Below are 57,671 nucleotides of genomic sequence, written 5' to 3'. Positions count from 1 at the left end.
GAGTCTACTTTCAATACATGCTCCGAAAGGACCTTACCCTCTTGCACAATTTTTTGCTTCAAAGCTTCCATGTTTAAACCTCCAATATTATGAAAAACATTTTTACAATAAAAAAGCTCGAACTAAAATACTATTCTCAAAAAAATGAGTACAGTAATTTAGCTCGAGCTTATATTTATACAATCTCAAGAAAAAAATACGCACCCATAGTCAAGTTATTTCCGGTAACTTGGTAGAAACTCGCGAGCCATATCCTCGCTATTATATGAGAGACTTTTTTATTATCGATAAACGGTATTATATCGACAGAAATCGACTTTGTAAAGAACTTAGAACCGAATTATTTGGTATAGGTTCTTTCTTTTTGTTCGTGAATTGGTACTCTCTGGCAGGTTGCATAGGAAGAAACGTAGGCAGATTACGGGTTTATAAGGTGTCAGTAGTGTTTTTTGGTGACAATGTAGACAATTCAAACCAAAAAAAGTTCTATTTTTCATATAATTCTAAAAATAATTTCTATCTTCTAAAATCAATAAGTATCCCTATTTATTCCCTCAAAATCTCCCTTCATTGTCACGCCAAACATCAACCAATACTACAGCTTAATCCATACTGAATTTCTTCAACTCCAACAGACATTACTGAAATATTCACTATAGCTGCATTAATAAAATAGTTTCGTAACCAAATTTTTAAACTTTATTCCATTCTTTTTAATTATATTAATATATCTACTTTTTGTAAGCGTTATCACTCATAAATTACACCTTCTATGAACTTCACATTTATTTCACAATTATCCCCAAATAAAACCAGAGTAAATCCTTATAAAATCAACTTACCATTATTCTTATAGTGAAAAAATGAGCATTGAACAATTTGTGAATCTGTAAATTTCTTCTAGATATTTAAAATTTGTTTTGTATGATGAAATTGTACTCATAATATTTACTATTTTTTGAAAGGAGTGAAAAATATGTCACAAACTCAAATGAAGAAAAAAAATCCTCCTCAAACAGAAGAGCATTCTTCATTGAAAGGGGCACTTGCTTCCGTTTTTTTAGTTGGTTTTTTCATTATTTTCACATGGGTCGGTGTATATTTTTTATTTTTAGATCGGCTATAGAATTTAAGGAGGAAAGATTGCCATGAACATGCATAAATACGAAAAAATATGGCTCATTTTCGGTGTCACATCACTATTAGTATTTCTTTCTGTATTAGGTGTAAGTGCGTTCTATATGGGAAATCAACCACCTAGTTGTTTAACAACTATTAACCCTGAGAAAGTAGATACGACAAAGCCTTTTGATAAGCCTGGTTTAAATAAAGTAGAGGGAAAAGAATGGGATTATGAATTAGTTTTTGTAGCATCTGCCTTTTCATACAATCCAACAAAAGTAGAAGTTCCAAAAGGAGCTAAAGTAAAAATAATCGCTACAACGAAAGATGTTATTCACGGTTTTGAGGTTGCTGGTACAAATATTAACATGATGTTAGAGCCTGGATACATAAGCGAGCATATCGCAACCTTTAATAAAAGGGGAGAATTTTTAGTACTTTGTAATGAATATTGCGGTACAGGTCATCACATGATGAATTCAAGAATCGAGGTGGTTGAGTAATGACAAACGTTTCAGCTTTTAAAGTAGATGCTCGCGATGCCAAGCTGGCTATGGCTCATTTCTATGTGGCATTTATTGCCTTAGCTTTAGGTGGTTTAGCAGGCTTATTACAAGTTCTAGTACGTACTGGTAAAGTTGAACTCCCTTTTGGCATTCAATATTATCAAGTTTTAACTGTTCATGGTGTTTTACTTGGACTTATTCTTACAACTTTCTTTATTCTTGGCTTTCAATTTGCAGCTGTTAGTCGCACCACTGCAGCTTTAACGAACGGTGCACGTAGAGTTGGATGGCTTGGATTTTGGTTAATGACAATTGGTACGGCCATGGCAGCTACTATGGTTCTACTTAACGAAGCAACCGTTCTCTTTACTTTCTATGCACCACTTCAAGCTCATCCAATCTTTTATATTGGCTTAACTCTTGTTGTTGTGGGTAGTTGGTTTGCTTGTGGGTCGATGATTTCAAACTATGTAAAATTCAGAAAGCAAAACCCAGGTAAAATCAGTCCGTTACTTACATTCATGGTAGTCGTTAATTCAGTGCTATGGATTGTTGCAACACTTGGAGTTGCAACAACAGTATTATTCCAAATGCTTCCTTGGTCGCTAGGGCTTGTAGATTCCATAGATGTGTTAATAAGCCGTACTTTATTCTGGTACTTTGGGCATCCACTTGTTTATTTCTGGCTATTGCCTGCGTATATGTGCTGGTATGTAGTAATCCCAAAAATACTTGGAACAAAAATTTTCTCTGACTCATTAGCTCGGATGTCTTTTATTTTATTTTTAATTTTTTCCGTTCCAGTTGGTTTTCATCATCAGTTAACAGAGCCTGGTATTGATCCGGCATGGAAGTTCTTACAAGTAATCTTAACATTCTTAGTTGTTGTACCTTCATTGATGACTGCCTTCTCGATGTTTGGAACATTCGAAACATATGGACGTTCTCAAGGCTCACGAGGATTATTTGGCTGGATTAAAAAACTCCCTTGGGGAGATGCCCACTTTGTTGTTCCATTTATCGGTATGGTAGCCTTTATCCCTGCCGGGGCAGGAGGAATGGTCAATGCATCAAACCAATTGAACCAAGTTGTTCATAATACTATATGGGTTACAGGTCACTTTCACTTAACATTAGCTACTTCCGTTGTGTTAACATTCTTTGGTATTTCATATTGGCTTGTTCCTCACTTAACTGGGCGTGTCCTAACAAAGAAAATGAATCAGTTAGCGATTGTTCAAGCTATTATATGGGCTATTGGCATGGGCTTCATGTCTGGAGCTATGCACATTGCAGGGCTACTTGGCGCACCACGCCGCTCATCTTATTCAACATACGGAGACTCTTCACAAGCGCTTGATTGGATACCATATCAATTCATGCAAGCAATTGGCGGTACAATCCTTTCAATTGGGATTATTTTAGTACTTATCATATTCATTAATTTAGCCTTCTTTGCTCCAAAAGGAGAGCAAGAATTCCCTGTAGGTGAATCTGATGAGAATGCATCACCTATTCCTGTTGCCTTCGAAAACTGGAAGCTATGGCTTGGTATTACATTTGTTTTAATTCTATTCGCATACACTATACCATTTGTTGATATGATCCAAAATGCCCCTGTCGGATCTAAAGGATATAAGTTTTGGTAAAAGTCCACACAAAAAACCAGCTCATTACAGCTGGTTTTTTACTATTTTTCATGAAATAATCTGGCTTTTTTTAATAAGCTTCCTTACATCCACACTAGCCAATATAGCACTCACAAAGATAATAGCGCCCCCGACTATTTGAATAGCTGTAATACTTTCCTGAAAAACAATTATACCAATAATCATTGCTGTCAATGGCTCTACAGTGGCTAATATGGAAGCCTTACTACTTTCAATAACCTTCAAGCCTTCTGTATATAAAAGATAAGCTAGCACTGTCGAAAATAAACAAAGGCCTAGAACATATATCAATGCTTTCATATTCATCAGCATAGAGAATTTCTCCCAAATTCTTGTATAAGGAATCAATGCAATTGACGCAACGAGAAATGTGTAAAAGCTTACCGTAAAAGAAGAATATTTACGAATAGCGAATTTTCCAAAAATACTATAAAGGGCATATCCAAAACCTGAGCCAATGCCAATTATATATCCAAGCATATTCCCTTGATCTAGAGTTGATAATTTTAATCCTGTCACAAGTAAACAACCTACTAACGTCATACACAATAAGATAATTTTACTCGTTGTTAATTTTTCTCTCAAAAACATAACTGACATTACCATCACAAAAGCAGGAGCCGTATAAAGTAAAATAACAGATACAGAGACCGATATCATATTCATACTAGTAAATGATGCCCAATTGAAGAATGCCATACTTAATATCCCAGTTCCAATGAATAAGTATGTATCCTTAAATGCAATCTTCATTTCTTTTCTTTTCATTGTATAACCATATAAGAAAAGGAGAAAGCAAGAAACCATCACACGTATAGTCACTATTTCCATTGCACTAAAACCCAATGTTGTTAACCCTTTTACAAATACGCTAATAATCCCCCAACAAAATGCCGCTCCCATTATGAAGCAACTATACAATAACACACTATTGTTTTTCATAATCCTTTTCCTTTTTCAAATATTCTGAACTTTAATTCCCTATCATTCTATCATAATTATTACCATAGTATGACTGAAGCAATAAAAAAGCTAAGTATATTGCTGGTCAAGTGACTTCAATTATACTTAGCTTTTCTTGATTTATTCTTCTAATTGATATATCGCACTATATTTCTTCTTCAAATAATCAATTAAATATTGTACATTTAATCCTTCACCCGTAATATCATGCACTAGTTCTAATGGGTCTTTTAGTTTTCCATATTGATGAATTTTTTCATTCAACCAAGATTTGATTGGCGTTATATCTCCACTTTCTAAAATTTCATCAAAATTAGGGAAATCTTGTAGCATAGCATGTTTAAATTGTGATGCATACATATAACCTAATGCATAAGATGGGAAATAGCCAAAGCTTCCACCTGCCCAGTGAACATCTTGGAGTACCCCTTCTCCATCATTACTTGGTTCAATGCCTAAGTATTCTTTATACTTCTCATTCCAAATTTGTGGAAGTTGACCTACTTCAATCTCGCCATTAAATAATGCCTTTTCAATTTCGTAACGAACCATGATGTGAAGTGGGTATGTTAACTCATCTGCTTCGATTCGAATAAGTGAAGGCTTAGAAGCATTAATCGCACGATAATACTCTTCTAACGTTACATATTTAAATTGTGAGGGCGCATATTGTTGTAAAAGAGAATAATTTTGCTTCCAGAAACCATAATTTCGACCAACTAAACTTTCAAAGAATAATGATTGTGATTCATGAATTCCCATTGATGTACCTGTTGCAAGCATAGTTCCATCTAAATCTTTAGAAATATTCTGTTCATAGATAGCATGTCCACATTCATGAATCGTTCCAAAGATAGCTTGTTGAAAATCATGTTCCTCATATTTTGTAGTGATACGAACATCACCCGAATTCATAGTAATTTCAAATGGATGTACTGTCTCATCTAGTCGACCTGCATCAAAGTCATATTGTAATTGCTTTAATATTTCCAAACTAAATTTCTCTTGCTGTTCTTTTGAGAAATAGTCATATAAGAAATCAACATTAGGCTTATGATCGCTCGCTGCGATTTTCTGAACAAGCGGAACAATTTCATTGCGTAGCTTTCCAAAGACATCATCAAGAATCTCAACTGTCATACCTGGTTCATATAAGTCGAGCAAAGTATCATACTTATTCTTTTCATATCCCCAATATTCGATAAATTTACGGTTATAATCAACGATTTTTTCTAGATATGGCTGAAATAGTGCAAAATCAGACTTTTCCTTTGCCTCTTCCCATACACTTTCCGCTTTCGTTACTAAAATATTATATTGAGTATATTCCTCTTGAGGGATCTTTTTATTTCGGTCATAATCCTTTTGACACTCTTGAACTAATTTTTTCACTTTTGGTGAAAGATTAGTAAATACTTCTGGCTTCGTAAGTTCTTCTATGTAGTTTTTCATATCATTACTAGTTGATAATATAAATACTTCCTCTGATAACATACCAATAACTTCAGATCGTTGTGGTACACCTTTTTTCGGAGCTCCTGTACGCAAATCCCAGTAGATGAGATTAAGCGCCTCTTCATACGCGACAATTTTCTTAACTAGTTGCAAAAAATTCTCTTCTGTTGTTCTCACTTCATTTGTCATATTCATACCTCCTCTATTACTTTCATTTTAGCATACTACATTGTAAAGCAAAAAAGCTCTTAGAAAAAGAATTCTTTTCCTAAGAGCTTGTCTATTTATGACACGAAAAATTAGTTTTTCACTTCTGGTGTAACTGGTAATACGTCTTTAATTGCTTCAAGCACTTTTGCATCTAACTGCTTGTCTATAAAAATTTGAACTTGGCCACTATCATTAATTGTACGAATAAGTCTACCAATACCTTGGCGTAAACGAAGAATCATATATGGTAAATCTACTTCTGTGAAAGGATTTTTCACTGCTTGTCGCTTCGCTTGGAACACTGGATCGTTCGGAGGGAATGGCAAGCCATAAATGATTACATTATTTAACGATTGTCCTGGAATATCTAAGCCTTCCCACATATGATGTGAGCATAGTACAGATGTTTCATCACTTTGGAATCTCTTTACCGTTTTACTCATTTCCTCGTCGCCTTCAAAATACACAGGGAAATCAAGTTTCGTTTGCTCCATATGTGAACGGAATGCTTTCATCTCTTCTAATGATGGGAAAAGTACTAGAGTACTTCCGTTATTCTCTTGAATACTATTAAGAACGGCTTCATTCTTTTGTTGTACTTCATCATTAGCATAAGCTGATAAGCTGATTTTCATCACTTCATCATAATCAAACGGTGAAGCTACAGTGAAGCTACTATAATTCTCGATTCCTAAACTCTTAGCAATATAATCAAAAGAACCATTTTCAGAAAGAGTTGCTGATGAGAAAATAAATGGCATGTCTTTTGCAAATACTTCTTTGGATAGAATATCGCTAACTAAACGTGGCATGATTACTAGAGAGCAATTTGTCTCATCTTTCTCTAGCCATACTACTGCATTATTACCTTTCGAGAATAATGATAAAGAATATGAAATTTGCTCTAAATATTCTTCACTACCTTTTAAGCTATATTCGTCAATAGTATGCAACTCGGCTTCAAATACTAATGCTTCTAAAATATTCTCAACCTGTTCACGTAACTTCATCGCTTTCGTTTGAATGCTAGCAACAGATTGTAATTCATATCTATGTGAGCCCGGAATTTGTTTGCTATTCTCATGAAGAGCATCAAAGAACGTCTCATTGTAATAGATTGTGTCTTCAATTGTATTTAATGTTTCTTCACGCATATCGTTTGCTAAAAGGGATGTTAAGACATCACTAATCATATTCTCAGCAATTTTGTATGTTAAGCCTTTTTGTGCAGAAAACTCTAATAAATGCCCTTCATCAAAAACAACTGCGCTATACTCAGGCAATAACGGTAATTGCCCTTCACGTTTACGAGATTCTTTCGTCCAAATATGTTCCATAAAGAAATCATGAGAACATACAATTAAATCAATCGCTTTACGATAATGATCTCTTGATAATGTTTGCCCACAGCGATGGCGTTTTTCACAAGAGAAGCAATTTTGTAATGAATCCCAACCAACTTTATTCCATTCTTCATCTGTCAGATACGAGTATTCCTTACGATCTCCATATACCTCAAACTTCGTTAAAGAAGAAGAATCATGGACGAAATCTGGCAAATCATCATGAAGTTGATCGATGTTTTCACTATCTTCTTTCATATATGCATAATCAAGTTTATTTAAACATACATATTGATCTCTTGATTTAGCTAAACGAACATCGATATCTAAGCCTAGCGCTTCAGAAATTTTGGCAATATCGCCTTCTTCTTTTACTAGCTGCTCAATCAATGTTTCATCTGCACATGAAATAATAGCAGGCTGATTGCGATAACGTGCGTAGCAAATTGCATAAAGCAAATATACGATTGTTTTACCTGTTCCAACGCCCGCTTCAGCAAAGATTGTTTGCTTCTCCTTAAATGCTTTTTCTAATTGATAAGCCATGAAGATTTGTTCATCACGCTCTTCAAAGCCTTTCTCTGGTAAAATGTCATAAAAAACGTCACCAATCCACTCGGATAATTTATCATAAAATCCTTCATCTTTAGATATCGTAAACGGAAGTGTTTTCAGCATAACTCTTTCCTTTCCTGCTCTCATATATATACATTCTCAAAAGAAAAATTGGCATAGTGTCCTTGCCAATTTCAACTTTTGCTATTCATACGATTTTTTCTGGAGATAGTATGACAATGCAGCTGATAAATCAGTATGTGCTTGAGTCAACTGCTCCATACCTTTATTGTCTAACTGCTCTTCTTGTTCTAATTGTTCATACGAATATAATAACGCCTTTTGAATCAATTGAAATTCACTCAGCATAAAATCATCCATTACATAACTCTCCTTTTTTTGCAATATGAATACATCCTATGCAAAAACAAAGAGAATTATGTAGTCATCTTATTTTTCTGCTCGCTTCGGTCTTTTACCCCAATACTGATAGAAATCTGTACGGATAAAACCATTAAACAGCTTACGTTTCTTCGTCGCTGGCTTACCGTATAGCTTCTCAAAGCCCTCATATGACGTTAGCATGTAAACAGACCATGTTTCATATTGACCAAACACACGACCCATATCTCGATACATCTTCTCAATAGTTGGTTGATCAGAAAGTCGCTCCCCATACGGTGGATTACCTACGATAACACCATTTTGTTCAAATTTCTCATTAATTGTCACATCGCTTACCTGCATTTGCTTGAAGTTAATTAAATCTCCAAACCCTGCTTCTAGCGCATTTTTCTTAGCAATTTCAATCATTTTATGATCAATATCATAACCTGAAATATTGAGTGGTTGATCATAATTTGCTTTTTCATCTGCTTCGTCTCTTACTTTGTCCCAAATGGTAGCTGGCATCCAAGGCCATTGTTCTGAAACAAACTCACGGTTAAAGCCTGGTGCAATATTTTGTCCAATCATTGCCGCTTCAATCGGAATTGTACCAGAACCACAGAAAGGATCAATGAATGGACGATCAGGATTCCATTTCGTTAACAGTACAAGTGCTGCAGCCATCGTTTCTTTTAATGGTGCTCCACCTTGCCCTACTCGATAACCTCGCTTATGAAGACCTACTCCAGAAGTATCTAATGTAAGTGTAGCTACATCTTTTAGTAAGGAAACTTCCAACTTGAATAAAGGACCATCCTCCTTAAATCTAGCAACTCTTTTATATGCTACTTTTAGTCGTTCTACTATCGCTTTTTTTACGATAGCTTGACAGTCTGAAACAGAGAAAAGCTTTGACTTCACAGATTTACCTGAAACTGGAAATTCCCCATCTTCCGTAATATACTTTTCCCATGGAAGTGCTTTTGTTTTTTGAAATAATTCTTCAAAAGTGAACGCTTTGAATGAACCTATTTCAATTTTGACGCGATCAGCCGTTCTGAGCCACATGTTAGCACGTGCGATGGCTGTTTCGTCACCTTTAAAAATAACTTTCCCATTATCAACTTTACATTCATATCCTAAATCTCTTACTTCTTGTGCTACAAGAGCCTCTAGCCCCATTGCAGCCGTTGCAATTATCGTATATTGTGCCATTACATCACCTTTTACTTATTTTAACAGTTCACTTCATCACATTGAAGAAACTTATATTATTAGTCATTATCATCATTTCATTATATATTATGCACTAACCATTATAACAACAAAGACTCTCCTCTTAAAGGAGAGTCTACGATTGAAAATGTAAATTTTACATTATTTTTGATAACGCTCTGTAAGCCATGTTTTGTTCCTCCGTACTTCTAGCGACCACGCATGATCTCGTACTAAAGGCGGCAATCATCTATCTACAGGCTACTGCCTGTCCTTTACCTCGTTCATTTCCGAGGTGTAAGGTGCCCCTACCTAAATTTGGGTTTCTCACTCGTGGGGTTTACCCGTTCCACCCTCTTCATTTCTGAAAAGGCTTCGTCACTGTGGCACTTTTATAGGGTTGTACCATATCCTGTAACAGGACTTAGGTAGTTTCCCGGCCGTCAGCCTTCAAGGCTGCCCTAGCTTATTTTTTCACTAGGCACGAACACTACAAGCATCTCAGCTTGTGCGAGCATGGACTTTCCTCTACAATTCATTAAATGAATGCAGCGATTACCCGAACGTCATCAAAAGATAACATCACCTATTATATTGTGTCTTTGACAATTTTACAATGGGATTTTACAATTTTTTATTATTCTACACAAAAAAATTTCATTTCATACCAAAAAACCTATTCGTAAAGCTTATTACCGAAAACATGTTTTTCTAAATTAGACAATCTTTTTAGAATATCAAAGTTCGTTGTTCCTGGAGCAGCTTGTTGATAAGAAGCTGTAGGACGACTTTGAGTATCTTCTGCCTTCTTGCGCAGCTTTAAGTTCTCTTGTCTTAATTCTTCAATTTCTTGATGAAATGTTTCATAATCACGAATTACTAAGTCCAGGAATTGATCTACATCTTCTGGTCTATAACCACGCATTCCTGTTTTAAATTCTTTTTCTAATATATCTTTTGCTGTCAATTTTATTTTATCCGATAGCATCAGGATTCACCTCAATACATACGCCATTCATTAGCTTTTCTATTATTTTTTCAAAAAGAGTAAACTTTGTCAATTTATCTTACGAAATTAATTAAAATATTTCTTTATTCTTGACTAAATTCACATATTTGTTAATCATTTAAATAATCCATAGACGCTGCTTCAATATACTGTTGTAGCTCATAGAAGTCCATTTGCATAATTTGATAATCATGCTTTTCTTGATAGCGCTTTGATTCATTATAGAAATATTTTACGCTTCCTTCTTGTTCTTCATCGTAAACAATAAGCAGCCCATCAGATTTAGCTAAAAGAAATTGATCTCTATTCTTAAACTGCATTGGATTTACATATTTTTGCTTAGATATAGCTTCTACAAAATCCGCTTGAGATAATATGTAATGATAATATTCTTGATTTTTTTCATTCCAATTACTTTCTTGTTCCAAAAAAGGGGGCGTCACAGCTAAATGTAATTCAGGATATTCTTTTCGAATATTTATAACAGCCTCTCCTGCCCATAATTCCACGCCGAGTTGACCTGTAATAATCACCCATTCAAGACCTTCTTCTACAAGTTGAAGAAGTCGCTTTTCGATAGCTTTCTTAATGAAGTTAGCTTCGTTGGAATTATTATTAAATATACCCAGTTCAAAGTTTTTATATCCTGTAACAAATAACACTTTTAACATAATTGCTCCTTTATTTCAAAAATAGTTTAGGTATTTGCAATTGTCCAAAAGTGTAACATAAAGTAACAACGAAAGAAAGGGCTGATACTCAGCCCTTGTTTTAACAGCAAAATGGTCGTGGTGGCGGACAACATGGTGGTGGTGGACAACATGTTGGCATTGGTGGCATACCTCCACAAATTACTTGTTGGTTACAGCATCGGTTCACAACAGATTGAGTTTGCGGGAAGTAGTGTTGATGTTGGAATACGTGGTCATTCACTGTTGTTGTATGTGTTGGATGCACATGTGGAACAATGTGCTTAAAAATATTCTTATTGACAACATTGTTTGTAGGGCTCACATTTGCAGGCATTACTTGAGTTGGACCGATATTTGCAGGGTTTACTTGTGTAGGACCACCAAAGCCGCCGCCTGGGAATCCACCAAAGCCACCCATTCCAGGCCCCATTGTAGCTGGACTTACTTGTGTTGGAAAGCCACCCATTCCCATTCCAGGGCCCATTGTAGCTGGACTTACTTGTGTTGGAAAGCCACCCATTCCGCCTCCTGCCATAATCGGGCTAGTGTTAGGTGTAGCGCACATACCATGATATTTTTTATCCATCATAGTGTCCCCTCTTTCATCATAGTTTTAACTTACATTAACAGACTATGAATTCAAAAAGGCACATGTACTAGTCAAAAGACCTATTTATTATAAAAAAGCATAGAAGTTATCCTTTAATACTGTAAACATTACTACTGTTAAACAAACAACTAAGAAAAACAAAAACAGAATCATTTTTTGCATGCTTTTTACCTCGCTCACATTCACAAATTACGTTTCTCACATTTGTACATTCTACACGTTCTTTCTAGCCTCAACAATATTTATTTTCTTATCAATTTCTTAATAATTTCTTAAGTCATGGAATAGTACCCGCTCTCTATAATTGGGAACCTCTTAAACTTGTCCTACATACACTTATAAGTATAAGAAGAAACACCATATAACCTCGGAATGAAAGGAGAGAAAATAATGTCTACTGATAAAAAAATGAATCACCTACCTTCAAGGCGTAATAGAAATGATACTTTCTCTGATTTTATATCCAATATCGATCAACTCTTTAGTGGAAAACCTATAGGCGGTGCACTACAATCAATGGACAGTTTCTTTCACAATTCCACCATGAACAGAAGCTTTCCTATTGAAATGACAGAAGAACACGATTCCTATATTGTGCGAGCAAAACTTGCCGGTATAAAACAACAACAAATTAATATTGAAGCATACAATCAATCGTTAATGATCACTGTTCATAATTATGAACAGTCCCATCAACATGACAAAAATGGCAAAACCCTTAGTCAAAAGCAAGCATTTCAAACCGTTTCAAGAAGTGTTACATTCGTTAAACCAATAAACGACCAAGGGATTATTGCACAACATAATGATGGATTACTAGAAGTAGTCGTTCCAAAAATTAAAGGAAAAGAAGTAAAATTCATCAACGCTAAATAAAACACATCTAAAGTAAGCATTAGTCACGTGCTTACTTTTTTATTTCATTATTTCAAAATAACAAAAGAGGGTATCTAATTTGATTTCTTTAGATACCCTCTTTTGTTATAAAATGATTAGTCAATTATGTTGCTTTGAAGAAACCTCCAAGCCCTTTAAACATACTTCCCACCTGGTTTACCGTTCCCATCATTTGTCCAGCCGTATTCATCATTTTAGTAACATCCATCGAACCATCCTGAGTTTTAAATTGATTCATGATAGATTGAAAGCCAGATGGTTGTTGCTTTTGCATAAATGCTTGCTTCGGATATGGATTCGGATATTGAGTAGCTAGCTGTTGCTGCACTTTAGGCGAGTGTAAAGGATTGGCAAATGGCGAAGGTTTCGCTCCTGCCATCGGAGGAGCTGCTGCTGGTTGTTGATAGCCCATTTGAGGCTGAGGCATCGGAATATGCCCTCCGTTAAACATCCCCTGTCCATATGGTTGCATATTCCCCTGCATTGGATGAGGATACATTTGAGGCTGCATTTGTTGCATCTCTTGTGGTGGAAACATTCCTTCTTGATAATATGGCATTGATTGCGGGAAGTTAGCTGGGCCATACATATTATAAGGCTCTCCCATTGGTGGATATGGCTCATCATATCGACTGTCATAGTAGAATTGTGGCATTTGTCCCATCATTGGAAAGGGTCTCATCATGTCAGCTCCCTTCTTTCTACATCATCATTATTCCCTGTAATATATGCGAAAACCTCCTATGTTGTGATATTAGCCACAAACCATTCAGGAGGTTTCCCTTCTAGACTAATTGCCTTTCAATTGTTTTTAAAAGAAATTTAGTTGATTGATAATAACTTTTAAAACGACTATAACTCGTAGAATATTGGAATGCTTGTACACTTAAAGTACAAATATTGTCTACAACCTGTTCAACTTGTCGCTCACCTTGAATATAAGCTTCATTATTCTCTATTACTTGTTGAATTGATTCATACCATTTTTGAGCACGGTCACGAACGCTATTTGCATAAGGCTCCACATCCTTATAAAAATCAGCCTCTTCTTTCGTAAGGCGAACTTTTTCGTATTTCTCATTTATATCATCAAGTAATTTATTTAATTCTTTTGTGTATAATAACGCTTCTTCTCTTGTCATTTTATTCACTCCATCTTTCAAACTTGTTTACCAATATACGTGATATCTACGATAAACTCAAAAAAAATAGCGTCACTTAGACGCAAATACATGTTAATAACTAAATTCTGGTTTAATTGTCATTACCTGATTATGAGATTCCCCCTCTACATTCACGAATTGTTTCAATAAAAATTCCCGCTCTACATCTCGATAATCACTTACTACTTGCGATACCTTTTTCCGTTGCTTGGTGATTAGATTTTCTTTCTCTAACTGAACGGACATAACTACTTTTTCTTCTATTACATCTAATTGCAAATTCATATATTGAATCATCGCTTCTAATTCAAATGGCGTAACTAATTCTTTCTTCATTATTTTCCCCCTCATTCCATATTGGTTTTTTGTAATAATTCTATACATCCCTATCATTACCTTCCTTATAGACAAAACTAGAAGAATATCGGCAAAAAAAGTAGGTCTAATAGTTGATTCGACAAAATACTATGCATGATTTCACAACGCATAGGCAGACTATCGTTAGGAGGTGTTCACTATGGGTAGAAATGATTCCAAAGAACAAGAACTAAAAGAAAAGAAAAATACAACTACAAAAGCTGGGCAAGGAAATCCGAAACTAGATCGACCAGACCGTCCAGCTACTTGAGAAAAGCGGAAGTGCCTCTGTTAGCTTCGTATGGATTGGAGCCCTCCGAATGAGATATAGGAAACACGAAGAGACGTTAGTCCATTCGATGTTGACTTATCGTAAGGAGGTTGGCGAAATCCACTAGAAGCTGGGCACTGGAGCTGAACAATAGAAAAACCGGCACTGGTCTTTTTTGATTGATGCCATTACTTCAAATTTAAAAGGTCTGATGCCTTAGAGGGCTCAGACCTTTTCCTTATTCATCACTTAAATTCCATATTGAATTGAGTAAACGGAATTGCTTTTGCTTTTTTTCATACCATTTCGTTATATTGATATTCTTTGGTTTGCTAACGTTTCTAACCCATTTACTCTTCACCTTTTGCGTTTGTTCCCAATCGCCTTTTTCCACACTACTTAAATCAATGACCGGATAAACTGTTCGCAAATACGGTGTTTCTCTCTGCTTTCGATACGGAAAATACTGTTCGTAATCTTCTCTTGAACCAGTATGTTCTGTCTTAGCAGCAAATTGATAAAAATGAGGAAATAGTTCGGATGAAAATAAAATATTCGCTAATACTTTACCTAGATAAATTCGCTCATCAAGTTTCCTAAAACTGTGAGCGGAAGCCCCGTATAATTCACCACGAACAGTTGGAAATAATACCGCGCTAAAATGCAGCAAATCTTGAAATAAAAAAATATGAGATTGAAAAACCTTCTTTTGAAAAAAAGCGCCCTCTATAATCGGCTTTTGCACGACATTTTGTTCATTAATGATAAGTGATGTCATCAGTCGATTTTCATTTCTTTCTTTCCAAAACAACTCCCATTCTTTACACATAAAGTAAGACGTTGAAAAATATTTATTTAAGTGAAACAAAGATGTACTTGTTTTCGTCGAATAATGATAGAGCAATAATTGAGGGAAAGCGTCTTTAAAAATTAAAAAGTTCGTCGTTTCGTAAGTAAGAAACAACTCTTTTCTAAAGTGAGGCGGTAATGTTTTCGGTAAGATTGCACCTTCAAGGTCACACATATTCCAACCAGCGTTTCTTGAAACCATACTAGCTAGAAAAGCCCACTTAATTTCAGGATACATCTTAAAAAAAGTAAAATAAGCATTCGTTCGAGAGATATTATCTTTGTTATATTTCGTTGTATAGTTCATAATAATTGAAATTAAATCTTGCTGATGTGTTTTATTGCTTTCTAATGGAGAAAATGTGAGCATTCGTACTACCTCTTTCTATCTAAAAAACAAAAAGTGTATAATCATACTATTAGGGTGAAGTGATTCCAATTATTTTATACTACATTTCATTTCCATTTCTGTTATCATAGATGAGGGGTCAGGGGGTAGAAGAATGGTCTTTCATTATCCGAATGGTAAAAAATTCGTAGCTGTGAACCAAAGACAAAACAATCAAGTAACAGCTAAACAACAGATTAATTACAGTAATCGTGGTATGACTTTAGAAGAAGATCTAAATGAAACGAACGAATATTATCTTGCTCATAATATTGCAGTAGTTCATAAGAAGCCTACACCCGTGCAAATTGTAGATGTTCATTATCCAAAAAGAAGTGCTGCTGTCATTAAAGAAGCATACTTCAAACAAGCTTCCACCACGGATTATAATGGTGTATACCGTGGAAAATATTTAGATTTTGAAGCAAAGGAAACGAAGAATAAAACTTCATTTCCATTACAAAACTTCCATGAACATCAAATACAACATATGGAACAAGTGCTAAGGCAACAAGGTTTAGCATTTATTATCATGAGTTTTTCCTCCACTGGAGAAATCTTCATTATGGAAGCTCTTCATTTAATCCAATTTTGGAATCGAATGAAGAATGGTGGAAGAAAATCTATTACAAAAAAAGAAGTAGAACTTACTTCATATAAAATCTCGATTGGCTTTCAACCTAGAATTGACTACTTAAAAGTAGTTGACCAACTCATAGAGAAAGCATAAAAGGTTGTCAAGAAAGGCAGGTTAGCTTTAAATGGCTGATAATTTTCAAACCAGAGAAGAAAGACGAAAAAGTCAACAACAAAATAAAAAAAGCAGAAAAAGTAAAAAACCATCCAAGAAATCAACTAGCATATGGAAACGCATCTTACTAGTTTTCTCGATAATAGTTCTAGTCGGTATTATCGCAGGTGGAGCAACGTTTGCTTACTTTGTTAGCTCTGCTCCAAAATTAGACGAAGCACTCTTGAAGGACCCTGTTTCTTCAAAGATTTTCTATACAGATAAAGATGGTAATAAAAAATTCATTGAAGTCGGTAAAGAAAACCGAGATTATATTACCTTTGATAAAATCCCAAAGCAGGTTGTAGATGCGGTATTAGCAACAGAAGACTCTCGCTTCTACAAACACCATGGTGTCGACATCTTTCGTTTAGGTGGTGCGGTTATCGCTAACTTAACAGACGGATTTGGTTCACAAGGCGCTAGTACAATTACACAGCAGTTAGTAAAGCGTTCCTTCTTAACTGATGAGAAAACATTAAAGCGTAAAGCTCAAGAGCTTTGGTTATCATTTCAAATTGAAAGAAAATATTCGAAAGAAGAAATCTTTGAAATGTATATTAATAAAATCTTTTACGGTGCAAATGCCAATGGTATTGCCACTGCCGCTAGAACATATTTTGATAAGGACTTGAAAGACCTTACATTAGATGAAGCAGCTACACTAGCTGGTCTACCACAAAGTCCAAGTAGATACAATCCGTTTAATAATCCGGAGCGTGCAGAGAAAAGAAGAAATGTTGTACTTTCACTCATGAATCAACATGGCTATATTAGCGAAAGTGAAATGAAGGAAGCACAAAACATTTCAATTGAGAAAAGATTAATACCTGAGAATAAGCGTGGTAAAGACAATACTGATCCATATGATGCGTTCATTACTCAAGTAATTGAAGAAGTAGAAGAAAAAACAGATTATAATATTTTTACGGATGGTCTTGAAGTTTATACATCAATGGACCCTGAAGCACAAGAATATGTATACAATATGTTAAATACAAATGACGTTATTAACTACCCTAATGAAGATTTACAAGCAGGTGTCACATTACTCGATACTCAAACAGGTGAAATTAAAGCATTAGGTGGAGGAAGAAATAAAGGTGTTAAGCGTGGTCTTAACTATGCAACAAGTGTAGAAAGACAACCTGGTTCTACCATTAAACCAATCTTAGACTATGGTCCAGCAATTGAATACAAAAAATGGTCAACATACCAACAAATTGTGGATGAACCATATTCTTATAGTAACGGTACGAAAATTAACAACTATAACAATCGTTACCAAGGACAGATGTCCATTCGTCAAGCTTTAGCTAAATCATTAAATATCCCTGCTCTTAAAGCATTCCAAGCAGCTGGAAAAGATAATGCCCAAGAATTCGGTGAAAGACTTGGATTAGATTTCAAAGGAGAATTCGAAGAAGCATACAGCATCGGTGGTATGAAAACTGGTGTGTCTACACTGGAAATGGCAGGTGCTTATAGTGCATTTGGTAATGAAGGAATCTATATCGAACCACACGCTGTAACAAAAATTGTTCTCGGTGATAAAACAACTACTATTGATTTAAAACCAGAACCAAAAGTGGCAATGAAAGATTATACAGCCTTCATGGTTACAGATATGTTAAAAACCGCTGTTGAATCAGGAACAGGAACAGCTGCTAGAGTTCCAGGTCTTGATGTTGCAGGTAAAACTGGTACAACCAATTTCGATGAAAACATAAAAAGAAAATACAATATTCCTGATGGAGCTGTTCCAGATTCTTGGTTTGTTGGTTATACAACAAAATATACAGCAGCTATTTGGACAGGATATAAAGACAATAAAGACTATTTAGGTTCAGCATCACAGCAATTTGCGAAAAAAATGTTCAAAAGCTTAATGACAGAAGTATCAGAAGGTGTTCATACTAAAGACTTTAAGAAACCAAACAGCGTATCAAAAGTAGCTGTTGAAAAAGGTTCTAATCCTGCAAAAAAACCAGGAAAATTCACACCTGAATCAAATATCGTATATGAATATTTCGTAAAAGGCACTGAGCCAACTGCGGTTTCTGAGACATACAACAAGATGGAAGGACCTACTGGTTTCAATGTTGCTTATGACCCAGAAAAGAAAACTTTAAACTTAACTTGGAACTATAAAACAGAAGATGAACAACAAAAGCCTATGTTTGAACTAAAAGGAAGCATTGATGGTGGAGCTCAGACGGTCTTAACTACAACTGGTGATATGACATTTAGTATTGCTAATCCGACGCCTGGTAGTATCTATAAGTTCTCATTAACTGCTATTGTAGGAGATCAAAAAAGCGATCCTGCAACTGCTACAATTCAAATTCCTAAAGAAGATGACAAAAAGGATGAACAAGAACCAGAAGATACAGAGAATCCGGACGATAAAGATGATCAAAACAAACCAGATGATGGTGGTACTGTAACTCCTCCAGATAACGGTAATCAAAATCCTGTAACTCCTCCGGATAACGGTAATGGAGATAATAACGGTAATAACAACAATGGCAATGGCAATGGTAATAACGGAAGTAACAACAATGGTAACAGTAATGGAAATAACGGTAATAATAGCAATGGTAACGGCAATAGTAACGCTGGTGGCAATAACCAAGGTAATAACGGACAAACAAGTCCAAACAATGGCTCAGCTACTCAAAACAGCCTATTGCAAAGCATCATGTTTTACCGACCATTTACAAGTAACATCTTTTCCAATTTACACTTTTTCTAAGAAATAATTTAGAAAAACAAAAAACCGTCTTAAGCATTTAAGCTTGAGACGGTTTTTTTCGTACTACATTTTGTTTTTTGATTGTAATACGAGCGTACATCTTTTCTAGTTCAATCATAATCTGTTCTAACGCTTTAAATGATTGATATAAATTAGGTCGGGATAGAATAAAAGTCATTCTTTCCGTAAAATTGACTGGTACATGCTCTAATTGTTCAACATGTTTTTGCCAATCATTCAATATAATCGGCTGTTCATTCGCATAATACAAAGCAGCTAACGCATATTTTATGCTCACTTTCATATGCTGCGTAGCTTCTTTAGCAGCTCTCTTCGCATATAAATCAGCTAGTATAACTTGCTTTTCTTTCCACGCAAGCATAATGTCCGGTATCACTACTTCACTCTTTGTCCATGGCTGAAAGCTTTCTACACGATTAAAGTATAAGGCCTCGTAAAAACCAACGTTTAATGTAGCAATATCCCATTCCAAGTACTTGTCTACATTAACAGAAAGTGATTGTTCATTTAGAAAAAACAAATCACTCTGTAATTGAGTCGGCAATTCTACCTTTATCACATTCATCATACTGTTTCCACTTCTTTCTTACTTTTCAAACGTTTTTTTCCTTCACGACAAATATCATTTAAAGGGCATACGTGACATTGTGGATTTTGCGCTTTACAATGATAGCGACCGAAGAAAATCATTGTATGATGAGTTGAACACCATTCATCTTTCGGAACTTTTTTCATAAGTGTTTCTTCTACTTGTTGTACAGAATCTTTCCAACGACATATTCCTAACCGTTTGCTAACACGTTCCACATGAGTATCAACAGCGATTGCAGGTACTCCAAATGCCACAGAAACGACGACGTTAGCTGTTTTTCTCCCTACCCCTGGTAACTTAGTCAATTCATCACGATCACTTGGAACAACGCCATTAAAGTCCTCTAAGAGCATTTCAGATAGTTTTTGAATATTTTTCGCTTTATTTCTAAATAATCCAATCGAGCGAATATCTTGTTGCAATTCTTCAAGTGGAACACTTAAATAATCTTCAGGCGTTTTATATTTCTGAAATAATGTAGCTGTTACTTTGTTCACTAGCACATCAGTGCATTGTGCAGACAACGCAACTGCAATAACTAATTCAAAAGGATTTTCATGCACAAGCTCACAATGAGCATCTGGAAACATATCATGCATCGTATCAAGACAATGCCTTATTTGCGTTTTATTAAGCATTTAGACGTAACTCTCCTTTAACTCCCTACTTCTACTACTTTTAGTTTTCCAACCAATTATAGAACGGTACTTCTTTAACGGGTTGTTGCGCCTGTTTAGTACGATGTTGCTGTGTACGGAATTTTTCACCATACACTTTTGCTTTTTCTACCGTATTAATTCCGTTCTTCTTCCACTCAAATAAGATACGATCAATATAACGGAAGTTTAACTTCCCTGAAATTACAGCTTCTCGAAGCGCTGCTTGTATTACTTTACTATCATGATGATCATCATCAATCCACATTCCTAACGTTTCACATTCAAACGGAGATAATGGTCTACCAAATTCTTGTTCGAAAATGGAATACAAGCTTCTTTCTTCCTCTTCCTTATTAATCACAGTCTTCTTGTTTTGTTTCAACAAAAAATGTTCAATCATCTTCTTTTGCAATGGTACTAATGAATAAGTTTCACTATGTACCGATTCAGCAGATAATTGTTCATTAATTTCCAAGAAACCTTTCTGAATGAGCTTCCTTAAAATATTCATACATTCTATAGATGAAATCGACATTCTCTCACTAATTTCATTAGGAGTTGGGAAGTCATTTCCTTCTTTTTGAAAATGCTGTAAATGCATTAATAAGATTAACTCTTGTTCATTTAGGCCCATCTCTACGTAATGTACGAAAAGAAAAGAAGGAATCGTTACACTTCCCTCTTGGAGCCATAATAATAATTGGTCTTTAATCATTACGTAACACCTCTTTGAATAGTATATCATGAAAACTAAGAAAAACCGTCACCGGGCCTTTTTAATGAATGATTTTACTTCTCTGCTATTTCTCCCAATTAAAAAGGAGCCATGCGGCAGGCGTAAGACGAGCTGTTCTTGAAAACCCGCTTTTGGTTTTCAAAACAGATTGGCTTACGACCGAGTATGGCAGGTGAAAGGTTGGACAGCGCAAAACCGTCACGGGCCTTTTTCATTCTTGCATACATAGTGAAAGACCTTCAGTATATTGAAGGTCTTTCATGTTTAGTATAAGACAAATACCCTTAAAAAAGACTGCTATATTAAGGATATAAGCGGTTTAATAGACGTGGGAATGGAATTGTTTCACGAACATGTTCAACTCCACTAATCCACGCAACCGTTCTTTCTAATCCAAGTCCGAAACCTGAATGTGGCACAGAACCGTATTGACGTAATTCTAAATACCATTTGTATGCTTCTTCGTCTAAATTGTGGATTTCAATGTTATCTTTTAGCATATTATAATCATGAATACGCTCAGAACCACCGATAATCTCTCCGTAACCCTCTGGAGCAATTAAATCCGCACATAGAACAACATCATCACGGTTCGGATCTGGTTGCATGTAGAATGGCTTTAATGATTTTGGATAATGCGTGATGAATACAGGCTTATCATAATGCTCTGCAATAGCTGTTTCATGAGGAGCACCGAAGTCATCACCCCAAGAAATGTCATCAAATCCATTTTCATTTAAGAACTTAATCGCATCATCATAAGAAATACGTGGGAATGGTGCTTTAATGTTCTCAAGTTTCGTCACGTCACGATCTAATGTTTTTAATTCAACTGTACAATTTTTTAGAACTGCTTCAATAATATATTGTACATACTGCTCTTGCACTTCTAAGTTCTCTTTGAATTCAACAAATGCCATCTCAGGCTCAATCATCCAGAACTCAATTAAGTGACGTCTAGTTTTTGATTTCTCAGCACGGAATGTTGGCCCGAAAGAGAATACACGTCCTAACGCCATAGCAGCTGCTTCCATGTATAACTGACCGCTTTGAGAAAGATATGCATCTTCATCAAAATACTTCGTTGCGAACAATTCTGATGTACCCTCTGGTGCGCTACCTGTAAGAATTGGTGGGTCAACCTTTGAGAAGCCTTGCTCGTTGAAGAATTCATATGTCGCACGGATGATTTCATTACGAATCTTCATTACAGCGTGTTGACGCTTAGAGCGTAACCATAAATGACGATGATCCATTAAAAATTCAGTCCCGTGTGCTTTTGGAGTGATTGGATAATCTGTAGATTCATGAATAATTTCGATATCAGTAACAAGCAATTCATAGCCTAATACTGAACGCTCATCCTTTTGCACTTTACCAGTTACGTATAAAGAAGATTCTTGTGTAATACCTCTCGCCTTTTGGAAAAGCTCTTCTTCTACTTCCGCTTTAACGACAATACCTTGCATAAAGCCAGTACCGTCACGAAGTTGAAGAAATGCCATTTTCCCGCTTGAACGTTTGTTTGCAAGCCAACAGCCAATTGTTACTTCTTGATCAACATATTTATATACTTGTGAAATAGTTGTTTTCAATGTAATATTCCCTCCAAGTTTAACGAAAAACAATAAATTTAACTATTACATTATACCTTTCAAAACTTGTAACATCAACGTCTGTCACAGAGAATCCTTCACGCATTCAATTATTCATAATATTGCTATAATTATTTTTGTAGAATAGTAAAAGCTAAGCATGCGCTTAGCTTTTACTTATATGTCTTATTTCATTTTTAAATTTACGAATTTTGCAATACGTGCTACTGCTGCTTCAAGTAACTCTAATGAAGTTGCATAAGATAGACGAATATTATCTGGAGAACCAAAACCTGAACCAGGAATTACCGCTACAAGTGCTTCTTCTAATAATGCTTTCACAAAGTCATCCACATTTGCATAACCTGAAAGCTCAGCTGCTTCCTTCACATTCGGGAACAAGTAGAATGCACCTTGTGGTTTAATACATTTTATGCCAGGAATAGCAACTAGTTGATCATAAATAATATTTAATCTCTCTTCAAATGCTTTTCTCATTTCCTCAACAGGTTCTTGAGGTCCTTCATATGCTGCGATTGCACCATATTGTGCAGTTGTTGTTGGGTTTGATGTACTATGACTAGCTAAGTTAGTCATTGCTTTGATAATTGCTTCGTTACCAACAGCATAACCAATTCTCCATCCAGTCATACTATGTGATTTAGATACACCATTAATAATAATTGTATTTTCTTTTAATTCAGGAGAAATTTGAGCGATTGAAACATGCTCAGCATTACCATATAATAATTTTTCATAAATTTCATCAGAAACAATTAAAATATCATGTTTCAAACATACTTTACCAAGCGCTTCTAGCTCCTCGCGACTATAAACCATACCAGTTGGGTTACTTGGTGAGTTAATAATCACTGCTTTAGTTTTACTTGTAATAGCTTGTTCTAAAGCTTCTGGTGTAATTTTATATGAATTATCTTCCTTACCTTCTAAGTAAACTGGTACCCCATCAGCTAATTTTACTTGCTCTGGATAGCTTACCCAATATGGAATAGGGATGATTACTTCATCACCTTCATCTAAAATAGCTTGGAACAGCGTGTATAAAGCATGCTTAGCACCTGATCCAACAATAATTTCAGAAGCTTTATAATCAAGGTTTTGATCTTTTTTCAGCTTTGAAATAATCGCTTCTTTCAATTTAGGTAATCCTGCTGCAGGAGTATATTTTGTTTGTCCTTCATTCATTGAAGCTGTAGCTTGATCAATAATATGCTGAGGCGTATTAAAATCCGGCTCCCCTGCTCCAAGTCCAATGATATCAAGACCTTGAGCTTTCAATTCTTTCGCTTTAGCAGTAATTGCTAAAGTAGTTGATGGTGTAAGAGCTTGTACACGCTTTGCAAGTTTCATGTTAAAAATCCCCCTAATTAAATACCTTTAATTGTTGTCTTTCTTTTGTCACCTGTTACAAAATCATAATAATAATAATGTAAATTACCCTTTGCATCTTTAAAGGTGACTTCCCATAATGCAGATTTATTCTCCATACCAAGTTTTACAGAAATAATCTCTTCAGGATTATAGTTTTGTTTAACCAGATTAATTATTTCCTTCTCTGATTTACCTTCAGAATATTTCTTCTTAATAATGGTAGAGTTCTTATCCAACTTCTCTGGAATCCAAAGAACTTGGCTAATACCTTTGTCATCTTTCCCTACAACAACTGAATATACTTCTTTGCCGTGATATAAGTAAAAATCACTGACACTCTTCAAACCACCTTCATCCATAGCAATACTTACTGCTCGCTCTTCAGCGGTTTTCTTATCATGTATGCCCACTAATATACTAGCGATCACATAGCCTATCATAAGGAGTATAAGAATACTCACAGTTATTACCCATTTCTTCAATAAAACCACTCACTTCATGTTCGATAACTCGTAATGATTGCTTGTTCTTGGTCTTCCCTATCAAGAGCAAGAACAAACATTTTCTATTTTATGCATTTACTATTTACTTTTCATTCCATTTGCCTTCTGGGTAGGACCAGATAAACGAATAGACATATATAATTGTAAGAAATAATGATTTCTCACAATGACTCTTCAATATTATAACAGCTTTTTTGTTAGAAAAATAAATTTTTTAACAAAAAATTGTTATTCCATTGCAAGTATCTTTACATCCATTCTCGATATCTTCATATTCATAATTTGTTATATTACCTTATTGTAACCAAGTCTTAATAGAACGGTGGATAGAATTTAATTCTACTTCTTCTGTTTCAACATCAGGGATTGAACGAAGAAAATCTTGTCCATAATGCGTAGAAGTAATTCGTCTATCACACACGATAAAAACACCTTTATCTTCATTTGTTCGTATCAATCTACCAAAGCCTTGTCGAAACCTCATTATAGCTTCCGGTAAGGAATACTCTGCAAATGGATTGCCACCACGCTCTTTGATTTGCTTACAACGCGCTTCTAGCAACGGCTCAGTTGGCGGTGAGAATGGTAACCTAACTACTAGTAAGCATTGTAATGTATCACCAGGTAAATCTAATCCATCCCAAAAGCTAGCTGTGCCAAGGAGAATAGATTTATCATAGTTTTGGAAATGCTTAATAAGGCGTGACTTACTATTACTTGATATCCCTTGCGATAAGATATTAAAGTCTTGTAACACTTCACTCTGCTTTAAAAGATCATGTGTTATTTTCAACATGTCTTGTGCTGTAAATAAAACCAGCATACGTCCTTTAGAAGATACAGCTGCTTTTTCAATATATGCTGCAATATTATTTGCATATACTTCATTGCTTACTTTATTTACTTCTGGTATATCCGTTGGTACAAGTAATTTTACTTTTTCCTTATAATTAAATGGCGACGGAAATGAGTGAATTTTCATTTCATCATCAAACAACCCTAGTTTTTGCTTCATATAATCGAAAGACCCTTTAACCGACAATGTTGAAGATGTTAATACAACACTCTTTTGCTGTGAAAAGTATCTAAACCACATTTCACTACCACCTGATATCGGTTGTGAATATAAATATACATATTGACTCGGACTATTCTTACTCCATTCCAACCAATAGAGTACGGAATCCTTATTACGAGTAAAATACTCTCCTAATTGTTCCGCAACTTCACTAAGAAAGCCCGCAACGCTTTCAATCTCAGATAAATGGAATAGCTGTGTTTTCCCAGGAGAGCCATTTTGCATAATAGTTGCTACATCATTTTGAAGCATTGTACCCATTTCTTTAAAATGTTCACTCAATCTTTCTGCAAGCATAATTAATGGTCTAGCTTCATGTTGACGTTGAAATAACATCTGTAATGTAAGTGTATTCTTCGCATTTGATTCTTGAGCGACCTCTTGACATAATCGAGACAATAAATGAAAGAATTGTTCTAGTTCATATATCGCTTCTTGCAATAAACGGTCTAATCGTTTGTTTTTAACATTCGATTTACCCTTAACTTCATTCACCATACTATTCAATTTATACACTAATTGTTTTTGATCATGTATTCCAAGCTTATTTAACATCATTTTAATTGAAATATAATCGAGTGAAGAACCTAAATGTTTGGAAGCTGCATTTTCTAACTGATGCGCTTCATCAATTATTAATATCCCATCACTCATATTCGATGTTTTCTTCGAGAAATAGTCACTCATTAAATAGGCATGATTTGTTATCACAAGATCTGCTTCTTCTGCTAATATTCTTGCACGTTCATAAAAATCATACTTTTCCCACGAAGATTGATGTTCGTTCGCGAAATCTTTAGCATTTTGAAGTCTATCCCAGAAAAGCTCTCCACCACTTGTTAAATTCAATTCATCTTTGTCACCAGTCTCTGTTTGCAATAGCCATACGAGAATTTGCATTTTGGCAAGCGCACTATCATAATGGTCATCACGAGTTCGCAAAGCACGATCAAATTTTGCCAAGCTAATATAATTTGACCGACCTTTGATAACAGCAGTTCGAATGGAGAAAGGTAACATAGCACGAAGATTTGCTAATTCCTTATGAAGAAGCTGATTTTGCAATTCAATCGTATACGTACTAATCATAATCGATTGCTTGTTTTGAATCGCGTAATAAGCGGAAGGTACTAAATAACCTAATGTCTTACCTAGCCCAGTTCCTGCTTCAATCATCGCCAATTGATGATTGGATAAAGCTTGATATACAGCGTCCATCATAGCAAGCTGGTTATCCCTAATTTCTAAATTAGAGAAAGCCTTTTGTAACATATCAATCTTCTCTTTATCACTCTTAGGATATTCTATAGCGTAATTACGATTTTGTTCATTAGCACTATCCAGTTTCCTCATTGCAATCCCTTTATGTATAGATAAATAAGGATGATGAACTGGACTAACAGACATTCTTTCTTGCAAAATACGTGCTATTAATTCCGATATTTCGCTTTTTAACGAATAGGATAATCTATATAGTTGTTTTAAAGTAACAAGTGGTAATTGCGTTAATTCATCTATAAATAATAATAGCAGCTCTGCTGTTGCGTATGCATCACTATCAGCCTGATGTGGGCGGTCATGATTAAACCCTTCTTCTTTTGATAAATGTGATAACTTATAACTTGTAGCACTTGGTCGCATTATTTTTGCTAGTTCAACAGTATCGATTGTTGAACCGAAAAAGCCACCGTATCCACAATTAGTCAATTCATCTTGAAGAAAAGATAAATCAAATAAGACATTGTGAGCTACAAAACAAGAATCTTGAAGATACTTCATTATCTTAGGAGCAACTTCAGAGAAAAGTGGTGCATCACATACTAATTGATCATTAATACCTGTTAATTCTTCTATAAATGGTGTTATTGGTTGCTCAGGGTTTAAGAACGTAGAAAACTCATCTACAATTTGGTTATCTTCAATGACAACACAAGCAAATTGAATGATTTTATCTCCTTTTTTCACCGAGTTTCCTGTTGTTTCTAAATCCACCACGACATAACGATGAGTCATTACTGTACACCTCAAAATCTAAAACTAAAAAAGCTAACTACATGAATTGTAGCGTATATAATCCATCTTACATGATTATACAGTTACAATTCAATGTAGTCAGCTTCTTTCCTAACTTATTTACACGAATTAAACTAAAATTGTTGCTTCTGGCTCATAAGAGATCATTTCTTTAATTGTATTATCTGGACCCATAATCGCAATTTTTGGTTGGTGAGTCTTCACTTCTTCATTAGAAAGAACAGCATAAGAGATAATAATAACAATATCCCCTGGTTGCACAAGACGAGCCGCTGCACCATTTAAGCAAACAACTCCGCTTCCTCTTTCTCCAGGAATAATATATGTTTCAAGTCGAGCGCCATTGTTATTATTTACAATCGCTACTTTTTCATTTGGTAACATATCCACCGCATCAAGAATATCTTGATCGATTGTAATACTTCCAACATAATTCAAATTCGCTTCTGTTACTGTTGCACGATGGATTTTACCGTTCATCATTGTTCTAAACACCGTATGCTCCCCCAATTCCCTAGTAGGTTTCTATGTTAATATTAAATAGTAAAGATTATATTATCAATTAATCTAGCTGATTTGAAAGCTACGGCTAGAGCTATAATACATTGACCTTGTAATTCCTTAATTGGCTCAAGAGAAGGATAAGAATAGATTTCAATATAATCAATTTTCCCGTTTGTCGCTTTAGTTAAGTATTCGGTCATAAGTTTTCTTATAATCTCAGGGTTACGTTCGCCATCTTGGATGCTTGTTTTCGCTAACTGTAAACTTGCATTTAATTCTTTCGCTTCTTGTCTTTCTTCTTCTAATAAATAAACATTTCTTGAGCTTTTTGCTAATCCATCTTCTTCACGTACAATTTCAACACGCACAATTTCGACCGGAATATTCAAGTCGCTTACAAGTCCTTCTACGACTGCTACTTGCTGTGCGTCCTTTAAACCGAAATATGCACGATCAGGATGAACAATATTAAATAATTTCGTTAGTACTGTAGCTACTCCATCGAAGTGACCTGGTCTTGATGTACCACATAATACATTTGTTCGCTTCATTACTTTCACCGTAACGGACGGCTCTTCAGGATACATTTCTTGAACTGTAGGGAAGAAGATAAAATCAACATCATGATTCTTTGCGACTTGTTCATCACGGTCCATATCACGAGGATATTTATCTAAATCTTCATTAGCTCCAAATTGTAATGGATTAACAAAAATACTAAGTACAATTACATCATTATTGCGGCGAGCTTCAGATAACAATTTCTCATGACCTTCATGTAAATATCCCATCGTTGGTACAAAACCAATTTGTTTCCCTTCATTGCGTAAAGGTGCTAATTCATTCTGTAAGTCTTCGATTCTAGTAATAATTTTCATTATTTTCCTCCGTAAAGCGCTGAAATTTCATTTTCTTTCATCGTGAATGAATGCTCTTGTGCAGGGAACACAACATCCTTCACTTCATTTCTATATGACTTGATTGCCGAAAGAATATCTTCGTTTACATTACTATACGGTTTAACAAATTTAGGTAATCGCTCAACTCCAAATTGAATCACATCATGGAACACTAACACTTGTCCATCTGTTTCATTACCAGCACCAATTCCGATTGTAGGAATCGATAGTTCTTCTGTAATGATTCTTCCAACTTGATACGGTACACATTCTAATACGACCGCAATTGCTCCAGCTTCTTCACATTTCTTCGCATCTTGGATGAGTTTTTCAGCTGCTTCTGCATCTTTTCCTTGCACTTTGTACCCGCCAAGTACACCAACCGTTTGCGGCGTCAAACCTAAATGCGCAACAACTGGAACTCCAGCTTTCGTCAAAGCAGAAATTTTATATAGAACTTCGTCAGCTCCTTCTACTTTCACAGCGTCAGCTCCGCCTTCTTGCATAATTCGAGTAGCATTCTTTAAAGTTTCATCTATTGATAAATGATAGCTCATAAATGGCATATCAGTTACGGTAAAGGTATCTTTCGCACCACGCTTTACAGCTTTTGTATGATGAATCATGTCATCAACTGTAACAGGAATCGTTGAATCATAACCCAAAACAACCATTCCAAGGGAATCTCCAACTAGAATCATATCTACTTCTGCTTCTTCTGCTAACTTAGCAGAAGGATAATCATAAGCTGTTAACATGACGATTTTCTCTTTTTGTTCTTTCATCTTCAAAAACTGACTATAAAGCTTCATTATTATTCCTCCTTTTTGTTAGAGGAGATAAAACTTGGTGCAACAAAAAAATCCTTCTAAATACAGAAGGATTCCTTAACGTCGACATATGTTTCATCCCTCTGTCCCTGTCCATTATAGGATCTAGGCAGACTTTACTATAGCTTTTTTACTTGCTTGGTGGGTGCAGTTCAGTCCTGATACTGCCCAAATGTATTATACCAAAGCAAGCTAGTTTATAGCTATAGTAAATGTCGAAATTATGTAAACGTTTTTACCCCGTTCAAACTGGTGCTAAGACTCCCACTTCAACAAGGCAGTGAAGCCACATAGACGAGTAAGTGGGAGATCAAGCACCAGTAAGAACCCGATTGGTTCAACTAATAATCGGTGGGGGATGAAGGAACCCCCCCACCGATTAAAGTTTCACTTTATATTTCAATATCAGCAGAGTAAATAGAATGGACCTTTTCATCTGCATCTTTCAGAAGCAATACACCATCTTCAGTAATGCCTAAAGCAATACCTGTTATTCTACCTTGAGCTGTAGTTGCAGTAATTGTTTTACCCATATTAATCGCATAACTCTCCCATAATGCTTTAATACTAGCAAAACCATCACGTTGGAACGTCGCATATAACTCTTCAAAATGATATAAGACAGAACAAATTAATTCTTCTCTTGATAACATTTGCCCATTTTCAATTAATAAGGATGTAGCAATGTCACGTAATTCCGGAGAAAAATCTTCTATTTGTTGATTAACATTTATGCCAACACCGATGACAACTGAATGGATGCCATCAGCTTCAGCTTGCATTTCTGTTAATATCCCAGTAATCTTCTTACCATTGAGTAAAATATCATTTGGCCATTTAATCTGTGGTGTAATCCCCGTTACTTCTTTAATGCCTTGCACAACTGCAACCGCCGTAAGAAGCGTTAATTTAGGTGCTTGGTGAATAGGGATATTTGGTTTTAATAAAATACTCATCCAAATCCCTTTACCTTTAGCTGCATGCCATTGACGAGCTAATCGACCTTTACCAGCCGTTTGCTCATCCGCTACAACAATTGTTCCTTCTACTCCTGTCGTATTAGCGAGCTCATTAGCAATTCTTTGAGTCGTATCTACACAATCATAGAAATGAATTTGCTGTCCTAAAATTTTCGACTTCAACTGTAAACGAATACTATCTGCAGACATTTTGTCAGGGATACTTACAATTCGATAACCTTTCTTTCGTACTGCTTCTAATACATAGCCTTCATTTCGCAAATCTTCAATATGCTTCCATACCGCTGTTCGAGAGGCACCCGTTAATTCAGCGATTTTCTGCCCTGAAATGAATTCATCACCCGCTTGTGCAAAAGCCTCTAATAATTTTTTTCTTATATTAGATTGCATCGGTGCACCTCCTTATATATTGCTTCCGTATTATTTGGAAGCTCCTCATTAATGATTTTCGTCGTAATGATATGCAATGTTTCTCTAATCCAAGGACCTTTTTCGCGATTAGACCACTCCGTAAGCAATGTTCCATTTACATTAACTTGTGAAGAATCGTGAATGGGTAACGAGTTCCAGATTTCAATAGCTTGTTCTTCCGCTTGTTTAGAATCTTGATGCTTTAGGAAATACGATACTCGAATCGCACTTAAACTGCAGTCAATACCATTTGTAAACAACGTCATTTTATCGTCATAATTCTCATGATAAACAGCTTGAAGAATCGCTCTAATATGACGAATACGTTTTACAGGAAGACGCCAAGCTCGTAAAAAACTTTCTACTTCATTTAGATTTACAACATAATAAAGCAAAACAGCCCATTTTTCATCAACATTACATACTTTGTGTAAGTCATACTGTGCTACTTGTATAAGTTCATTCTTCTTGTCAGAGAACCCCGGTAAATAAGTAAACAAGTTAGTGTCGATTAACAATTGGAGAGCTTCTTGAACATTTACCCCACAAAGTAGCTTTTCAAATTCAGCTGTGATTCGTTCTATTGAAATATTTTTCAATAAATCTTGATTATCTTTTAGAGCTTGTAATGTCTCATCCGAACAAGTAAAAGAAAGCTGACTTACGAATCGGAGAGCTCGCATCATTCGAAGCGCATCCTCTGAAAAGCGATCATTTGCATTACCAACCGTTTCTATCATTGCTCTTTGAATAGCTTGCTGTCCACCAAACGGATCAATCATATCACCGTTCATATTCATCGCAATAGCATTCATCGTAAAATCTCGACGCTGCAAATCATCTTGGAGCGAACGAATAAACTTTACTTCCTTTGGTTTTCGGTAATCTACATACTCGCTTTCCACACGATACGTTGTAATCTCGTAAGATTCACCATTTTCGATAACAAGGACCGTTCCATGTTGAATCCCTACATCTACTGTTTTAGAAAAAATACTCTTTACTTCATCAGGGGTTGCAGATGTTGCAATATCCACATCATGAATAGTTCGATTTAATAACGCATCACGTACAGAGCCGCCAACAAATACAGCTTCAAAGCCGTTATCTTCGATTTTCTTTAAAATAGGCAAAGCTTGTACAAATAATTCATTCATGACAATTCCCTTTCGTTATCAGACAATAATTTGTAATAAATATCCTCATATTGAGAGATGATTGAAGTTGAGCAAAACTTCTGGCAAACCGTTTCCAAACAGGCTTCGGAAAATTTCTTGTGTAAATCTTCATCCTGTAACAGTGAGATTGCATAGTTTGCACTTGCTTCAATGTCACCCAACTCACTTATATAACCTGTTACTCCATGATCAATTACTTCTGGGATACCACCGATATTCGTTCCGATACACGGAACTCCACATGCCATTGCCTCTAATAATACTAAACCAAAGCTTTCCTTCTCTGATAACAATAACATCAGATCACTCATGCTATATAATTCTTGAACATTATCCTGCTTTCCAAGAAATAATACATGCTCATGCAAGCCTAATTCTTCTACTAAATCACAGACAACGCTCATTTCCGGTCCATCACCAACTAATAATAGTTTGGAAGGTACTTGTTTTTGTACGCGTTGGAACACACGTACAATATCTTGAACTCGTTTCACTTCTCGAAAATTCGAGACATGAATAAGAATTTTTTCATCTTTAAAACCAAAGTCTTGCTTGAATGTTACATCAAGTTGTTTATTATATACCTTTTCATCAATAAAGTTATAAACGGTATGAATCACTTGGTCAGGATGAATAATAGCCATTGTTTCTTTAGCTAATGAATGAGATACTGCTGTCACATAGTCTGATTTTTCAATACCAAATTTGATTAATCCTTGTAATGAATGATCCGAACCTAACACCGTAATATCCGTTCCATGAAGTGTTGTCACTATTTTCACATCTCGATCAGCCATTTGTTTAGCTAATATCGCACAAACGGCATGAGGGATAGCATAATGAGCATGAAGAATATCTAATTTCTCACGCTTGATTACTTCAGCAATCTTACTTGCCATCGACAAATCATAAGGTGGGTACTGGAAAACTGAATACGCATTTACCTCCACACTATGAAAAAAGATTCTCGGATGCATTTTCTTCATGCGAAATGGCATACTGCTAGAAATAAAATGAATATTGTGCCCTTTATTAGCCAATAATCGTCCTAATTCTGTAGCAACAACGCCAGATCCTCCAACAGACGGATAACAAATAATTCCTATATTTAAGCTCATTTTACTTCTCCTATCAAATCATTTGAAAGCAAAATAGGCTTCTTCGTGAAAAAACCCTCTGCATAACTAACACCGACTTCTTTACCAATCATCTTCTCTCTCGCGACGATACTTTCAATGTAATCATCTACTAGAGGAGTCTTATAACTAGTGTCTGTAGACTCAAATTGGCTATTATAAGCTTGTAAACTCTTGATTTTATCATCAATAGTATTCGATACATCTACTACAAAATGCGGCTTATGATAACCATTTATCATGTAATAATACATCGCTTCTACACGATGTGGCGCTTGCTCTTGTTCATCAACGTATTTTCTAACTCCGCTTGAAAACACAGCTTCTTCAACAAGCTTTGCAGAATTACCATGATCCGGATGACGGTCAACGATGTATGGTGCAAATACTAGCTTAGGTTTATATTTTCTAATAATCGCCGCAATTCGTGCGATATATTCTTCTTTCATTAATAATCCACGGTCAGGTAAATATGTATTTACCCTCTCTTGAATACCGAGGATATCTCCTGCTTGCTTTGCTTCAATCATACGCGTCTCTACTGTTCCATTTGAAGACATTTCAGCTTGTGTTAAATCACAAATAACAATACTTTTCCCAGTAGTAGCATATTTAGCAATCGTTCCACCCATGCCGATTTCTACATCATCAGCATGAGCTCCGAAAGCAAGGATGTCTATTTCATATTGCATATTCTAATCACCTTAATTATATAGTTTTCTCCAATCCATATCTCCACGTTCCAAACCGTGAATAAGCACTTCAGCTGTTCCCATATTCGTCGCAAGAGGGATTTTATATACATCGCAAAGTCTAACAAGTGCCGTCACATCAGGTTCATGAGGTTGAGCAGTAAGTGGATCTCGAAAGAAAAAGACGATATCCATCTCATTATTGGCAATTCGCGCTCCCACTTGCTGATCACCACCAAGCGGACCCGATTGATACCTATGTACAGTTAAACCAGTCGCTTCCATAATTCTTAAACCAGTTGTACCAGTAGCAAATAATGTATTCTTCTCAAATATATGTTTGTAAGCTGTAACAAAGCCAACTAAGTCTTCTTTCTTCTTATCATGAGCGATTAATGCAATATTCACTTTGTAACACTCCTATTCGATAATGTTTTCTAGCCCATATACAAGCACATCTAACTTCATTACATTTTCCACTGCAACCTTTACACCAGACATAAATGATGCTCGATTATATGAGTCATGACGAATGGTTAATGTTTGTCCGTCTGCACCGAATAACACTTGTTGATGAGCAATTAACCCAGGAAGACGTACACTGTGAATATGCATACCATCAATATTAGCTCCGCGTGCACCAGGGATTGTTTCCTTCTCATTCGGATGCCCTTGCTGCTTCGTTTCACGAACTTCACGAATCATATCTGCTGTTTTCACGGCAGTACCTGATGGAGCATCTAGTTTTTGATCATGATGTAATTCAATGATTTCAACATCTTGAAAATATTTTGCTGCCATTTGTGAAAACTTCATCATTAAAATAGCACCAATCGCAAAGTTAGGAGCAATAATACAACCCAAACCTGTTTTAGCACATAGTTGTTCTAATTCTTTCAAATCATCTTGAGAAAATCCTGTTGTCCCGACTACTGGTCTTACACCATGTTGTAAAGCCGTCACAGTATGATGCATTCCTACTTCAGGAGTCGTTAGATCAACTAGAACATCCGCTTGTACCTCTTGAAAACACTTCTCAATATCTGAATAAATAGGAGCAGAAATTCCTGCAAATCCCTCTACATCTTGTAAGTTACCACCATCATTTTTACGGTCAATAACAGCTACTAATTCAAAGTTTTCCGTTTCTTTAACTAATAATACCGCTTCTTTCCCCATTCTACCTCTTGGTCCCGCAATTACGATTTTCACTGTACTCACTTTATTCATTCCCCTTTTCCTGTTCAATTTTAGTCCATCTATCCTTATCTCTTGTTTGAAACTTCTTCATGACCAAATCATGTGCTTCTTCAAGGTCAATGTTTAAAGAATTAGCAAAACAAATGAGAACAAATAGCATATCCCCTAGCTCTTCCTTTATTTCTTTTTCATCTTCTGTTGCTTTTTTTGGTTTTTCTCCATAATAATGATTGACTTCACGAGAAAGTTCACCAAGTTCTTCTGTCATTCTTGCAAGCATCGCAAGCGGACTGAAATATCCCTCTTTAAACTGTCCAATATATTGATCCACTTCATCTTGCATATTCTTCATGCTTTTTGGCATATTCATCATCCTTTATCCTATTCAAACTGACGCTAAAAATTCTTCAGAATATAAGCCAAAGACGTTTAAGCGCTAGTAAGAACCTGATTGGTTCAACTAATGCTCGACGGGCAAGAAAATCCTACCGAGCAAAGTGTCACTTTATATGTACATATACAATTTCATTATAGCAAAATTCTCTTCTTTCATCTTACTATGTAGATTCCAAAAAGAAAAAGAACATATACTAGCTAATGGTCAAACACGAGATTGAACCTCTTCATGTTAACGAAAACCGAATTGCATTTCAAACCTTTCTTCTACTAAAGCGTAATAGAATACGATTTAATTAAACTCCAAGTCTATGAACTAATTTGCCTTCCAATATTTAATTCTTATATAATGAGTGCACACGCATACATACATAATTAAAGCAACTTGGAGGTGGAATGATTATGATATACGAATTAAAATTCAAAAACATATTTTTTATACTTTTAGGAGCGGGAATTTTCGCCTTTGGATTGGTCCATTTTAATATGCAAAACCATTTAGCGGAAGGTGGATTTACAGGGATTACTTTAATACTCTATCAGTTATGGCATATAAATCCATCTATCTCTAACCTAGTGCTGAATCTCCCGCTATTCTTTATTGGCTGGCGCTTTCTTGGTCGTACGTCGTTTCTCTATACGATCATTGGAACAGTTGGGCTTTCTGTATGGCTCGCAATCTTTGAACGAAAACAATTTCATATTCCACTTGAAAATGATTTAATGCTCGTATCCTTATTTGCAGGTGCTTTTATTGGTGTTGGTCTTGGGATTATTTTCCGATATGGTGGAACAACTGGTGGCGTAGATATTATTGCTCGCCTCGTTCAAAAATACGTTGGCTGGAATATGGGACGAACAATGTTCCTTTTTGATGCTGTCGTTATCGGACTATCTCTATTAACCTACTTAAACTATCGTCAAGGAATGTATACTTTAATTGCTGTTCTAATTGCAGCGAAAGTTATTGATTTTATGCAAGAAGGTGCATACACTGCTAGGGGTGCGATGATTATTAGTGAAAAAAATGATCAAATTGCCGATGTCATAATGAAAGAAATGGAACGCGGCGTTACCGTACTTAAAGGCTACGGCTCCTATTCGAAACAAGATAGAGAAGTACTCTATTGCGTCGTAGGAAAAAATGAAATCGTTCGTTTAAAAAATGCCATTACATCAGTTGACCCACATGCATTCGTATCTGTTAGCATCGTACATGATGTTCTAGGTGAAGGATTCACTCATGATGAGAATAAGAATCCAATTGAAAGATGAATAATGCTAAAACTCCAATTCGAAAAGATTGTTCGAATTGGAGTTTTTCTTTTTAGCTAAGTATGAGATTTTTATATAAATAGATATGCAGCCATAGGAAAAACACTGTATGATTGTTTATTAAAAAGAGAATTCGCTTATAACGTTTCTCAGCAACAAACTAATTTATGATAATAAGACTATCACTTAACGAGTATGTTCCCTACATATTGAATACTTCCCCAATTAGCAAGAAGATTTACTTCTATAACGTATTCCCCTTTATCTTTAGGGAAATGGAATGAACGATCAACTAATTTCAGTTCTGTTTTCTCATTATCTTTCCATATGAAAACACGTAACTCATCTACGGTGAAATCTTCTTGATTAAATGTAATGAATTCTCCTTGACCCGAAAATACAATGTTTATTTTTTGACTTCGTGCAAAAGATAGAAAGTCATTAGTTTCTTTAGTATACTCTGAATTATCATTCCAAATTGTATTCGCTTCTACTAATGGAATGTCGTTTATTAAACTGTCAGTGTTGGAAAGGTTCATTTTTGGTGGTGAATAATCATAACTTTCACCTATACACCCCGCTAGTGAAAAAACAAATAATAATGTAATGAATTTCAAAAAATGTTTCATATCCGTTACCCCTTATGCTACGTGAATATATTCTATTAATGCTGCAGTTAAACCTACAACCGCTTTTTTTAGCATTTTCTTTGCCATAATTGCTCACTCTCCTAGTTTATTTGATTACTTCTCTGTACAAGTTAAATGTAAGTTTTTTCAGATCAAATAGTAAGCAACCATTGGTTGCAATCTGCTACGTTACAGGAAAATGTGTATATAATGCTTAAATTCAATTTCTAAAATATTCTAGTATATTATACAATCTACAAATTTTTTCTATTATAATAAATCTATTGTTTATTTCCTGAAATAGAAAGAAGGTGAATAGGTATGTCTTTAGGTGAGAAACTCAAAAAAGGAAGACTTGATAAAAAATTATCGCAAGCAGATGTTGCGGATCAATTAAATATATCAAGACAATCTATTTCAAAGTGGGAAAATGGCTATAACTATCCAGACATAGATAATCTAATCCTGTTGAGCAAACTATATGAAATGTCAACGGATGAATTATTACATGAAAAAGAAAGAGAATCGCAATTGAATAAGAGACTCGAACAGTCTATAGAAGAAAAAAGTCTCCCAAAAGAAATTGTTGTTAAGGAAGTAGTGAAAATAAAAAATGACGAAGGTCTTCTATTATTAATTCTATCGTTAATGGCTATGCTACTTACTCCAATAGGGATTTTTATCGCAGCTTTTATTCTTCGTAAGAATAAAAGAGAAAACACACACTATAAATTGATCAATCTAGCATGTGTTTTCAGTATCCTTGTTAACTTATTTTTCACTTATCAATTTATCAGTGACTATTATAAATGGAATATAAAAAATGATGTCCAATATATTGAAGGTTAATTACTAATAACTATTTTATCCCCACTTATCTTAGAACGAACATGTATATCAGATACGTGGGTATATAGGAGAAGGCAGAGGAATTGCTGCGGTAATGGCTGGATGGCTTATTTTGATTAATGGCATAAACTATTTGCTTTATGGATGCTATCAAAAAACCAGTACGTTCCTATTGAAAAAAAGGCACCTATACTCAAAAGATCATTCTTCTTTCGAGCATAGGTGCCTTTTTTAATTACTTTCAAAAACTATCACTCTTCATATTTTTGACGTGCTTCAAACGGATTATCACATTCATGATATACAATTTCAAACGGTAAGAAAAAAGATGCTTCTTTGAATCTTTTATTCTTATCTTGCCAAATTCCAAAGGTTTTCTACTTAACTAAAAAAAACTATATAAAAAGAGCTTTAAAGTAACACATACACTAAAAGGATTACATGAATTCCACACTTTTAGTAGCATAAAGTTATTAGTTTTTTTTACATTTTATTAAATTAAATATACCTAAGCTAAATATTAGTAAACCAATTAACATAAATGAATGAATGATTCCGTTAAGTATAGGAATGTATTCACCAGATAAATTTTGATTTCTATACAAAATATCTACTGATTTATACGCCAAAGGTGTGCTAGTCAAAATAATTATTATTCCTATAATAAAATAAGGTGCTTGTGTTTTCATAAAGAATTCCCCCTTTATAAATAGCTATTAAACACTCCTTCTTATTAAGATAAATTATGATTATTCTCTATATTTCATTATAATCCTTCTTAAACTTTATTGAAGGATTATAGGAACTTCCCTATCTATCTTTTCTTAATACTTTTACATAATTCATAAATACAAAAGCATAGCCCACATAAAATAAGTAATATACTAATTGGTACTAATAGATTCATCATACCCATATATTTTTCCCCCTATCTTCACATTACACCCATTGTTTAACTATTGGTGTCCCATAAAACCATAGCCACAACAATGCGACGACTATAAAGAAACTTTTCCATCTACTTCGCATAAAAAAAGCAAAACTCAAACTTATTATCGGTAAAGTTAAGCGAAGTAAATCAACTAACATACCATGAGGTTTAAACGAAAGTACCAATTCGAATAATAACCAAACAGAAAGATAGAATGTTATTAAGCAAGGCACTATTCCAAATACATTCGAAGAGATTTTCATATCTAATTTCCCCTATCAATAAAAGTTACGATTCTATTACACAATGAATAGTAAGGAAAACATAGAACGCATTAGTTGCCCCTGCAACGCAACCTATAGGTGACAGTGGATAGGCTACACTGATTTAGACAGAAAATATAATCACATTCAGATTCATGGGACATTGGATTAGAAGAGCCCTATTCAGTACAAACTTGAACACCTTAAAAAAGTTGTCTAGTTTTATGTTGACAATCCATTACATAAACATCGAATCAAATATAACATCCTAATCAAACTTTCAAAAAACATTAGAAAATGTTCCATAAAAAAATCCCTCACAAAGTATTTCATTTACTTCATGAGAGACTTCCTTATATATTCAATCATCACGACTCATACCAGTATAAATTAAAATCAATCGAACCAACTCAAGAACAGCAACTGCCGCTGCTGCTACGTATGTTAAGGCAGCCGCACTTAATACTTTTTTCGTTTCACGTTCTTCACTATTCGATATAATTCCAAGTGAAACAACTTGGTCCATAGCTCTACTTGAAGCATTAAACTCTACAGGAAGCGTTACCACCTGAAACAAAACAGCTCCTAGCATAAATACTATTCCTAATAAAAGTAGACCTGAAATTTGCGCAAAAATCCCAATCATTATTAATACCCAAGAAAGATTAGAACTTATATTTGCAACTGGAACAAGAGAATGACGAAAACGTAGAAACGAATAATCCTGCTGATCTTGAATAGCATGTCCGACCTCATGAGCACTTACAGCAGTAGCTGCTAATGAATGACCATGATAATTTGCTGAAGATAAGCGAACTACCTTAGATCTCGGATCATAATGATCACTTAAGTAACCTCTTGTTTCTTCTACATGTACATTATATAAACCGTTATCATCCAGAATCTTTCTTGCTACTTCAGCACCTGTCATTCTTGACGATGAAGGGACCTTTGAATATTTATTATACGTTCCTTTAACTTTCATTTGAGCCCAAATCGGAATCAAAATAATAAGTGCTAAATATATAAAATAGCTTCCCATCGAAGTCCTCCTCGTGCAGTTGTATTACAATTCTAGGGACAAGAGTACGATTCATCAGCGCTTAGAATCGTTTTTCGAACGAACGGTCTCTTTCGTTCCTTTATATTTTCTCCAACCTACATAAGATAATGTACTAATGATGATACTGCCTGTTGAAATGATTACCCACCATAAAGAAGGATCAGCTTCATCCTTTTTCATTTCATCAAATATGGCTTTCATTTCACTTTGTAGCTCATCCAGTTCTTTTTGACTTGATGCACTTTCAAGAATCTGTGGCCTAAAGTGATCTAAATACTGAAATTTCGCCTCTACTGCTTGCATCTTTTCAGGTCTAACATCAACCTTCAAACTATAGTAAATTAAATCATATTTGATTAATAATACATTTAATTCATTATTAAACTGTTGTGAATTCTTTTCAGTAACTGCTTTTTGCGTTTCACTAAATGTGGTCATCATACTTTCTTCCATCTCCGTCCACAACGGACGATAATTGGAAGAAACAGCATCTACAACTAAACGAAGTTTAGTTAAAGCATTAACCTTATAGTCATGCGTATTCTCAGTCTGTAATGAGTTAAGCGCACCATCATATGCCGCTGTAATAGCTTTTAGCTCGTCCATATTAAAGGTATTTTCTTTACTAGTTATCGAAAGCAAGTCTTTAGAAAATTGCTTCAGCAAACGAAGAGCATCATCTTCTCGATTTATTTTTACCATTTGCAGGGCTTCATCTGATTTTTGATTTAATTTATCTATATTCGAAGAGGTCATCGCATAACTCGATGAACCAATCGTAAAAACCATTAAAATTAGCATGAACAACATTTTTTTAGCCATAAACTTGTCCCTCCTCTTTCATATTACATATATGAAGGTAGAGATAAGAGTAGACCACAATTATAGTTTTAGTTCATATCGAGGTCGCTTCATACCGAAATAGTAGCAAATATAAATAGAAACAATACTTAGCCAGAACGTAAAGTAGCCAATTTCATTCATGTACGTAGCCAAACTACCATACCAGGGCATTTGTCCAAATACGTAGTCAATTATTTCATTATGTACAGTAAATATCGCTGCTACTGCTAAATGCCAAAGCTTAATCCGATAAAAGCGTGCGTACAATAAGCCCTGTAAAGCCATCGCTAAATGGGATGCCATTAGCATATAACCTGTCCAATGAAGGGTTCCATCAACTTTTAAAGTAAGTAAATTCATTACAACTGCCCATATTCCGTATTTAAACAACGAAATAAGAGCGAGAGCTTCAAATAATCCCCAATTTCTTTTCATTAGAAACGCAATTAAAACAAAAACAAAAAATAAACAGGCTGTTGGACTATCAGGTACAAATGGGATAAAGATAGGATCAGTAGCTACCAGCTGGCCTTTATACCAATAGTATCCATAAATAGTACCCAGTATATTTACCACCAATAATAAAATAATAATCGCCTTATTCCGCAATATTGTATAGATTAAATTCATCAATGCTTTTACCTCTTTCATCATTTACATCGTATCGTTTAATCATACAGCGAGTACAAACAAAAGCCAACATTTTCTATAAAAGTAATATCGATTAGATTTCGTAAGACAATTACTCCTAATAGTTGATAAAGAATTTAAATGGACGTTCGTGAAAACACATGAAACCGGCTGGAGTGGTCCTTATTTTTATAAAGAAGAACAAATGACACAACTGACACAAAAACCACTTTAAAACGTAAAAAAGGCGTGTAAAAAGTGATTAACATCACTTTTTACACGCTCATTTCATGTTCGAATAATTTACCGTCTTCTATATATACAACTCGGTCACATAAATCTAGCATACGTTTATCATGCGTAACCATTAGCGCGGATTTATTACTTCGCTTTACTTCATCAGCTAACATTTGTACAACATCTCGCCCACGCTCTGAATCTAGACTAGCTGTTGGCTCATCAGCTAAAATGATTTCTGGGTCATTCATCCAAGCTCTAGCAATAGCAACACGTTGGCGTTCTCCACCCGATAACTTCTCTGGGTAATGGTTACGACGATGCCCTAAGCCTAGACGCTCTAACAATTCATCTGCTCGGGCTTCATCTTGTTTCGTATGCTTACCATCTAATTGCGCTATTAGCAATAGCTGATCTCGAACAGTTAAATATGGAATTAAATTGGCTGACTGAAAAACAAAACCGATTTTTTTCAAACGTATGTCGTTTAATTCATTTTCAGACATGTTTTGAATTTCTTGATTATCAATACTGATTTTCCCACTAGATGGCGATAATAGTGCTCCAGCTATTGAAAGAAATGTACTCTTTCCAGCTCCAGATGGACCAACAATAGCAACAAATTCTCCAGCTTTCACTTGTAGTGATATATCATCTAATACTTTAACAGATGTAGAACCATCCCCATATACTTTACTGATGTGATCTAAAACTAATTTATTTGTCATTATGCTGCCCTCCCAATTGCTTCAACTGCATCAACTTTTGCAACTCGATAAAGTGATAATAATGAACCGATTACCGCTACAGCTAAGAATAAGCCTGAGCATCCTGCAACTAGTCCAATACTTAAATCAAATGGCATTGAACTCGGTAATAGTAATGAAATTCCATAGGTAAGCGCTATACTTATCACTAAGCTAATAACGGAAAGCAATATAACCTGGGAAATAATATTTTTCGCTAAATAAGTAAATTTTGCTCCAATAGCTTTCAACACACCAAACTGACTCATTTTTTGAATCGTAATTACATAGAAGAATACTGCTAGAACGAATGCCGCAATGATAAATAAAAATACAATCATCATTAATAACGACCCTTGTTCCTCTGAATATCCTGGAATACCTTTTAAAGCCTCATTGATTGTAATCACATCAACGTTAGCCATATTATCTTCAAGAGAAGTGATTTGATCTTCATTCGCTTTTAAAGCAATTGCATTAAAGCCTAATTGACCTTTTGTGATTTTTGATTCGTACATTGCTTTCCAAGCTTCATAGTTCATAAAAATAACAGGCGCATGACTGAAAGACTGATTTTTTGTAAAACCACTAATCGTAAATGTTTGCCCTGAAATCTCATCCGTTACTTTATCACCAATTGCTATCCCTTCATCTTTCAAAGAAATATCTGCAATAACTTGATTTTTTGTTTCATTATTAATTTGTTTACCTTCAACCACACTTGGCATTAGAGCGCCTTTCGTGTTAACTGCAAAGAATGTAACATCAACCTTTTTGCCAGCATCACCTTTGGTAACAGTTGTCATTTGTACACCTAACGGCTCTGTATTCTTTTTATCTACATATTGATTAACATCATTTAACTGCTGCTCTGTCAGCATCGAACGTGTTATTCGATGTTCAGCATCTTGTTGTAAAACAATATAATCAGCATCCATCTTTTGAATAGCGGAAGCATTATCAGAAGACAAGCCTTGTGCAAGCCCAGATACGAAAAATACTAACCATGCAATTAATACCATGATTAAGCCAATCAATAAATATTTAAATTTAGCGTGTTTCATCTCTCTTATCGCAAGAAACATTGTTTGTTCATCCCCATTCTTCAAAACTTAAACGTTTAACGTTTTCTAACTTAAACATAGTATAAATTTTGAATATGAACGGAAGATGAACAATTCATTACATGTTCGGAAGCGTAACTTTAAAGGTAGTCCCTATGCGTTGTTGACTAGAAACCTCAATCTTACCATTATGTAAATCAATGATTTTTTTAACAATTGCAAGGCCTAAGCCGCTACTATTTCTGACATCCTGTCTACTTCTTGATTTATCACCTTTATAAAACCTTGTAAAAATATGTGGTATATCTTCTTCGCTTATCCCTACACCCGTATCTTCTATTTCAATACAACAATAATCATCCTCTGACCATACACGAATGGAAATCGAATCACCCGGATTCGAATATTTAATACTATTCGTTAGAAGATTTGTCCATACTTGATACAATAGCTTTTGATCCCCAGTCAGATTCGTTGTAGGTAAATCAAGATCAAGCGCCAATTCCTTTTCTCGCCAGCTCCATTGCGTAACTGTTACAATTTGCTTTATTTGTGCCGCAACATCAAAAGTTGTCTTTTCCAAAATACCTTGTTCTTTGTCCAATGATGCAAGTGTCAATAACTGCTTACTTAATTGCGATAATCTTTGACTTTCATCTTCTATAATTGATAAATAATGTCTTTGTTGTTCTTCTAATAAATCTTTTTCTTGTAGCATTTGAGCAAAGCCTTTAATAGAAGCCAACGGTGTTTGGATTTCATGAGATACATTTGAGACAAACTCTTGGCGCATCTCCTCTAGCTGTTCAATACTTCGAACCATTTCAGAGAAGTTAGATGCTAACACACCTATTTCATCACTTCGATTAACCTGTAGTTCAATATCGTACTTTCCTTTAGTTATCTGCTTTGTTGCTTCAGTTAATTTTGTTATTGGTTTCACAAGATAACGTGTACTAACTGTCACAAAAATAATACTCAACAAACTTGTTACTACTAGTAAAAGTGCAAAGAAAAAGCGTAATTCACCAAACTGAACTTCGACATCTGAGCGAAGAAACATAGCATATGGCTCATCATTTATAACAAGTGGAACACCAACCGTATTAGTAAGAACATTATCAAAGAAGCCAGTTATAAAAGCACTTGATGGAAAATTAGCAATCCCATGATATTCCTGCCCCGCTATAACACTGTTAATAATCTTAGTATCTAAATCTTTCTTACGATATTCTCCACCATAAAAAGAGCCTTTATTATCTTCATTTACTAAATATATTTGATAACCAAGCTTTCCAATACTTTCTAAATAAGCATCAATATTCACATTTTGATTTTTTTCATAAAACGTCACAATATCATGAGCCATCCCGGTGATTCTCTTATCGTTATGTGGTTTTAAATTACTTTGATAATAGGCATTTGAAATGATAAAGGCAAGCAAGCTACTAAAGATCATAACAACTAAAGTGGTAATTACAATCCGTAAATAGAGTGTTCTCACTTTTTAGTAACCTCCAATTTATATCCAACTCCTCTTACTGTTTTAATACTAAAATCATCTGTTCTTTTGGCAAAACGTTCTCTTAAACGTTTAATATGTACATCAACTGTCCGATCATCACCCTCAAAATCACTTCCCCAAATAAGTTCAATTAATTCCTCTCGTGTGAAAATTCGGTCCGGATAACTCGCTAGTTGTGATAATAACTCAAACTCCTTCATTGGAAGCATTAATAGTTTACCACCACTATGCACTTCATAGCTTTTTCGATCAATCACTGTATCATTTAAAACGATTTTCTCAGCATTCACCATCTGATATCGTCGTAATAAGGCCTTGATACGAAATGAAAGTTCCTTCGGTTCAAAAGGTTTTGTTAAATAATCGTCCGTTCCAACAGCATAGCCTTTCTCCTTATCAACTAACTGATCTTTTGCTGTTAATAAAATAACTGGAATATCATAATATGTTCTAATCTCTTGGCAAAGTTGAAAGCCATCCTTATTAGGCATCATTACATCTACAATTGCTAAATGCATCTGTTGTTTCTCCAAACATTCAGAGGCTTCTACTCCATCTCCAGCTTCAAAAACCGTATAACCCTCTCCTTGAAGATGCTGCTTAATCAATTCTCGAATATGAACATTGTCTTCTGCAATTAATATATTAATCATTTTTATATTCCACTCCCTCATCCAAGTCATTAAATTATATAGCAACCTATTCCTTAATATATATAAATATCATATCTCATCTTCAAAAATAAGTTAAACGGTTTCAGCAAAGCTTTAATTACATTAACTGTTACACAATTAATATAAAGACAATAAAAGCCAAAACTATCCCAATGCGAATTCGATTATAAAAACTTTCACTAGCCACTTCATCATCGATAAAATAAAGGCTACTAAACACAACAAAGAAAGCGCTAACAATTAATACAACAATAATTTCTATATAATGGGTTACAGAATGAAAAAGCCAGAACCATTCAATTAATATACATGATAGTACGATCATCAAAAGAGCTTGCTTATTTCGTTTCATTACATCACCCCAATAGTACATTTTTAATAGTATATGCATGTATTATTTAGGAGTTAATGATTATGCTAACAATAGACATTTTTCATGAGTGTGCTGAATATTATGTTTTTCCAACCAAAAAAGCTAACGGCATATACCGTTAGCTTTTCATTATTATTCTTTCTTTTGTAAACTACCTATAAATTCAGATAACTGTTTTAACTCTTCATCAGTACCTTTAAATACATTCGGTGGCATTGCTCCTTTACCTTCTTTCGCAATTTTTGCGATATCTTCAGGAGTTAAGCCTTGCTCCGTTAATTTCGGCCCTGATGCCCCTTCTAAACTACCACCATGACATCCGATACAACCTTGGGACTCGTACAATTTATATCCAGTGTCTTCCTTATTAATCTCTGGGCCAAAAACGATAGCACCTTGTTTCTTAGATGCTTCCCAGTCATGATTAACAACGGAAGACCATGTTAAATAGAAAACACCAGCAATCCCTAACAACATGAAGCCCGTTGCAAGAGGTCGTTTAGTTGGTTTTCTTTCCGGTCCACGATCAATAAATGGAGCTAATAATAGGGCACCAAATGCTAGTCCAGGAATAACCATTGAACCAATCGCATTATATGGACCTGAAGCATACGTATACTTCAACAGCTGATACAAGAATAGGAAGTACCAGTCAGGAAGTGGTATATATCCAGCAGCCGATGGATCTGCCATTTTCTCTAAAGGCGGAACATGCGCTATTGTTAAACATAGAAATCCTATCAAGAATACTGCACCAACCATCCATTCTTTTAAAAGAAAGTTTGGCCAGAACGCCTCCGTTTTCCCAGGGTATTCTGAGTAATCTTTTGGAATGTTCAGCTTCTTCACTGCTGGAACACGTGAATCACCTACGAATTTCATCCCTTTTCCACGATGCATTTCACAACCCCCTCCTTATTTAAAAATTCCGTATTTTCAAATTATTGAAAATAAAATTATAGCGGTCCTGAAATACCTTGTTTACGAATCATTAAGAAGTGAGCTGCTACTAATGCAAGCAATGCTGCTGGTAAGAAGAATACGTGAATAGCAAAGAAGCGGGTAAGTGTTTGTGCACCAACAATGGTCGCATCTCCAGATAATAATGTTTTAGCAGCAACACCGATAATCGGTACCGATTCAACAATTTGCAGTGTAACCTTTGTTGCAAATAGCGCTTTCATATCCCAAGGTAATAAGTAACCTGTTAAACCAAGTGCTAACATAATAAAGAAAATTAAAACTCCAACAATCCAGTTCAGTTCACGAGGTTTCTTATAAGCTCCTTGGAAGAATACGCGCAATGTATGTAAAAACATCATGACAATAACTAGACTAGCTCCCCAGTGATGCATACCACGTACGATTTGGCCGAATGCCACTTCGTTTTGTAAATAATAAACAGATTCCCAAGCGTTTTTAATATCTGGTACATAGTACATCGTTAAAAACATCCCTGATAAAATCTGAATTACGGTAACGAAGAATGTCAATCCTCCAAAACAATATACGAATGCGGAAAAATGATGTGCGGGATTAACATGTTCTGGTACTTCATGGTCTGCTATATCGCGCCAAAGTGGCGTAATATCAATACGTTCATCAACCCAATCATAAATCTTACTAAGCAATGATTACACCCCCTTCAGGTTATTCGCTTTAATAGCTCCTAAACTAACAAATCCATCTTTCACTTTAACTTCAAACACGTCAAGCGGCCCAAGAGGTGGAGTTCCCGGTACATTCTTTCCGTTTTTTTCGTATGCACCATAGTGACAAGGACAGAAGAATCGGTTAGGATTGTTTTCTTTGTCAGTGTTCCAATCAACCGTACAGCCTAAATGCTTACAAACTGGTGATAATGCAACAATGTCTCCTTTGTCGTCTTTGTACACCCAAGCCAATCTTGTTTCTTCAGATTCATGCCATGCATCTACTTGATTAACCGTGAAGCTTACCTTTTGTGGTTCATCAGTCAATTCACTTTCTTTCACTTTCGTAACAGTAAAGCCATCTGCCGCTTTTACCTGTAACACAGGATCAACTGCAAATCGTACCATCGGCATAAGCATACCTGCCGCCATGAAACCGCCTACACCTGTTAAAGTATAGTTAAGAAATTGACGTCTAGAAACACGCTGTTTGCTCATATTATTTTCCCCCCCTCTATCAAAAAAGCTTTCGTCCAAAGGACATAAAAAGGACAATTCTATAAAACTAGGACATTACAATGATATATCAATATTTTTCCAAGGTCAATAATCTTACAACACAATTAATGGCAAGAATGTGTCATATATCCATTTTTTCTACAAATATCAAGTTCTCCATTTTCTACTAATAATGCCCAAAACATCACTTACTTGTTCTTCCATCATTGGTATTTTATACTTTTCATCTAAACTTTCTAAAGGTAAAGAAGGTAAGTATAACAGGCTATTACCTATCTCACTCTCAATCGTTTTCCAATCAGCATCTGATGTGAGAAAAAAGATAAATGGAAAGCCTTCTTGCTCCAAAGCTTGCTTCCATTGATAGATTTGCTGTTTTTTCATATCCATTTCCCCGTCATTAAGATAAGTAACTGGCGGAAGCAGTAATACTCTCCCTTTAAACTGTTTTTCGATTTCTTGTGAGATGATTGAGATAAACTCATTAATTGACGCGCTTTGTTTTATACCATTTTGAAATGTAATACCTAATAACGGTACAATCGCCGTATCAACATATTCCTTTGCCCCTATGTACATTTCTACATCTTTCGAAATCCACTTCATATGTAATCGTACCCCCTCATTATACTTCCAAACAATTACATAATAACATTTTTTATCCAAGCTTAACACAACAAAAAGCGAAGCGCTTCAACAATGCAAACGCTTCGCTTTTTAGACTATACTTTTTTCAATTTGTTTAACTGACTAGTTAGTTCTTGAAACGCTTCTAAATCATGAGCATCTAAAGCCTCATCAATTAACTTCAACAGCTGCCCTCTTTGGAAGGTAGCTAATGAATGTTCCAATACCTGTTCAGCTAATATTTTATCTTTCTCATTACTACCACTACTCATTGGAATAAAAGGGTTTTTCTCAAGAACTGCTGCATATTGATAGGAAGAATACGCAGCTCGAAAATGCAATGTAATAAAGATGTCTTCATCTCGGTTGAGGCGAATATCATGAAATGACTTCTCAGCATCTGTTGTCATGATGTTTGACTTATAGAACTTAAAAGGTGCCTCATCTACACAATGTGTAGACATCACCAATCCACGTGGACAACATTCCGCATTTTCAACAAAATGTACCTTCTTCATTAGCTGATCGTGACTCATTAAATAGTTCAAAATCCATACACATTCTCTTCTTTTTAATTGATAATGATTCAAAAACCAGCGAATAAATTCCTTTTTCTCATTCACAGAAACAGGGGCAGCCATTGAAATTCCCTCCTCTGTATTACAGTTTTTTAATACTACTTTTACATGGACAAACTAAGTAAGAACATTTTACTAGCATAAATATATAACGGTCCATAAAAGATAGATTATTTAATTGCTATTTCTGTAAATCTCAAGGCTAAACTCTATTTGTTTTTCAAATTCTCCATTACCGATAAATATTCTTCATTCCAAGGACTAATAGTAAGTAGCTTATTAAATATTTCTTCAGAGACCATAATATCTCCTTCTTCTATTAAGAAATATCCGTAATCACGAAGAAATTCTTCATTGTGTTGGTATACTTCATATGCATCCTCATAATACTGTCTTGCCTTTTTAAACTCTTCAAGTTTATCGAAGCTTACAGCCAGTAACCAATCGAATTGCGGATCATTTTCACCATATTCCTTCATGCTTTCTAGCGTTTCTACGCATTCTTCATACGATTCTACACTAATAAAGTATTTCGCTAATGTAATACCCGCTTCTAAATAACCTGGATCAATTGCGATGGATTCTCGAAAGTATGTTACAGCATCTTCTTGCTTATTCAATTTAAGAGACATTTTCGCTGCTTTGAAATATAACTCCTTATTGAACTCATCTTGCTTAATACCCTCTTTAACCGTTTTGTATGCCATTTCGTAATCAGACAGTTGTTCATAAGAACTTGCTAAGTAATAATAAAGAGAATTAAATTCATGGTCCATTTCTTTCAATTGCTCTAGCTTTTGGACGGCTGTTTTGTAATGTCCTGCTTGGAAAGCTGTTAAACCATACTGGAATAATGCGTGAAGCTCCGTTTTCTTTTGCAGACTTTTTTCGTAATAAGGCAACGCTTCTTCGAACTGACCAGAGCTACTATAAGATTCCGCTATTCTCTGATATAGAGAAATCCCTGCAAGCTCTTCATTTTCCTTTACTACTTCTTGATAATATTGAATCGCCTCTTGAAAACGTCCCTGCGCAAAACATTGTTCACCTAATGCAAAATCAATCAAAACTTCATCTGGTAATATTTTTTTGGCATCTAGTAATTTCTCATATGCTACTTCATCTAAACCATTCAATGCATACAAATCCGCCTCTAACAATAATGCACTCGGATAAACTGGATCATCATGCTTCACTTGTTTAACAAACTCTAATGCTTCATCCTCTTTATCCAGTTCAATACAGATTTCCGCGAGTGCTAACAGCAGCTCACCTTCCTCTGGATGCGTAGCAAGAAGCTGTTCATATAATCCAAATGCTTTCTCTACAAATCCTAATTCAGCTAACTTCTCTGCTAGAACATATATATCTTCTTCAAGCCCGCTGTTTTGTATAGTATGTATATGACGGTATGCTTCGTCAAATTCTCCATTGTTGATTTTTTCTAACACTTTTTCAATTGTAATCATATTATTCATCCTATTCTTGTATGCTATTTCATTATTTACTGAAAAAAACCTGGAATTTTTATTACGAGTTCTTTTCCTTTCTTTGAAGGAAGACTAATTTGTGAACCTGCTCGAATCACTTGATTCTTAAACACTGTGAACTCAATTTTATCACTATAAGCTGCTTGTCTATTTAATAAACATGGTTGATTATCATCATGTACTACATTATATGTTACTTCTCCACCAGTTCGCAAAATCCCTCTATGCGGATAGATTCCTAACATCTTTAATAACTTCTTTGACAAATGCTCATAAGCAAAGATATTATCATCAACATAAGCTAAGTTACTATCATGAAATACTTGCTTCCATGCCAATAATTGATCCTCTTGCCAATCTAGAAAATGTGGAATAAAGACTAATTTATAAGGAAAAACAGCATCACGAATCCATGTAATAGGAATACGTTGTAATTCTTCTAAATCGTGAACGCAAATAATTAAACCAGGAATCCAATGCTTTCGACAGAAACGTACAATAGAAGGTCGTAATATTGATAGAGGTATGCGCAATACTAGCACATAATCTAGGGGAAATTCCGATAATAATTTTCTTGCATCAATTAAAGCTTGTTTGATTTGATGTTCATATGTCACATCAACAGGAAACAAAACAGTTGTTGCACCTAACAGGACAATCTTTGTCGTATATTCTATCCTATTTTCCTGATATTCTGCAAGATTCCCAATCATTGTTTCGCCAGCAATTATTATATACTTGTCCATTTGTAAACGAATAAAGCCAATGTGATTAACCGAAGTGTCTCTACTAACGAACAAATCATTCTTTACAACGAAATTCGTTTCTTTCACTGTGTCATTTTCATAAAGAGAGATTTTTTCCAATACATATGGCATACGATCACTTCCTTATGGATTATATGCCAATGTATGTCCCGCTTCAGTTAATTATGCTTTTTTCATATTTATATTATAAATGATTTTCTTTCATATATGACAACATAACAATAGTAAAATATTATTCCATTATTACCAAAACAGTTAGATTAATAAACGTCAAAGAGCAAACGAAGAAGAGGATTACTCCACTTTGTTTGCTCTTGTGCATGGTCTACTTCATTAACTGTTGTAAATGCTCAAAGAAGTTAGGATATGATACAGCTACTGCTTCTGCATCCTCTAAAATCACGTCGCCTTGGGCAATAGTTGCAGCTATCGCAAGCATCATACCAATACGATGATCTCCATGACTATTTACTGTTCCACCTGTTAATGGCGTCTTTCCTTTAATTATCATACCATCGTCAGTTGCTGTAATATCAGCACCTAACTTAGTCAGCTCTGAAACAACCGTATCGATACGATTTGTTTCTTTCACTTTCAGTTCTTTCGCATCAGAGATAATAGTTGTACCTTCAGCTTGTGTAGCCATTAATGCAATAATCGGTATTTCATCAATTAAACGTGGAATGATATCACCATTAATTTCTGTACCTTTCAAATTTGAAGTCGCAATTTCAATATCGCCGGATGGTTCAGAAGAATGGTTTTCATTAATAATTGCGAAATCTGCCCCCATTGCTAGCAATACATCAATCATGCCTGACCTTGTTTCATTCAATCCAACATTCTTTAATAAAATACGGCTATTAGGAACGATAGCACCAGCCGTTAAAAAGAAGGCTGCCGATGATATATCTCCTGGTACCATTATATCCGTACCCGTGAGCTTTTGATTACCTTCAATTGTAATCGTTCGGTCATTCGTATTCACATTCACACCAAACATTTGTAACATTGTTTCTGTATGATTTCGTGTTCTTGCTGGTTCAATAACTGTCGTTTGTCCTTCAGCTTGCAATCCTGCAAGCAAGATTGCAGACTTCACTTGTGCACTAGCCACAGGCAATTCATACGTAATACCGTGAAGCTTCCCTCCTCGAATACTAAGAGGTGTATACTTTCCTTGCTCTCTACCTTCAATATTGGCTCCCATTTTGCGCAATGGTTCAACCACACGCGTCATTGGTCTTTTTGCAATTGAAGCATCCCCAGCTAAGACAGAATGATAGGGTAAGCCAGATAAAATCCCCGTCATTAAACGAATAGTTGTACCACTGTTTCCTACATCAAGAAGTTCTTTTGCTTCTTGTAGCCCATTTAATCCTTTACCCTCAATAGTTACATTCGTTCCATCTTGCTGAATGGTAACACCCAACTTTTGAAAGCATGAAATGGTACTTAAACAATCTTCTCCTGCCAAGAAATTTCGAATAGTAGTCGTTCCATCTGCAATTGAACCAAACATAATTGCACGATGTGAAATCGACTTATCTCCCGGAATTTCAACTGTACCTTGTAAAGATGTCACATCGGTAATCAAATGCCTATTTGTCATACTATATTCCTCACTCTTCTTCTACATAATATATACGCCAAAATTTGTTTGCTTCATTATGCACTCTTCCGCTTTCTTACGATCTTCTTCGCATTGAAACGAAATTACTAACACACCGTATAATTCTTCTCGTGTTTCTATAATTCTAATATTAATAATACTAATTCTCTCTTCAGCTAAATAACCAGTAATTTCTGAGATAATACCCGGATAGTCCGGAATATCAACATATAAATCATAGAAAGAAGGAATTGCTCCTTGTGAACGATTTGGCAGTTCATCTCGAAACGCCTTCGCACTAGCAAAAAAATCATAAATATTATCGCTATCACTCTTCTTAATAAAATCCTTTACTTTCTCCATTTGTTCAACCCAATTATCCATCAACGACAATAAGACATCTCGATTATGAATTAAAATGTCACGCCACATTTCAGGGTTACTGGAGGCAATACGGGTAATATCCCGAAAACCACCAGCAGCTAATCTTGTTACAAGATTATGTTCAAGTTCCGAATCTTGAGCACTATGAACAAGACTCGCTGCAATAATATGTGGAAAATGGCTGATAACTCCCGTCAACTGATCATGAATTTCCGGAGCTAATACGATAAATTTCGCTTTTGTACCCCTTAGCCACATTTTTAGTTCCGCAACTTTTCTTTCCTTGATTTCTGGTGTAGGTGTTAAAATATAAAACGCACTTTCAAATAATAGAGCTTTAGCTGCTGCAGGACCACTTTTATGAGAACCAGCCATCGGATGTCCTCCAATAAAAGTAATGCCCTTCTCGGTAAGACATGAAGCTAGTTCTGTAATTCGTGTTTTTGTACTACCTAAATCAGTAACAATAACATTAGGCTTTAATGAATAACTTGCTAGAATAGGTAATAGCTCTTCTGTTTGCTTAACAGGTGTTCCAATAATAATTAAATCCGCTTTTACCGCACATTCCTCAATAGAAGTACATACCTCATCTATTATGCCAAGTGACTTGGATAACTGTAAACTATTTTCATTAATATCATATCCTGTAACAGTAACATCTTTATACGTACTCTTTATAGCTAAAGCAACTGATCCACCAATTAATCCCAGACCAATTACAAACACGTTCCCTCGCAAATCTACTCTCCCCTTTGACGTTTAACTTTTTACTTTTGATTTTTGTGTAGATGCTAAATAAGTACGTATTTCAGCTATAATATTAGCATTTTGCTCTTCTGTACCTATTGTCACTCTTATAAATGTTGGAAAACCTAATGCTTTACCACTGCGGATAATATATCCTTTACTCATTAAATATTGAAACACTTCGTCGCTATCTACACTCATATCTATTAAAATAAAATTCCCTTGAGATGGATAATAGAATAATCCTTCTTCATTACAGAAGTCATAGTATTGCTGCATACCCACACGATTCTTCGCACTACAGTCTTTTACAAAATCTTGATCTGATAGTGCCACAGCCGCAATTACTTGCGCCAATGAATTGACATTAAAAGGTTCTCTGATTGGTTCTAGCTTTGCAACAACTTCTTTTGTCGCTATACCATAACCTACTCGGAAACTTGCTAAACCATATATTTTCGAAAAAGTTCGAAGAATGATTAGATTAGAGTGCTTATTTAAGAGTGTTGTACTATTAGGGTAATCTTCCGCTACCACATACTCAGCATAAGCTTCGTCAAGCACGACTAACACATCTGCTGGAACTTGATTTAAGAATTGAACTAATTCTGATTCTGGAATATAAACCCCTGTAGGATTATTCGGTGTACATACCCACACAACCGCTGTATTCTCATCAATTGCTGCTAACATTGCCTCTAAATCATGTTTACCATCCTGTAGTATAACTTCTCTTATCTCAGCATTTTCGACAATCGCATTATGCTTATACTGCGAGAAAGTAGGTGTAGCCATTACTGTGTTTACTCCAGGCTTTAATAATGCCCTTGCAATCATAGCAATAATTTCATCCGATCCATTACCTAGAATGACCTGTTCTTTTGGAAGTCCAATATGTTCTGCCAAAGCTTCTTTTAACAAAGTCGCACTTCCATCGGGATAAAGAGCATAGTTTGATGATGCAGCAAGTATTGCTTCCCTTACAGAAGAAGAAGAGCCATAAGGATTTTCATTGCTTGCTAATTTAGTAACTTGCTCTAATCCGTATGTTTTTTTTACCTCATCAATAGTTCTACCTGGTGTATAAGCTTTTAAGTTAAGAATATTGTTTTTCCATTTCATAGTCATTCGCCCCTCTGCTTGTTTATCACATTAACGTGTGAAAGTTACCTTTATTGTAACACATGTTGTAAATACTTGCGTGCTTGATTTACCTTAAGCTATGTAATCCTTGATAAATATAGAAAAATAAACGAAAACACCCATTGTCGGGTGTTTATTTATTCGCTAAATCTGGTCGTAAAACATCTGCTTTACGTAGATATGCATGTTCAATTTCTGTTTGTGTTTTATCCGTATTCCAATGCAACATAATTCGAATGCACTTCTCTAAAGAATTCGTTACAGGAATCTCTCTTACACACATGACTGGCACATAACGCCACCCTTCTACTTGTCTTAATGCTCTTGCAGGAAATGTCGCTGTTAATTCTTCGGTCATTGAAATAATACACGAACAAACATCTTCAGGTTGAATTCCATTCCTTTCGATCATTTCTCTTAGTAATTCTTCTGTACTTGCTACAATCTCTCGCTCATCATTTTGATTGACAGTCGTTGCTCCTCGTACTCCTCTAAACATATTCTTTCCCCCTTGTTGCTGAATTTCAAGAAAAACCGACACTTGTTATGCAAAATATCTTTGCAAGCAATCTAACACTTCTTCATCTTCTAATTGCATTGTCGTTGGTTCTCCAATATGATTTAACAAAACAAATTTAATATTTGAACTTGTCGTCTTTTTGTCTTTTTTCATACTATGTAATAAATCAGCATGATCTAACGCTGGTAATTCAGTTGAATAGCCTAACTTCTTCACCCAAGCTATAAAACTGTCAATATCAAATTCAAGGTTAACCTTCTCCATACTCATTTTCAAGGCAAAAATCATGCCTATTAAAACCGCTTCCCCATGAGTTGTTTTACCATATCCAATGTTAGCTTCAATGCTATGAGCTAATGTATGTCCAAAGTTCAAGTACTCGCGAACACCAAGCTCTCTTTCATCTTGTTTTACAACGGACGCTTTAACGCCAATACCCTTTGTAATTACTTTTGCTAATATATCACCAGAAAGATCTTGCAGA

61 protein-coding genes, 1 other RNA gene, 1 pseudogene and 1 riboswitch (2 of these 64 running past the window's edge) are annotated in these 57,671 nt (G+C 35.2%); of the genes and pseudogenes, 9 read left to right on the top strand and 54 right to left on the bottom strand.

Annotation, left to right across the window (positions count from 1 at the left end; genetic code table 11):
• Positions 1-71, bottom strand: partial view of a xanthine phosphoribosyltransferase gene (locus TX86_RS04055; protein ID WP_042346491.1) — the 5' portion only. The gene continues 502 nt to the left of window position 1, outside the view; the window shows 71 of its 573 coding nt (coding positions 1-71); its start codon is at positions 69-71; the stop codon falls past the left edge of the window.
• Positions 72-187: 116 nt separating this feature from the next.
• Positions 188-289: riboswitch (purine riboswitch) on the bottom strand.
• A gap of 702 nt (positions 290-991) precedes the next feature.
• Between TX86_RS04055 and TX86_RS04050 the strand changes: the two genes are divergently transcribed.
• From TX86_RS04050 to TX86_RS04040, 3 genes are read left to right on the top strand one after another with little or no spacing between them, the layout of a single operon-like run.
• Positions 992-1,126: a cytochrome c oxidase subunit 2A gene (locus TX86_RS04050; RefSeq protein ID WP_439096839.1), complete on the top strand. Its 135-nt coding sequence runs from the start codon at positions 992-994 to the stop codon at positions 1,124-1,126.
• Between the two features lie 22 nt (positions 1,127-1,148).
• Complete coding sequence (locus TX86_RS04045; RefSeq protein ID WP_042346489.1) at positions 1,149-1,625, top strand: cytochrome c oxidase subunit II; 477 nt, start codon at positions 1,149-1,151, stop codon at positions 1,623-1,625.
• Positions 1,625-3,277: a b(o/a)3-type cytochrome-c oxidase subunit 1 gene (locus TX86_RS04040; protein ID WP_042346488.1), complete on the top strand. Its 1,653-nt coding sequence runs from the start codon at positions 1,625-1,627 to the stop codon at positions 3,275-3,277. The genes TX86_RS04045 and TX86_RS04040 overlap by 1 nt, the downstream gene beginning before the upstream one ends.
• A 48-nt stretch (positions 3,278-3,325) precedes the next feature.
• Here TX86_RS04040 and TX86_RS04035 read toward each other — a convergent pair whose 3' ends face one another.
• The 9 genes from TX86_RS04035 to TX86_RS27720 all read right to left on the bottom strand — a co-directional run bounded on the left by TX86_RS04035 (position 3,326) and on the right by TX86_RS27720 (position 11,716).
• Positions 3,326-4,240: a DMT family transporter gene (locus TX86_RS04035; RefSeq protein WP_042346487.1), complete on the bottom strand. Its 915-nt coding sequence runs from the start codon at positions 4,238-4,240 to the stop codon at positions 3,326-3,328.
• Between the two features lie 141 nt (positions 4,241-4,381).
• Positions 4,382-5,905 carry a carboxypeptidase M32 gene (locus TX86_RS04030; RefSeq protein ID WP_042346485.1) on the bottom strand — a complete coding sequence of 508 codons (1,524 nt, stop codon included), beginning with the start codon at positions 5,903-5,905 and terminating at the stop codon, positions 4,382-4,384.
• Between the two features lie 110 nt (positions 5,906-6,015).
• Positions 6,016-7,947 carry an ATP-dependent DNA helicase gene (locus tag TX86_RS04025; protein WP_042350144.1) on the bottom strand — a complete coding sequence of 644 codons (1,932 nt, stop codon included), beginning with the start codon at positions 7,945-7,947 and terminating at the stop codon, positions 6,016-6,018.
• Positions 7,948-8,028: 81 nt separating this feature from the next.
• Entirely contained in the window at positions 8,029-8,205 is a 177-nt protein-coding gene (locus TX86_RS26575; protein WP_154663044.1) for a hypothetical protein, read from the bottom strand.
• A 69-nt stretch (positions 8,206-8,274) separates the two neighbouring features.
• Positions 8,275-9,426 carry a THUMP domain-containing class I SAM-dependent RNA methyltransferase gene (locus TX86_RS04020; protein WP_042346484.1) on the bottom strand — a complete coding sequence of 384 codons (1,152 nt, stop codon included), beginning with the start codon at positions 9,424-9,426 and terminating at the stop codon, positions 8,275-8,277.
• Between the two features lie 177 nt (positions 9,427-9,603).
• Positions 9,604-9,993: RNase P RNA component class B (gene rnpB / locus TX86_RS26080), an RNA gene on the bottom strand.
• 109 nt (positions 9,994-10,102) lie between these two features.
• Positions 10,103-10,414, bottom strand: coding sequence for a cell division regulator GpsB (gene gpsB, locus TX86_RS04015; RefSeq protein WP_042346482.1), 312 nt, complete (start codon positions 10,412-10,414; stop codon positions 10,103-10,105).
• A gap of 131 nt (positions 10,415-10,545) precedes the next feature.
• Positions 10,546-11,106: an SLOG family protein gene (locus TX86_RS04010; RefSeq protein ID WP_042346481.1), complete on the bottom strand. Its 561-nt coding sequence runs from the start codon at positions 11,104-11,106 to the stop codon at positions 10,546-10,548.
• Positions 11,107-11,206: 100 nt separating this feature from the next.
• Complete coding sequence (locus tag TX86_RS27720; RefSeq protein ID WP_439096718.1) at positions 11,207-11,716, bottom strand: CotD family spore coat protein; 510 nt, start codon at positions 11,714-11,716, stop codon at positions 11,207-11,209.
• 411 nt (positions 11,717-12,127) lie between these two features.
• Here TX86_RS27720 and TX86_RS04000 point away from each other — a divergent pair, with 411 nt between their 5' ends.
• Positions 12,128-12,613, top strand: a complete 486-nt coding sequence (locus tag TX86_RS04000; protein WP_042346478.1) for an Hsp20/alpha crystallin family protein — start codon at positions 12,128-12,130, stop codon at positions 12,611-12,613.
• Positions 12,614-12,737: 124 nt separating this feature from the next.
• Here TX86_RS04000 and TX86_RS03995 read toward each other — a convergent pair whose 3' ends face one another.
• From TX86_RS03995 to TX86_RS03980, 4 genes are all read right to left on the bottom strand, one after another.
• Complete coding sequence (locus TX86_RS03995) at positions 12,738-13,319, bottom strand: YppG family protein (RefSeq protein WP_052343526.1); 582 nt, start codon at positions 13,317-13,319, stop codon at positions 12,738-12,740.
• Between the two features lie 100 nt (positions 13,320-13,419).
• Complete coding sequence (locus tag TX86_RS03990; protein WP_042346477.1) at positions 13,420-13,776, bottom strand: DUF1798 family protein; 357 nt, start codon at positions 13,774-13,776, stop codon at positions 13,420-13,422.
• 93 nt (positions 13,777-13,869) lie between these two features.
• Positions 13,870-14,133 (bottom strand): hypothetical protein, encoded by a 264-nt coding sequence (locus TX86_RS03985; RefSeq protein WP_042346475.1) that lies wholly within the window; start codon positions 14,131-14,133, stop codon positions 13,870-13,872.
• A 530-nt stretch (positions 14,134-14,663) separates the two neighbouring features.
• Entirely contained in the window at positions 14,664-15,644 is a 981-nt protein-coding gene (locus tag TX86_RS03980) for a DUF2515 family protein (protein ID WP_042346473.1), read from the bottom strand.
• 133 nt (positions 15,645-15,777) lie between these two features.
• Between TX86_RS03980 and recU the strand changes: the two genes are divergently transcribed.
• Positions 15,778-16,392 (top strand): Holliday junction resolvase RecU, encoded by a 615-nt coding sequence (recU, locus tag TX86_RS03975; protein WP_042346471.1) that lies wholly within the window; start codon positions 15,778-15,780, stop codon positions 16,390-16,392.
• A 31-nt stretch (positions 16,393-16,423) separates the two neighbouring features.
• A complete protein-coding gene (locus tag TX86_RS03970; RefSeq protein WP_042346470.1) occupies positions 16,424-19,207 on the top strand; it encodes a transglycosylase domain-containing protein in 2,784 nt (927 codons plus the stop codon).
• A gap of 37 nt (positions 19,208-19,244) precedes the next feature.
• On the opposite strand, the gene TX86_RS03965 is transcribed toward TX86_RS03970, so the two are convergent.
• The 17 genes from TX86_RS03965 to TX86_RS03885 all read right to left on the bottom strand — a co-directional run bounded on the left by TX86_RS03965 (position 19,245) and on the right by TX86_RS03885 (position 36,011).
• Positions 19,245-19,796: a YpoC family protein gene (locus tag TX86_RS03965; RefSeq protein ID WP_042346467.1), complete on the bottom strand. Its 552-nt coding sequence runs from the start codon at positions 19,794-19,796 to the stop codon at positions 19,245-19,247.
• A complete protein-coding gene (gene nth, locus TX86_RS03960; protein WP_042346463.1) occupies positions 19,793-20,458 on the bottom strand; it encodes an endonuclease III in 666 nt (221 codons plus the stop codon). Before nth ends, TX86_RS03965 begins: the two co-directional genes overlap by 4 nt.
• Positions 20,459-20,498: 40 nt before the next feature.
• Positions 20,499-21,194, bottom strand: a complete 696-nt coding sequence (locus TX86_RS03955; RefSeq protein ID WP_042346461.1) for a DnaD domain-containing protein — start codon at positions 21,192-21,194, stop codon at positions 20,499-20,501.
• A 323-nt stretch (positions 21,195-21,517) separates the two neighbouring features.
• Positions 21,518-22,810, bottom strand: a complete 1,293-nt coding sequence (gene asnS / locus TX86_RS03950; protein ID WP_042346459.1) for an asparagine--tRNA ligase — start codon at positions 22,808-22,810, stop codon at positions 21,518-21,520.
• A gap of 186 nt (positions 22,811-22,996) precedes the next feature.
• Positions 22,997-24,181, bottom strand: coding sequence for a pyridoxal phosphate-dependent aminotransferase (locus TX86_RS03945; protein WP_042346457.1), 1,185 nt, complete (start codon positions 24,179-24,181; stop codon positions 22,997-22,999).
• A gap of 17 nt (positions 24,182-24,198) precedes the next feature.
• A complete protein-coding gene (locus TX86_RS03940) occupies positions 24,199-24,663 on the bottom strand; it encodes a cell wall elongation regulator TseB-like domain-containing protein (RefSeq protein ID WP_154663043.1) in 465 nt (154 codons plus the stop codon).
• A 337-nt stretch (positions 24,664-25,000) separates the two neighbouring features.
• The gene (gene dinG / locus TX86_RS03935) at positions 25,001-27,796 is read right to left on the bottom strand and encodes an ATP-dependent DNA helicase DinG (protein WP_042346453.1); all 2,796 of its coding nucleotides are present in this window, start codon (positions 27,794-27,796) and stop codon (positions 25,001-25,003) included.
• 129 nt (positions 27,797-27,925) lie between these two features.
• The gene (panD, locus tag TX86_RS03930; RefSeq protein ID WP_042346450.1) at positions 27,926-28,312 is read right to left on the bottom strand and encodes an aspartate 1-decarboxylase; all 387 of its coding nucleotides are present in this window, start codon (positions 28,310-28,312) and stop codon (positions 27,926-27,928) included.
• Between the two features lie 41 nt (positions 28,313-28,353).
• Positions 28,354-29,199, bottom strand: a complete 846-nt coding sequence (gene panC / locus TX86_RS03925) for a pantoate--beta-alanine ligase (protein WP_042346448.1) — start codon at positions 29,197-29,199, stop codon at positions 28,354-28,356.
• Complete coding sequence (gene panB, locus TX86_RS03920) at positions 29,199-30,032, bottom strand: 3-methyl-2-oxobutanoate hydroxymethyltransferase (RefSeq protein WP_042346447.1); 834 nt, start codon at positions 30,030-30,032, stop codon at positions 29,199-29,201. The genes panC and panB overlap by 1 nt, the downstream gene beginning before the upstream one ends.
• Positions 30,033-30,442: 410 nt before the next feature.
• On the bottom strand, positions 30,443-31,420 hold the full coding sequence (locus TX86_RS03915; RefSeq protein ID WP_042346445.1) for a biotin--[acetyl-CoA-carboxylase] ligase: 978 nt from the start codon (positions 31,418-31,420) through the stop codon (positions 30,443-30,445).
• Complete coding sequence (locus TX86_RS03910; protein ID WP_042350139.1) at positions 31,405-32,598, bottom strand: CCA tRNA nucleotidyltransferase; 1,194 nt, start codon at positions 32,596-32,598, stop codon at positions 31,405-31,407. The genes TX86_RS03915 and TX86_RS03910 overlap by 16 nt, the downstream gene beginning before the upstream one ends.
• The gene (gene bshA, locus TX86_RS03905; protein WP_042346443.1) at positions 32,595-33,737 is read right to left on the bottom strand and encodes an N-acetyl-alpha-D-glucosaminyl L-malate synthase BshA; all 1,143 of its coding nucleotides are present in this window, start codon (positions 33,735-33,737) and stop codon (positions 32,595-32,597) included. The genes TX86_RS03910 and bshA overlap by 4 nt, the downstream gene beginning before the upstream one ends.
• Positions 33,734-34,447, bottom strand: coding sequence for a bacillithiol biosynthesis deacetylase BshB1 (bshB1, locus tag TX86_RS03900; protein ID WP_042346440.1), 714 nt, complete (start codon positions 34,445-34,447; stop codon positions 33,734-33,736). Before bshB1 ends, bshA begins: the two co-directional genes overlap by 4 nt.
• A 12-nt stretch (positions 34,448-34,459) precedes the next feature.
• Positions 34,460-34,855 (bottom strand): methylglyoxal synthase, encoded by a 396-nt coding sequence (gene mgsA, locus TX86_RS03895; protein WP_042346438.1) that lies wholly within the window; start codon positions 34,853-34,855, stop codon positions 34,460-34,462.
• Positions 34,856-34,867: 12 nt separating this feature from the next.
• Entirely contained in the window at positions 34,868-35,677 is an 810-nt protein-coding gene (gene dapB, locus TX86_RS03890; protein WP_042346436.1) for a 4-hydroxy-tetrahydrodipicolinate reductase, read from the bottom strand.
• Positions 35,670-36,011 (bottom strand): nucleotide pyrophosphohydrolase, encoded by a 342-nt coding sequence (locus TX86_RS03885; protein WP_195892856.1) that lies wholly within the window; start codon positions 36,009-36,011, stop codon positions 35,670-35,672. The genes dapB and TX86_RS03885 overlap by 8 nt, the downstream gene beginning before the upstream one ends.
• A 434-nt stretch (positions 36,012-36,445) precedes the next feature.
• On the opposite strand from TX86_RS03885, the gene TX86_RS03880 reads away from it, so the two are divergent.
• A complete protein-coding gene (locus tag TX86_RS03880; protein ID WP_042346433.1) occupies positions 36,446-37,318 on the top strand; it encodes a YitT family protein in 873 nt (290 codons plus the stop codon).
• Positions 37,319-37,500: 182 nt separating this feature from the next.
• On the opposite strand, the gene TX86_RS03875 is transcribed toward TX86_RS03880, so the two are convergent.
• On the bottom strand, positions 37,501-37,947 hold the full coding sequence (locus TX86_RS03875; RefSeq protein WP_042346430.1) for a hypothetical protein: 447 nt from the start codon (positions 37,945-37,947) through the stop codon (positions 37,501-37,503).
• A gap of 321 nt (positions 37,948-38,268) precedes the next feature.
• Between TX86_RS03875 and TX86_RS26075 the strand changes: the two genes are divergently transcribed.
• Positions 38,269-38,796, top strand: a complete 528-nt coding sequence (locus TX86_RS26075) for a helix-turn-helix domain-containing protein (RefSeq protein ID WP_042346428.1) — start codon at positions 38,269-38,271, stop codon at positions 38,794-38,796.
• Between the two features lie 473 nt (positions 38,797-39,269).
• Here the strand turns inward: TX86_RS26075 and TX86_RS03865 are convergent, their stop codons facing one another.
• The 5 genes from TX86_RS03865 to lhaT all read right to left on the bottom strand — a co-directional run bounded on the left by TX86_RS03865 (position 39,270) and on the right by lhaT (position 42,526).
• Complete coding sequence (locus TX86_RS03865; protein WP_042346426.1) at positions 39,270-39,485, bottom strand: hypothetical protein; 216 nt, start codon at positions 39,483-39,485, stop codon at positions 39,270-39,272.
• A gap of 250 nt (positions 39,486-39,735) precedes the next feature.
• Positions 39,736-39,990, bottom strand: a complete 255-nt coding sequence (locus tag TX86_RS03860) for a hypothetical protein (RefSeq protein ID WP_042346424.1) — start codon at positions 39,988-39,990, stop codon at positions 39,736-39,738.
• A 361-nt stretch (positions 39,991-40,351) separates the two neighbouring features.
• Entirely contained in the window at positions 40,352-41,032 is a 681-nt protein-coding gene (locus tag TX86_RS03855; protein ID WP_042346422.1) for a zinc metallopeptidase, read from the bottom strand.
• Positions 41,033-41,086: 54 nt separating this feature from the next.
• Positions 41,087-41,875 carry a sporulation protein YpjB gene (gene ypjB / locus TX86_RS03850; RefSeq protein ID WP_042346420.1) on the bottom strand — a complete coding sequence of 263 codons (789 nt, stop codon included), beginning with the start codon at positions 41,873-41,875 and terminating at the stop codon, positions 41,087-41,089.
• Positions 41,876-41,935: 60 nt separating this feature from the next.
• Positions 41,936-42,526 (bottom strand): lipoprotein heptaprenylglyceryl N-acetyltransferase LhaT, encoded by a 591-nt coding sequence (gene lhaT / locus TX86_RS03845; protein ID WP_042346418.1) that lies wholly within the window; start codon positions 42,524-42,526, stop codon positions 41,936-41,938.
• Between the two features lie 118 nt (positions 42,527-42,644).
• Between lhaT and TX86_RS26070 the strand changes: the two are divergent.
• Positions 42,645-42,761 (top strand): annotated as a pseudogene (locus TX86_RS26070) (DUF4275 family protein); the annotation flags it as partial.
• A 40-nt stretch (positions 42,762-42,801) separates the two neighbouring features.
• Here the strand turns inward: TX86_RS26070 and TX86_RS03840 are convergent.
• From TX86_RS03840 to aroB, 17 genes are all read right to left on the bottom strand, one after another.
• The gene (locus TX86_RS03840) at positions 42,802-43,494 is read right to left on the bottom strand and encodes an ABC transporter ATP-binding protein (protein WP_154663041.1); all 693 of its coding nucleotides are present in this window, start codon (positions 43,492-43,494) and stop codon (positions 42,802-42,804) included.
• Complete coding sequence (locus tag TX86_RS03835; RefSeq protein WP_042346414.1) at positions 43,491-44,594, bottom strand: ABC transporter permease; 1,104 nt, start codon at positions 44,592-44,594, stop codon at positions 43,491-43,493. The genes TX86_RS03840 and TX86_RS03835 overlap by 4 nt, the downstream gene beginning before the upstream one ends.
• A 97-nt stretch (positions 44,595-44,691) precedes the next feature.
• Positions 44,692-46,077, bottom strand: coding sequence for a sensor histidine kinase (locus tag TX86_RS03830; RefSeq protein WP_042346412.1), 1,386 nt, complete (start codon positions 46,075-46,077; stop codon positions 44,692-44,694).
• Positions 46,074-46,751: a response regulator transcription factor gene (locus TX86_RS03825; protein ID WP_042346409.1), complete on the bottom strand. Its 678-nt coding sequence runs from the start codon at positions 46,749-46,751 to the stop codon at positions 46,074-46,076. The genes TX86_RS03830 and TX86_RS03825 overlap by 4 nt, the downstream gene beginning before the upstream one ends.
• Positions 46,752-46,881: 130 nt before the next feature.
• The gene (locus TX86_RS03820; protein WP_042346407.1) at positions 46,882-47,124 is read right to left on the bottom strand and encodes a hypothetical protein; all 243 of its coding nucleotides are present in this window, start codon (positions 47,122-47,124) and stop codon (positions 46,882-46,884) included.
• 153 nt (positions 47,125-47,277) lie between these two features.
• Positions 47,278-48,045 (bottom strand): menaquinol-cytochrome c reductase cytochrome b/c subunit, encoded by a 768-nt coding sequence (locus TX86_RS03815; protein WP_042346405.1) that lies wholly within the window; start codon positions 48,043-48,045, stop codon positions 47,278-47,280.
• 56 nt (positions 48,046-48,101) lie between these two features.
• The gene (qcrB, locus tag TX86_RS03810; protein ID WP_042346402.1) at positions 48,102-48,776 is read right to left on the bottom strand and encodes a menaquinol-cytochrome c reductase cytochrome b subunit; all 675 of its coding nucleotides are present in this window, start codon (positions 48,774-48,776) and stop codon (positions 48,102-48,104) included.
• Positions 48,777-48,779: 3 nt separating this feature from the next.
• A complete protein-coding gene (locus tag TX86_RS03805; protein WP_042346401.1) occupies positions 48,780-49,295 on the bottom strand; it encodes a QcrA and Rieske domain-containing protein in 516 nt (171 codons plus the stop codon).
• A 168-nt stretch (positions 49,296-49,463) separates the two neighbouring features.
• A complete protein-coding gene (locus TX86_RS03800) occupies positions 49,464-49,922 on the bottom strand; it encodes a DUF2487 family protein (protein ID WP_042346400.1) in 459 nt (152 codons plus the stop codon).
• A 116-nt stretch (positions 49,923-50,038) separates the two neighbouring features.
• Positions 50,039-50,584 (bottom strand): ReoY family proteolytic degradation factor, encoded by a 546-nt coding sequence (locus TX86_RS03795; protein WP_042346397.1) that lies wholly within the window; start codon positions 50,582-50,584, stop codon positions 50,039-50,041.
• 146 nt (positions 50,585-50,730) lie between these two features.
• Positions 50,731-51,990, bottom strand: coding sequence for a tetratricopeptide repeat protein (locus TX86_RS03790; protein WP_042346396.1), 1,260 nt, complete (start codon positions 51,988-51,990; stop codon positions 50,731-50,733).
• 35 nt (positions 51,991-52,025) lie between these two features.
• Positions 52,026-52,889: a hypothetical protein gene (locus tag TX86_RS03785; protein ID WP_042346395.1), complete on the bottom strand. Its 864-nt coding sequence runs from the start codon at positions 52,887-52,889 to the stop codon at positions 52,026-52,028.
• Positions 52,890-53,103: 214 nt separating this feature from the next.
• Complete coding sequence (gene aroA, locus TX86_RS03780) at positions 53,104-54,390, bottom strand: 3-phosphoshikimate 1-carboxyvinyltransferase (protein ID WP_042346394.1); 1,287 nt, start codon at positions 54,388-54,390, stop codon at positions 53,104-53,106.
• 21 nt (positions 54,391-54,411) lie between these two features.
• A complete protein-coding gene (locus TX86_RS03775) occupies positions 54,412-55,515 on the bottom strand; it encodes a prephenate dehydrogenase (protein ID WP_042346392.1) in 1,104 nt (367 codons plus the stop codon).
• Positions 55,516-55,536: 21 nt separating this feature from the next.
• On the bottom strand, positions 55,537-56,646 hold the full coding sequence (gene hisC, locus TX86_RS03770; RefSeq protein WP_042346391.1) for a histidinol-phosphate transaminase: 1,110 nt from the start codon (positions 56,644-56,646) through the stop codon (positions 55,537-55,539).
• A 154-nt stretch (positions 56,647-56,800) separates the two neighbouring features.
• Positions 56,801-57,166: a chorismate mutase gene (gene aroH, locus TX86_RS03765; RefSeq protein ID WP_042346389.1), complete on the bottom strand. Its 366-nt coding sequence runs from the start codon at positions 57,164-57,166 to the stop codon at positions 56,801-56,803.
• A 45-nt stretch (positions 57,167-57,211) separates the two neighbouring features.
• On the bottom strand, positions 57,212-57,671 hold the 3' portion of the coding sequence (aroB, locus tag TX86_RS03760) for a 3-dehydroquinate synthase (protein ID WP_042346388.1). The gene runs 620 nt beyond the window's last position; only the last 460 of its 1,080 coding nucleotides appear in the window; the start codon falls outside the window, past its right edge; its stop codon occupies positions 57,212-57,214.

The organism is Bacillus massiliigorillae (assembly GCF_000380245.2).
In the GTDB taxonomy this organism is placed as follows: Bacteria; Bacillota; Bacilli; order Bacillales; family DSM-1321; genus Bacillus_AD; species Bacillus_AD massiliigorillae.
Note: the sequence above shows the minus strand (reverse complement) of the source record. Positions and strands in the feature narration are given on the sequence as shown.

What these genes read in the sequence shown, in the direction of transcription:
- TX86_RS04050 (WP_439096839.1), top strand. Translation starts at nt 992, where the DNA reads ATGAAGAAAAAAAATCCTCCTCAAACAGAAGAGCATTCTTCATTGAAA.
- TX86_RS04045 (WP_042346489.1), top strand. Translation starts at nt 1,149, where the DNA reads ATGAACATGCATAAATACGAAAAAATATGGCTCATTTTCGGTGTCACA.
- TX86_RS04040 (WP_042346488.1), top strand. Translation starts at nt 1,625, where the DNA reads ATGACAAACGTTTCAGCTTTTAAAGTAGATGCTCGCGATGCCAAGCTG.
- TX86_RS04035 (WP_042346487.1), bottom strand. Translation starts at nt 4,240, where the DNA reads ATGAAAAACAATAGTGTGTTATTGTATAGTTGCTTCATAATGGGAGCG.
- TX86_RS04030 (WP_042346485.1), bottom strand. Translation starts at nt 5,905, where the DNA reads ATGACAAATGAAGTGAGAACAACAGAAGAGAATTTTTTGCAACTAGTT.
- TX86_RS04025 (WP_042350144.1), bottom strand. Translation starts at nt 7,947, where the DNA reads ATGCTGAAAACACTTCCGTTTACGATATCTAAAGATGAAGGATTTTAT.
- TX86_RS26575 (WP_154663044.1), bottom strand. Translation starts at nt 8,205, where the DNA reads ATGGATGATTTTATGCTGAGTGAATTTCAATTGATTCAAAAGGCGTTA.
- TX86_RS04020 (WP_042346484.1), bottom strand. Translation starts at nt 9,426, where the DNA reads ATGGCACAATATACGATAATTGCAACGGCTGCAATGGGGCTAGAGGCT.
- gpsB (WP_042346482.1), bottom strand. Translation starts at nt 10,414, where the DNA reads ATGCTATCGGATAAAATAAAATTGACAGCAAAAGATATATTAGAAAAA.
- TX86_RS04010 (WP_042346481.1), bottom strand. Translation starts at nt 11,106, where the DNA reads ATGTTAAAAGTGTTATTTGTTACAGGATATAAAAACTTTGAACTGGGT.
- TX86_RS27720 (WP_439096718.1), bottom strand. Translation starts at nt 11,716, where the DNA reads ATGATGGATAAAAAATATCATGGTATGTGCGCTACACCTAACACTAGC.
- TX86_RS04000 (WP_042346478.1), top strand. Translation starts at nt 12,128, where the DNA reads ATGTCTACTGATAAAAAAATGAATCACCTACCTTCAAGGCGTAATAGA.
- TX86_RS03995 (WP_052343526.1), bottom strand. Translation starts at nt 13,319, where the DNA reads ATGATGAGACCCTTTCCAATGATGGGACAAATGCCACAATTCTACTAT.
- TX86_RS03990 (WP_042346477.1), bottom strand. Translation starts at nt 13,776, where the DNA reads ATGACAAGAGAAGAAGCGTTATTATACACAAAAGAATTAAATAAATTA.
- TX86_RS03985 (WP_042346475.1), bottom strand. Translation starts at nt 14,133, where the DNA reads ATGAAGAAAGAATTAGTTACGCCATTTGAATTAGAAGCGATGATTCAA.
- TX86_RS03980 (WP_042346473.1), bottom strand. Translation starts at nt 15,644, where the DNA reads ATGCTCACATTTTCTCCATTAGAAAGCAATAAAACACATCAGCAAGAT.
- recU (WP_042346471.1), top strand. Translation starts at nt 15,778, where the DNA reads ATGGTCTTTCATTATCCGAATGGTAAAAAATTCGTAGCTGTGAACCAA.
- TX86_RS03970 (WP_042346470.1), top strand. Translation starts at nt 16,424, where the DNA reads ATGGCTGATAATTTTCAAACCAGAGAAGAAAGACGAAAAAGTCAACAA.
- TX86_RS03965 (WP_042346467.1), bottom strand. Translation starts at nt 19,796, where the DNA reads ATGATGAATGTGATAAAGGTAGAATTGCCGACTCAATTACAGAGTGAT.
- nth (WP_042346463.1), bottom strand. Translation starts at nt 20,458, where the DNA reads ATGCTTAATAAAACGCAAATAAGGCATTGTCTTGATACGATGCATGAT.
- TX86_RS03955 (WP_042346461.1), bottom strand. Translation starts at nt 21,194, where the DNA reads ATGATTAAAGACCAATTATTATTATGGCTCCAAGAGGGAAGTGTAACG.
- TX86_RS03945 (WP_042346457.1), bottom strand. Translation starts at nt 24,181, where the DNA reads ATGAAACTTGCAAAGCGTGTACAAGCTCTTACACCATCAACTACTTTA.
- dinG (WP_042346453.1), bottom strand. Translation starts at nt 27,796, where the DNA reads ATGACTCATCGTTATGTCGTGGTGGATTTAGAAACAACAGGAAACTCG.
- panC (WP_042346448.1), bottom strand. Translation starts at nt 29,199, where the DNA reads ATGAAAATTATTACTAGAATCGAAGACTTACAGAATGAATTAGCACCT.
- panB (WP_042346447.1), bottom strand. Translation starts at nt 30,032, where the DNA reads ATGAAGCTTTATAGTCAGTTTTTGAAGATGAAAGAACAAAAAGAGAAA.
- TX86_RS03915 (WP_042346445.1), bottom strand. Translation starts at nt 31,420, where the DNA reads ATGCAATCTAATATAAGAAAAAAATTATTAGAGGCTTTTGCACAAGCG.
- TX86_RS03910 (WP_042350139.1), bottom strand. Translation starts at nt 32,598, where the DNA reads ATGAATGAATTATTTGTACAAGCTTTGCCTATTTTAAAGAAAATCGAA.
- bshA (WP_042346443.1), bottom strand. Translation starts at nt 33,737, where the DNA reads ATGAGCTTAAATATAGGAATTATTTGTTATCCGTCTGTTGGAGGATCT.
- bshB1 (WP_042346440.1), bottom strand. Translation starts at nt 34,447, where the DNA reads ATGCAATATGAAATAGACATCCTTGCTTTCGGAGCTCATGCTGATGAT.
- dapB (WP_042346436.1), bottom strand. Translation starts at nt 35,677, where the DNA reads ATGAATAAAGTGAGTACAGTGAAAATCGTAATTGCGGGACCAAGAGGT.
- TX86_RS03885 (WP_195892856.1), bottom strand. Translation starts at nt 36,011, where the DNA reads ATGCCAAAAAGCATGAAGAATATGCAAGATGAAGTGGATCAATATATT.
- TX86_RS03880 (WP_042346433.1), top strand. Translation starts at nt 36,446, where the DNA reads ATGATATACGAATTAAAATTCAAAAACATATTTTTTATACTTTTAGGA.
- TX86_RS03875 (WP_042346430.1), bottom strand. Translation starts at nt 37,947, where the DNA reads ATGAAACATTTTTTGAAATTCATTACATTATTATTTGTTTTTTCACTA.
- TX86_RS26075 (WP_042346428.1), top strand. Translation starts at nt 38,269, where the DNA reads ATGTCTTTAGGTGAGAAACTCAAAAAAGGAAGACTTGATAAAAAATTA.
- TX86_RS03865 (WP_042346426.1), bottom strand. Translation starts at nt 39,485, where the DNA reads ATGAAAACACAAGCACCTTATTTTATTATAGGAATAATAATTATTTTG.
- TX86_RS03860 (WP_042346424.1), bottom strand. Translation starts at nt 39,990, where the DNA reads ATGAAAATCTCTTCGAATGTATTTGGAATAGTGCCTTGCTTAATAACA.
- TX86_RS03855 (WP_042346422.1), bottom strand. Translation starts at nt 41,032, where the DNA reads ATGGGAAGCTATTTTATATATTTAGCACTTATTATTTTGATTCCGATT.
- ypjB (WP_042346420.1), bottom strand. Translation starts at nt 41,875, where the DNA reads ATGGCTAAAAAAATGTTGTTCATGCTAATTTTAATGGTTTTTACGATT.
- lhaT (WP_042346418.1), bottom strand. Translation starts at nt 42,526, where the DNA reads ATGAATTTAATCTATACAATATTGCGGAATAAGGCGATTATTATTTTA.
- TX86_RS03835 (WP_042346414.1), bottom strand. Translation starts at nt 44,594, where the DNA reads ATGTTTCTTGCGATAAGAGAGATGAAACACGCTAAATTTAAATATTTA.
- TX86_RS03825 (WP_042346409.1), bottom strand. Translation starts at nt 46,751, where the DNA reads ATGATTAATATATTAATTGCAGAAGACAATGTTCATATTCGAGAATTG.
- TX86_RS03820 (WP_042346407.1), bottom strand. Translation starts at nt 47,124, where the DNA reads ATGAAACGAAATAAGCAAGCTCTTTTGATGATCGTACTATCATGTATA.
- TX86_RS03815 (WP_042346405.1), bottom strand. Translation starts at nt 48,045, where the DNA reads ATGCATCGTGGAAAAGGGATGAAATTCGTAGGTGATTCACGTGTTCCA.
- TX86_RS03805 (WP_042346401.1), bottom strand. Translation starts at nt 49,295, where the DNA reads ATGAGCAAACAGCGTGTTTCTAGACGTCAATTTCTTAACTATACTTTA.
- TX86_RS03800 (WP_042346400.1), bottom strand. Translation starts at nt 49,922, where the DNA reads ATGAAGTGGATTTCGAAAGATGTAGAAATGTACATAGGGGCAAAGGAA.
- TX86_RS03795 (WP_042346397.1), bottom strand. Translation starts at nt 50,584, where the DNA reads ATGGCTGCCCCTGTTTCTGTGAATGAGAAAAAGGAATTTATTCGCTGG.
- TX86_RS03790 (WP_042346396.1), bottom strand. Translation starts at nt 51,990, where the DNA reads ATGATTACAATTGAAAAAGTGTTAGAAAAAATCAACAATGGAGAATTT.
- TX86_RS03785 (WP_042346395.1), bottom strand. Translation starts at nt 52,889, where the DNA reads ATGCCATATGTATTGGAAAAAATCTCTCTTTATGAAAATGACACAGTG.
- aroA (WP_042346394.1), bottom strand. Translation starts at nt 54,390, where the DNA reads ATGACAAATAGGCATTTGATTACCGATGTGACATCTTTACAAGGTACA.
- hisC (WP_042346391.1), bottom strand. Translation starts at nt 56,646, where the DNA reads ATGAAATGGAAAAACAATATTCTTAACTTAAAAGCTTATACACCAGGT.
- aroH (WP_042346389.1), bottom strand. Translation starts at nt 57,166, where the DNA reads ATGTTTAGAGGAGTACGAGGAGCAACGACTGTCAATCAAAATGATGAG.